Genomic DNA, 57,671 nt, shown 5'->3' on the forward strand with positions numbered 1-57,671 from the left:
CGCAAAAACACCTCCAAGGTTGTCTCCATATCTTACGACATGGTTGCATTCTCTTGAAGGTGTTTTAATTTGTCTCACGCTATGGGGTCAGTCCCGTCAACCGACCTTGAGCAAGCCCTTTCTGCTGTTTGGCTTCATTTACTGCAAATGCACCCACACCGTCATCTCATTCTCGCCACGATTGCCCCATAAATAATACGGAATGGCTTTGAGCGCTGCGGGACGCAGCGGCGTTGGCGACGTTCGATACAGATCATCGCCCCAGTCACCGGATTCTTCACGCCAGCCTTCCCCTTCAATGACAACCGCCCCTCCGAGAAAATCGGGATCAAACCGTGAGCTCAGCTTAGGCTCGCGAGCTAGCGATACGGACGACATCGGCGCTCCATGATCTACGCTTTCCAGGCAGTATACCAACGGTCCACGCTGGATTGCGGCTTTACCGGCGTTAGCCCATATATTCGGATTAGCCCTTACTTGATGGATCTCCATGGAGAGCTCCAGCTCCAGGGTATCTCCCGGCGCCCATACTCTCTTGATGTAGACATAGCCGTCTTTCATAACATCCTCTATGCTCACGTCTTCCCCATTCAAGCGCAAATCTGCTTTGCCGCGGGACCAATCCGGCATGCGGAGAGCCACCGTCCACTCAACAGCCTTCTCCGGCTGGATAGTAAGCGTGACGTCCCCATTCCAAGGCAGCACACTGTTCTGAATGACCTTCACAGGCACATCCCCGAACTGAACCGATGCTTCACCCCCCATGTATAGATGGGTGTACAGCGTATCCTCGTTCATCGTATACACATATTCACCCAGCGAAGACAGCAGTCTCGCCACATTCGGCGGACAGCAAGCGCAGGCGAACCAGCCCGGCCGAACCGGCTTCACATGGAACTTGCCCGGATTATGGCGACAGGCCGCAGGCCATACCTCAAGCGGATTGACATAGAAGAAATGCCGCCCGTCCTGAGCCATACTGCCAATGACCGTGTTGAACAGCGCGCGCTCCATCACATCCGCATACTCCGATTTGGGTGCCAGCTCCAGCATGCGCCTGGCAAAAAAGATCAAACCAATGGAGGCACAGGTCTCGGCATACACCGTATCGTTCGGCAGATCATAATCCGTCGTGAACGCCTCTCCGTGATGGGTTGAACCGATGCCTCCGGTAATGTACATCTGTTTATGGACCATGTTAAACCACAGGTTCTCGCAAGCCTCCAGAAGAGCGGGGTCTTTTGTTCTGGCCGCTAAGTCCGCCATGGCCGTGTACATGTACACGGCCCGGACCGAATGTCCAACAGCCTCCCTCTGTTCCCTTACGGGCAGATGACTCTGATGATAAGGCAAGTGCGGCGGGTTGGCTACCGAGGAGTAGAATGATTTCCGCCCTCTCTGCTCCCACTCCTGAAGGAAGAAGTGAGGCTCCGTGCCGCGCACATCTATGAAATACTGGCTCAGGCTCAAATATCTCGGCTCCCGGGTCACCTCATACAGTTTGACAAGCGCCAATTCGATCTCCTGATGCCCGTCAAATCCGTGGATTTTTCCATCCTCAGGTCCAAAAACGGAATCGATATAATCCGCTAGGCGGCACACCACATCCAGCAGTTTCCGCTTCCCTGTTGCCAGATAGTGCGCTACCCCGGCTTCCATCATATGTCCGGCACAGTACAGCTCATGGCAATCCGTCAGATTGGTCCAGCGCTTCTCCGGCTCCTTCACCGTGAAATACGTATTCAGGTATCCATCGGGCTGCTGGGCAGCGGCCACAAGATCAATCAGCTGATCCACCTGCTCTTCCAGCTTCGGATCCGGGTGAATGGCAAGCGAATACGCCGCAGCCTCCAGCCATTTGGCAACATCGCTATCCTGAAATACCATCCCGCCATACTCGCCCTTGTCCCTGCCGGCAGCGATTCGAAAATTGGAGACGCCATGACTTGGCTCGACACCCGGGATTCGATCATGCAGGGCTTCATACTGGTACGGAATCACCACATCCCTTACCAGCTCTATGTAACGGGACCAGAACGGGTCCGCCAGTTTCACTTGCTTAAGAGGTACGGCAGCAGAACGCGAAGCAAGAGTCATCATCTTCAATACACTCCTTTGAGTTTCGATAGGATAAAGCCTCGACACTTCCCATTCTACGATCTATGATAGGATGAAAACGATATCAAAAATGACCTAATTTCTTATACAATCTCACACATCCCTTGGAGGTGAATCCGTGACGGAACGAAGCGTTCTTGCCTTCCCTTCCCTGCCGCTGCCCTTCTTCCTTGAATCAGGTAAAACACACTATATGCCGGGTGAGTCGCATCCGAACCGAAGAAACCTTGGCGTCTTCGATCTCATCCTGGTGCAAAGCGGCTGCCTGTTCTTGGGCGAAGAGAAGCAGCACTGGAAACTGTGTGCGGGGGATATGGTCGTCTTGCTCCCCGATGCTTACCACTTCGCGGTACAGGATTGCCGAGAAGAAACGTCCTTCTACTGGCTGCATTTTCAGACCCTGACACCGGGTATAACCGGACATGATTCAATCTCACACAGTATTGAGCTGCCCAAACAAGGTCGTATACCCTATCCGGAGCAAGTTTACCAACAGTTCGAGTCTCTGCACCTATTGGCAACCGAACCGAGGTCTACCGCATTTTGGCGGGAACAAACCTTGTTTATTGAGCTGCTGCAGCTGCTTGATCCGTCGAGGTCCGACCAGGAACAGTCGCGGGTGCGCAAAGTGGCGGAACAAGTGGAATCCTATATCAAAATGCACTATCGCGAACCCATCAGCAATGCGCGGTTATCGGCAGACCTGCATTTTCACTACAATTATTTGACGCGCTGCATGAAAGAATCGCATGGCGTAACCCCAACAGAGTATCTGCTTCAATACCGCCTGGATCAGGCAAAGCGGCTGCTGCTGACCACAAGGTGGTCCATGTCGCATATTGCAGAGCATGTTGGGTTTCAATATCCGCCCTATTTTTCCCGCCGCTTCTCCGCGCGTTTCGGCCTATCGCCGCTGCAATTCCGTAAGCAGTATACGGAATAAGCGGGATATGGAGAGTCATGATCATGACCACATGAAGTGATCATTTAGGTCAGAGGACAACAAGGAGATAGTTCTTGATTCTGGACACCCGGCAGCGGCTGCACGGCATCTTGCAGTACCAGCACATAAAAAAAAGACGGCCCCACTTGGGCCCGTCCTGTTTAGATCGGCTGCCTGACACTATGCTTTGTTTGGCAGATCCAGCTGCCATGACACGCCAAACTTGTCTGCGATCCAGCCAAATTGTTCACTGAAGCCATAGTTGCCCAGCGGCATCATAGCACTTCCGCCATCGATTAATGCCCCGTACAGCTTCTCGATCTCCGCTTCCGACTCGCAGCTCAGATAGATGGAGAATGAAGGCGTGAACGTGAAACCATGCTGCACATTGCTGTCAATACACATAAAGGTCTGTCCCTTTAATGTAAAGGTCGCATGTTTGACACTTCCCTCGGTTCCCAGCTCATTCGGGCCGTACAAGTCGATACTCGTGATCTCGGAATCCTCGATTATGGAAATGTAATGGTTCATGGCTTCTTCCGCATTGCCCTGAAACATCAGAAACGGGGTTATACTCTTCATCTATAAAACACGCTCCCTTGTTCATTGGATCGAGATCATTCATCTTTCCTGTCTCCAGCAGCTGCTTCAACCCTTCAAACATATAACACCAGCCATGCTCGGTTTGGTCATGGTATTCGGTCCGTGCTTGCTCGATATCCTCTGCCAACCAGTCTTCCTCATGAGGCACAGTGATCTCCCAGGTTCCATCCACTCGCGGTTCATTTCGGGCCATTTTGTTCGTGGTCTCCATCATAAACAACCACCTGGGCATCGTCTGGGGGGTTAACCAAACATCAAACACTCTCCGGTGCAGCCTAGAAGCGGCATTTCATCCTTATCCAATCAGCTCATCAAGCAGCCGCTCCAGCTCGCCATAACTCGTGACAATATGGTGCGGCTCATGTTCCGACTCGGGAGCAACGCTCCGGTGATTGAACCAGATGATATTCCAGCCCGCGGCGAGTGCGCCAATCACATCATTGCGCCATGAATCCCCGATGTAATAAGAGCTCTCCGGCGCAGTGCCGGTCAGCTGGTTCACATGGCGGAATATCCGCGGATCGGGTTTGTCCCAGCCAACGGCGCCGGATACGAACAAACGATCCGGCGGGATTAGATCACCGAGCTGCATAGCCGCTATTTTGTTCATCTGGTGATCCGCTGGTCCATTGGTAATCAAGCCGACCACATGCCCGGCGTCCGCCAACTTTTTCAGCAGCTCCCGGGCACCGGCAAACATTCTGATGGTATACTGCCGATCCAGATAGGTCTGCTGTACCACTTCGGCCTCCTCCAGTGACAGTGGGATGCCGAATTCAGCCAGCGCTAATTGAAATCGGCGTCTGCGCATCTCCTCGACAGCTTCCCCGTAAGCTGCCGTGCCAGCACCTCCCAGCTCAACGGACAAGCGGTCACTGTAATATCGCATCCGATGGTATGCCGCTTCATAGGGAAATGCCTCGCCTGGACGGGCCGTCTCTTGAACAGCCTCGCGAAAAGGCGCCAAATGGTCATACAATGTATCATCCACATCGAAGAAAATTCCCTTCGGTGATGTTGTTCTCTTCATATTCATCCCTCTTCCTTCTCCCTGTCCCTCTATTGTACCTGTACAGGCACCGCTTGGGTCAAGTCCGTCTGTTGATAAGCTCCCTTGCTGTGATATGATGGCATTAAAGCAGCAGGATACGGCAATGGAGTCCTCATCCAGACTCGCGCACAGCCAAGCAAGCTCAAATTGCAATGCCCAGCTTATGTACCCGGATAAGGAGATGAATAACGATGACCAAGGATATGACCGAAGTGTGGAGCAAGGATTTCGTTCCCGAAGGCAATCGGGCCAGTAATGTGGATCGTTTCACCGGCTTTGAGGATACCTATGACCAGCATCGCCCGGAAGCTCCTCAGGAGGTTGTTACACTTCTAACAGAATATTTGGAACACAAGCCCTCGCTTGTTGTCGATTTGGGCTGCGGGACGGGGTTATCCTCGTTTGCATGGAGAGATACCGCGGACCAAGTCATCGGCGTCGAGCCGAATGACGATATGCGGGGCAAAGCTATCGCCAAATGGCAGTCGCTGCAGCAAGAGCAAGGCAGCAGTCCCCATGGAAAAGCTGCCGATATCAAGTTCGTCTCCGGTTATTCCAATCAGCTGGCACTGCCGGATCAATCCGCAGACATCATTACCTGCTCCCAGTCCTTCCACTGGATGGACCCTGCCAGTACGTTAAAAGAGGTATCCCGTGTGCTGCGCGAGGACGGTATATTCGCTGTATATGACTGCGACTGGCCGCCAAGCCTCACCCGGAAAGTTGAACAAACCTATCTTGAGTTGATTGAACTGGCTGAAACCATCATTGACCGCCATGTGGATACTCAGGAGCAGGCCTATAAAGGGAATAAGAACGAGCATCTGAAGCACATCCGCGAGAGCGGTGTGTTCCGCTTCTCCAAGGAAATTGTATTCCACCATATGGAGCCGTTCACCGCGGAACGCTATACCGGCCTTGCTGTCAGTCAAGGCGGCATCCAAACCGTATTCAAGCTGAAGCAAAACGAAATCAACGACAAAATTGCACAGTTTCATACGCTGGTCGAGGAGCATTTTCAAGGGCGTACTCTCCCCGTGATGCTCAGCTACCGCATGCGGCTCGGCATTAAATAAAGTCAGACAACAGGGCAGCTCCAAGGTCATATTGGCCTTTGAAGCTGCCCTGTTGTTCATTGGACTCTTTTGCCATAAGACAAAAAAGAGCCGCGCGCCTTTCTCACTACCTCTTCTCAGCCCTTCACCGCCCCTGCCGATGATATGCCGTGAAATATTTCTGCAGGAAGAGTCAGCGAGAACCGGTAGCCCTTCCAGATCGAGACCGCGCTCAGCCTCACTGCTTATTTTCGCCACATTAAGCTGCACAACAATTCGAACAGGTCCAGCACATGGCGCGGATTTTTGCCTGTCAGCTGCTTAATTCGGTTTAACCGGTAATGCAGGGTATTGCGGTGGATATTTAGCCTTTTGACCGTATTGTTGTGATCCCCATTCTCGGAAATGTATACCTGAAGCGTCTCAATGAGGTCCAGTTTGTCTCCGCCCTGCTCCAGAAGCGAATACAGCGAAGCCTGTGTGTCATCCGAATTATAAGCCAGGCTGATGAGAAACCTTAAATCCTCGTAGAAATTCACTTTGCGGCGGGGGTCGATGTTCATGCCCAGCTCCAGAGCGGATACCGCCTGCTCCAGCGATGTGGCAGCCAGCTCCTCCCGCTCCCCAATCCCCAAGCTGTGGACTTCATCCAGCTCGGTCAGCTTGTCCAGAAGGCTCCGGTATTTCATGGCGTCTGTCATGAAGAATACGGTTTTGTCGTTCTCCAAATTCCAGCTTTGAGGGTACGCTTGCTGCAGCCCCCGGAATACTTTGCCTCCCACAGAGCCCTGCACGAGCAGCACCCGGCATTTTCGCGTCAGGTCCAGTCCATAGCCTTCGGCACGCTCCAGAAACGGTTCATCGTAAGGTGTCTTGCGATAGGATAACTCATGGTAGAACTTCTCCCGATTTTGGCGTTGGTTCAACATGGCCTTGTTCTGACGCTCCTGCTCGATCAGGAGAACGACGGTCACCTGCAGCAAATTGCTGAGCGGTCTCACCTCATCGGGATGCCCCGTGATGCCGACCACGCCGATCACCTCATCCTTCACTACAATAGGCTCGTTCACCCCCGGCTTCATGCCACCGCCTTCTTCATAGACCTCATAGATTCTCCCGGTCTGAATGGCTTTCTGGGCACCGATGTGCAGCGTGCCGATCCGTGCTGGGTCCCCGCTGCCCACAATGACCCCGTTCTCATCCATTACATTAATATTGTAAGGAATGACACGCATCATTTCTTTGGCGATATTCTCCGCCAGCGGACGTGATAGTTTCATGCATTATGTCCCTCCTTACCTGCCTGTCAAGTACTGCCCCGTATAAGATCCCAATACAAGAGTCACACTCTATAGTTTACACATCCCGCTTCCAATCCATATCCTGCCGGTAGAAAAAGAAGCCGACCCGTTCAGGTCAGCTCCCCTTGTTCTCTCACTATGAAATGAATGATTACTTGTTCAAGGAGTTCATGAGACGGACAATATTCTCCGATGTTCTCTCCACATTCTGCTGTCCGTTCACCAGTGCTTCCGATAGCGTAGCCGCACCCGGCATAATGCCAAAAATAGCGTCCATTCCTTTATCGTACAGCACCTCGATCCCGTCACCGATCCGTCCGGCCAAGGCAACAACAGGCTTGCCATGCTTCTTCGCAACCATCGCCACGCCCAGCGGGGTTTTGCCGTACTGCGTCTGGAAGTCCATCCCGCCTTCGCCGGTCCACACCATATCCGCCTGGCGCACTTTCTCTTCAAGGCCTGTATAGTCAACAACCATATCGATGCCCTTCTTCAGCGTCCCGTTCAGGAAGACCATCAGTCCCCCGCCAAGGCCGCCTGCCGCTCCAGCCCCTGGGTAGTCCACGATATCTTTGCCCAGCTGCTGCTTCATAACCCCGGCGTAGTTCCGCAGATTGCTGTCCAGCTGCTCGATCATATCCGGCGTAGCACCCTTCTGCGGTCCGAACACATGAGAGGCTCCCGTCTCGCCGCAGAGCGGATTGGTTACATCACAGGCCACCTCGACCTCCACATGCTGCAGTCGTGAATCCAGGCCGGTCAAGTCAAAACTTGCAAGCCTGCCCAAGTCCCCGCCGCCAAAAGCAAGCTCCTTCCCTTCCGCATCCAGCAGCTTGCCGCCGAGCGCCTGAACAACTCCCGCTCCGCCGTCATTCGTCGCACTGCCGCCGATGCCGATCAGCAGCCTGCTCACGCCATGATCCAGGCAAGCTTTAATCAGCTCACCCGTCCCGTAAGTCGTGGTTACCAGCGGATTCCGCTCAGCCGGGGGCACCAAGTGGATCCCGCTTGCACTGGCCATCTCCAGCACGCCGGTGCTGCCGTCTCCCGAAACACCGTAGGACGCCTCCACCTGATTGCCCAGCGGACCCGTGACCATCGCGGTGTGCACCGTGCCGCCCGTTGCATCCACGAGGGACTGCATCGTGCCTTCACCGCCGTCCGCCATCGGCACATGGATACAGGTCACATTCGGGTTTGCCTTCAGAATGCCGCGTTCCATCGCCTCACAGACTTCCTTGGCGGTCATGCTCTCTTTAAATGAATCGGGCGCGAGTACAATTACATAATCCTGCTTCATGGTTTATCCCCTGCCTATCCTTATTGATTTCAAATCTATGCTGTAGTCTCTTTAAAATACAAATCCGTACAATATCGTAGCGACAATGGCCATGGTCAGACCGACAATGCTCTCGTAAGGAATCAGCTTCATCCGTTCCTTAATGCTCATCTTCACCGATTCTGCGGTGACGTGGAAGAAGTTCCCGTGCGGCAGATGGTCAATGACCGTTGCCCCCGTGTGTACCATGACGGCTGCGGCAAGTGGCGCTGTCCCCATGGACAGAATCGCTTCACCAAACGAACCTGCGGCCACAATGGATGCCGTCGATGTGGATGCCGTAGCGGCTCCCATCAGAATACCGGCGAGCGGCGCAAGGAATGTGCCGGATACGCCCATGACATCGATACCCTGTACCACAACGGCACTCAGATTGGATTTGGAGATAATGCCGGCAATGGCGCCGGCACCAATCAGGATGATTGCGGTACCGGTCATTTTGTTCAAACCGGAGGTGGTATAAGCAATGATGCTCTTTGTCTGTCGCATGGCGATCAAACCGATGATACCGGCAACCGGCAAAATAATCATGGAATCAATCTTGATGGCTTGAAGAGCTTCAATGCCCAGAATGCTTCCCAGTGGATTCAGCGCCAGTAAGACGATGGCCACGATGGGTGCAACCATCGCACGTCCGAAGCTTGGCTTGTCTTTCTTGCCGGCTTCCTCCGCCACTTGATCGCTATCCGATACCATAACCCCTTTGTTTGTGAGCATCTTCGCCACAATGATGGTGACAATCAGTCCGGCAACCGCCGGCAGGAAACCATGGATCATGACCTGAGCCAGATCGACGTCAAAACCCTTGGCGACAGCAATGGTATTCGGGTTCGGGGAAATGATGTTCCCCGCTTTACCGCCCCCGACCAGCGCGAGCAGCAAGGCTGTTTTGGAAATTCCGATCTTCTTGCCGACGGACAAAGCGATGGGCGCTACGATAATGATCGCAACGGTAATGAATACCCCTACCGCGGTGATAATCATGGTTGCCAGCGCGATGGATAGAAGCGCTTTCTTCTCGCCCAGCTTGGCAACAATGGTCTCGGCAATGCGCTCCGCGGCTCCCGATTCAATCAATATCCCTGCGAGCACCCCTGCAGCCAGTACCCGGACGACAGCACCCATGACACTGTTGGTGCCCTCGATAATATACTGCACGGTCAGATCAATGGTGGCTCCGCCCAGCAGACCGCCAATGACAGCGCCTCCAAACAAGGCGTAAACCGGGTTTACTTTTCTAAAAATCAAGACAATGGCGATAATCAGACCGACAACGGCTCCGCCCCAATGTATAACAGTCCCATCCATGTTGTGTATGCCTCCTTAAGCAATATAGCTTGTGAACAATGATGTATTCATCCTTTATGAAACTATGATTGCGCTTACAGGATTCAGTATAACCGGAATGCCGCATTCAATCCTATTGACGCCATAACGGTTTTTATTGTGCATGTGCACAATGGATGGGACATGGGATGAGCCTCGTTTTCAAAAAAACATATGGAGTCAGCCTTAGCCAAGCTCACGCGTACGGATCTCATCCGGAGCGACATGGGCGATCGCCTGCATCTTCTTGAATTGGCCCGTAGAGCTGGCTTTGCCCGACAGCACGGTGCCGATGATGCCCCCGGCGAATCCGATCGGTATCGACACGATGCCCGGATGCTTGAGCGGGAAGATCGCTTCTGCCCGAATCCAGCCTGCTTCCGGGTCCATTACATTAGGCCCGATAGCCATGAGCAGCAGGGAAGATATCAAACCGGCCGCAATGCTCGACATGGCGCCGTACGTATTAAATTTCCGCCAAAATAGCGTGAACAGCAGCACCGGCAGATTGGCCGAGGCGGCAACTGCGAAGGCAAACGACACAAGGAACGCCACGTTCAGCTTCTGCGCGCCAAGCGCGAGCACAATTGAGGCCATGCCAACCACGATGGCCGAAAGCTTGGCCACTCGCATCTGCTGTGCCTCCGTCGCCTGCCCGCTGCGGAAGATGCTGCTGTAGACATCATGAGCAAACGCTGAGGATGCCGTCAGCACAAGCCCGGAGATCACGGCCAGTATAGTCGCAAACGCGACGGCCGATACAAACGCCATCAGGAATTCGCCGCCCAGTGCGCTTGCGAGCAGCGGCGCCGCCAGATCCACCCGCTCGGACAAAACAGACCAATCAACAAAAGTGGCGGCTCCAAAGCCTAGAAAGATTGTCATCGCGTAGAAGATGCCGATCGTAAACGTCGCCGTCTTTACCGAAGCGCGCACCGTTAGCGGGTCTCTGACCGTGTAGAAGCGCGCAATAATATGCGGCAGTCCGGCCGTCCCTAACACAAGCGCCATATTGAAGGACAGCATATCGAGCGGCTGATCAAACATATTGCCCGCCATCAGAAACCGCTCCTGCAGCGGCGTTGCCTGCTTCATGGAAGCGAATAAGCCGAGCAGATCCCAATCGAATCGGGCCAACACAATCAGGCTCACGATAAAGGTGCTGCTTACCAGCAGTATGGACTTGACGATCTGCACCCAGGACGTCGCAAGCATCCCGCCAAACGTGACGTAGATAGTCATTAAGCTGCCAACCAGCACGATGGCAAGCGACGTTTCAAGGCCGAATAACAAATGGATGAGCCATCCGGCCCCAACCAGCTGGGCAATCATATAGAACACGGTAATCATCATATTGTTGACAGCGATAAACCCGCGCAGCCGTTTCTCGCCGAACCGGACCGCCACCGCATCCGCCATCGTAAACCTGCCCAGATTATGGAGCGGCTCGGCAATGATGTACTGGACAATGACATAGGAGGCGAGGAAGCCGATCGAATAGAAGAAACCGTCGAAGCCGTAAACCGCGATGGAACCCGCAATGCCAAGGAAGGACGCCGCGCTCATATAGTCACCGGAGATGGCCAGTCCATTCTGCAAGCCGCTAAGCCGGTTGCCCGCCGCATAGAAATCGTTCGTGTTGGTGGTTCGCCTGGCGGCGTAATACGTAATCATCAACGTGCCAACCACAATCGCCAGAAAAAAAACGATGCCGGACATGTTCACTTGGATGACCTCCTTCCGCTCAGCCCCAGAGGTGCTGTTATTCTCCCATTCTACGATAAAATGGCAAAAAAAGGACAATCCTTTGCTCTGACGAGCAGCAGGATACGCCCTTTTTTCTTCAACAAATGTCTTAAGCTCGCTCAAATCGAATCAAGCGCCCGTATTTGCCTTGACCAGCACCTCGGCATATTTGGCCTCATCCTTGGAGGAGGACAGGAGCGTGCCGACATAAGCTGCCAGGAAGCCAAGCGGAATGGAGATAATGCCCGGGTTGCTCATCGGGAAGATCGGATCGCCAACCAGAATCGCTTTGCCGGCCGGATCCCATATATTCGGGCTCAGGGCCACGAGAATCACCGTGCTGATCAATCCGGTCAGCATGCCTGTGATCGCGCCTGTCGTATTGAATCTTTTCCAGAATACCGTGAACAGGATAACCGGTAAATTGGCACTGGCTGCAACGGCGAAGGCCAGCGAGACGAGGAACGCCACGTTCATCTTCTGAGCGAACAAGGCAAGCAGAATGGAGACGATGGATACGCCAATCGATGCGTAACGCGCCATCTTCAGCTGTTCCTTCTCCGAAGATTCGCCGCGGCGCAAGATTTGACCGTAGAAATCATGGGCGAAGGCCGATGCGGCGGACAGCACAAGCCCCGTCACCACAGCGAGAATGGTCGCGAACGCAACCGCCGAGATCAGCGCAAACAGGAAGTCGCCGCCTATGGCTTTAGCCAGCAGCGGTGCAGCCATGTTGCCTGCTTTGTCAACCGCTGTAATATCCGCTGCGCCTACGAAGGCCGCTGCACCGAATCCGAGAAAGATCGTCATGACATAGAAAATGCCGATAATCCATGTGGCGTATACAACCGAGCTGCGTGCCGTCTTGGCGTCCTTCACGGTAAAGAAGCGAGTCAGAATATGCGGCAGTCCTGCTGTTCCGAGCACGAGCGCAAGGTTGAGCGACAGCGTCTCCAGCGGGATTTTGTATTTGTTGCCAGGGTTCAGGAAGGCTTCCTGAAGCGGCGTGGCCGTCTTCATATGATGGAACATTTGAGTCAGGCTGAAATCGAATTTGGCAAATACAATGAGCGAAATAATGAACGTGCCTGCCATGAGCAGCACGGCTTTGGATATTTGGACCCAGCTTGTGGCGTGCATGCCGCCAAACACAACATAGATCGTCATCAGCACGCCCACGATCAGTACGGACGTTACATAGTCCAGGCCCAGCAGCAGCTTGATGAGCGCACCCGCCCCGACGAGCTGCGCGATCATATAGAAGATGGAGATGGAGATCGTGTTCAACGCTGCCACGCCGCGCACTTTCTTGTCGGAGAAACGGGCGGCGATCATATCGGCCACCGTATATTTGCCGAGGTTCCGAAGCGGTTCTGCTACGAGATACAGTACAACCAGATAAGCAACCAAAAAGCCGATGCTGTAGAAGAAACCATCAAATCCGACCAAAGCAATCGAGCCGGCGATGCCTAGAAAGGAAGCCGCGGACATATAATCGCCGGCAATGGCCGTCCCGTTCTGCCAGCCCTTCAGTCCTCCGCCAGCCGTATAGAAATCGCTGGTGTTGGTTGTTTTCTTGGCGGCGTAATAGGTAATGATCAGCGTGAGAAGTACAATCCCGCAAAATAACGCGATAGCCATAGTCGATTACGCCCCCATATCCTTTTTGATATCGTCTACCATTCGGTCGAATTGGGCTGCCTTGCGGGAATATAATATGCACAGCACCCACGTCATAATGAATTGCGCGAAGGCAAACACCCATGCCCACGTAATCGGTCCTATAGCAGGATGATTCAACACTTCAGTATACGAAGTGAGGATCGGCAGCGCAAAGTAAAACAGAAGAAAAAAGACGGTCATGGGAATAATGAACCGTTTCTTGCGGGAGAGCAGCGTTTTGAATTTTTCAGAATGCCATACTTCGGTATAGCTTTTTTCCTCCATTGCCTTTTCCTCCATTGCCTTTCCCTCCATTAATGATCCAGATTCTATTGCGGCTCCAACAATTGAAAGCGCTTTAAAATGATTATATACGGGAGGTCCGCAGCCGACTACGGCTCCTGCGCGAAACGCCCGATATGAAGCGTGAAAAGGCGGATATGCCGCCTGAACAGGGGACAATACCCTTCTTGCGCACGTAGGCTATGCTTCTCTTAGCAAACGGAACAAATCCTTGGCTGCCTCCCTCGACAATGGAATCATCGTCCGCTGCTCATCCTTCATCACAATATTGTAAGCCCCATTCTGCCAGGGCGATAACTCTGCAATCCGGTTCACGTTAACCAAATAGCTGCGATGAGGACGGAAGAATGAATAACCCTCAAGCCTCTCCTCCAGCTCCTGAAGCGTGCTCTTGCTCGTGATCCGCTGGCCTTCCGTTGTCAAAATGCGAATGACCCGTTCCTCGCGCACCGCGTACAGGATCCCCTCGGGATCAACCAGCACATGCTTGTCTCCATCATCGAACAGCAGCTTGCCGCGCATGCTTCGGGCAGCTGCGTCTACCTGGGAATTGGAGGCCCGCTGAGGAGTGGAGGCGCTGGCCTCCGGGCGGGGGGAAGCGTGCCCCTCCAGAAGCCGGTTACGGATTCGCTGCAGCGTTTCCTTCAACCGCATATGGCTGTATGGCTTCAATAAATAGTCAATCGCATCCAGACCAAACGCCTCGACAGCATATTCATCATAAGCCGTCGTAAACACAATCAAGGGTGAAGCAGGCGATGCCTTTAGCATTCGTGCCGCCTGCAGTCCTTCCAGCTCTGGCATATGAACGTCGAGAAAGACGACATTCGGCTGCCACAACGGAACGAGCTCCAGCAGCTCTCTGCCGTTCACGGCATGAGGAAGCAGCTCGATATCAGGCTCTTGTTCGAGCAGATAAGCCAGCTCCTCCCTTGCCAATCGTTCGTCCTCCGCAATGATCGTTTTAATTCGCTTCACGGTACCGACTCCCTTCCGATATGCAGGGGAAGCTGAAAGTTATGCCGCAGCCGCCCTCTGCCAGATTCTCCACCCTCAGTCTGGCTTCCTTGCCGAACATGCTGATTAAACGCTGATTAATGTTGTAGATGCCGATTCCGGTACCCTCGCTGCCGATGACAGGCTGTTCACCGAGACGATCCAGAACCTCGGGTGAGATACCGACCCCGTTGTCCTTCAATTGAATGACCGCCATATCATCGACCTGCCTCAGCGTCAGCTGAATGATGCCGCCGCTTGCCTTGTCACGCAAGCCGTGCTTGATGCTGTTCTCCACCAGCATTTGCAGCGTGGCAGGCGGAATCAGAAGCTCTTCAAGCGCCGGATCCAACTGGCACTCAAACGTAAATTGGTCCTCGAACCGGATCTGAATAATATCCAAATACGCATTCAACAGCTCCATCTCCTCACGTATGGTCGTTCTGCGTGAAGCCATAACCTTTACGTTCAGGCGCATGAATGCTCCGAGCTGCATCGTGGCATGTCTTGCCAGATGCGGATCGGTGCGAATCAGCGAATGGATCGCATTTAACGTATTGAACAAAAAGTGGGGGTTGATCTGGGCCTGAAGAAGCTTCAGCTCTGCTTCTTTCATTAAATGGCCCATCTTCTCATGGGATGTGGCACCGAGCTGGTAGGAGATCAGCTGTCCCAGACCCTGGGCCATAACCAGCTCCACACGGCGGATATCCTGCGGCCGCTTGAAGTAGAACTGAATGACGCCCACGACTTGGCTCCCCTCGATGATCGGAACCAGGATGGCGGCGCCAAGTGACGGATGGCGGAGCTGAATATCTTCCGCATTATCCACGATCTGAAGTGTGCCGGTTAAGATGACGTTCTTCGTCAGGCTTGACCGGATCTCTTCTCCCGGATCGATGGTACGGCTGGCGGCCCCGGCATGGGCCAGGTATCGCTCTGTGTCGGTTATGGCTACCGCTGTGGTCTTCAGCTCCCGCAGCAGCAGCGCTGCCACGGCCTGCGCCGTCCGGTACGTCAGCCCCTGCTTCAGATGCGGAAGCGCGGCTTCGGCGATGTGGAATGCCTTCTCCGTCTCATAGGCCGCTGCCCGCTCCTCCTCGGCGAGCGCAACCCGCAGCATGGTCGTAAAGATGGCAATGGAGATGCTGTTTGTCAGCACCATTGGAAGACCGATCAGATTAACCAGCTCAATCGCCCGGTCCGGCTCCGTTGCAGAGATCAGGATAACCCCCATAAGGAGGATCGGTGCAAACATCCCAACGAATAAGGCTTTGGCGGGGGAGACGACCCGTTCCTGCGAGAAAAATCGCGCCACGCCTCCTGCCAAGGCTCCCGTCAGCGGCACCGCGATGACACCGGCCAGCCCGGTATATCCGCCAATGTACAGCAGATGGGCTCCCGCCAGAAGTCCGCCCCCGATTCCGACGCGCGGTCCGCCGATCAGCCCGCCGATGACCACGCCAACCAAAGCGGAATGGGCCAAGGCCTGATTCTCTGTCAGCCGCATCAGCCAGAAGGAGGAGCTGGACTCGCCATTCTCCACGACCACGCCTGCATACGTTCCAAGGATGCCGAAGAGTCCAAACAAGCATGAATACGTGAACATCCGCTTGCCGGACATCTCCTTCCGATCCAGCAGCTGGCGGAATAACGGAATTCTCGTCAGTATGAAAGTCAGGATGAGCAGCATGCCCATCCGTTCGAACAGATGCAGAGTCAGCTCCTGCATAGATAACCCTCTTCCCGATGGACTATTGGTCCCTTCATCTGCAGTCCGCTTACAATCAATGCAATGCAGTATAGTTACACAAAGGTTTGATTTGAATACGGTTTCATTGGATGCAAGAAGATTATATAGCACCGCGAGCGATAGGACAATAAAAAGGAATAACATGAAACTTATGTAAATAAAGATGCAAAAAGATCCTTATCTTCGCAAGCACCAAAACAACCGTATCCCGCGGCAACGCGTAAATACGGCTGGTTCATGGTTTCATCTCAAGACAGGTAAGGCTGCCTCTTCCTGATGCTGCAGCGTCTGCCAAGAGCTTGCGCCTTGCGTTCGGATTGAAATGCGCTGCACCTGCTTCTACCGGGATATGGACCGGGATATCGACCATTTCCGGATGACCTGGTTGATGACCTCAGAGAGCAGCAGACCGAGCGCAATGGCGCCTGAGATCATGAACGCCTGGGCCCCCAGCTGAACGGCTTGATCGAATTGATTCTGCGCCACATGGCGAAGCGCATTATAGGCGACACCGCCCGGGACGAGCGGAATGATTCCCGACACACTGAACACGATAATCGGGGTCTTGTACTTTTTCGCAAAAAAATGACTGATCATCGTGACGCAAAAAGCCGCCACAACGGTGGCCGTCACCGGCTGAACCATCATGTCCTGCAGCATGATGTAGAGCAGCCAGCCCACCATTCCGGCAAATCCGCACTGCAGCAGTGCTTTTTTGGGTGCATTGAACATCATCCCGAATGCGGCCGAAGCAATAAAACTCGTAATGAGCTGCTGTATGTAAAAGGCTGCCATAATCCTGTTCCTCCACTCCATCCCTTTAGAATGACAAAGTAAATGCAATCCCCGCGCCGATGGCAAAGGACGTGACAAAGGCCTCCGCCCCTTTGGACAGACCGGAGATCAGGTGCCCGGCCATGAGGTCGCGAATGGCATTGGTGATCAGCAGGCCCGGGACAAGCGGCATCACGGAGCTGATAATGATCATATCCAGCTGATGACCGAATCCGTATCTGACCATCCATACCGATGCAATCCCTATCAATAGCGCTCCCGAGAACTCGGCAAAAAATCGCACCGGTATGACCCGGTGCATAAATACAAAGCAGGAGAAGCCGAGTCCGCCCGCGATGGCCGCCGGGATGAAGTCCGGCCAGATCCCGCGAAACATGATGAGGAAGCAGCCGCTGGCCACCGCTGAGAGAAGGATAAGCAGCCACGTTGGATAGATTGCCGGCTCATGCTCGATTTTCTCCAGAGCCGTTCGGGCCTCTTCAATCGTCAGCTCTCCGATGCTTACCCTCCGGGAAACGCTGTTGACTTGATCGATCTTGTACAGATTGGTTGTCCGATCCGAGATCCGAATCAGCCGGGTAATGTGCTGAGGCTCCTCCACCGAGAAAATAATCCCGGTCGGGGTCATATAACTGTGGCTGTTCTCCACGCCATAAGCCGCGGCGATCCGCATCATCGTGTCCTCGACACGATAAGTCTCGGCCCCGCTCTGCAGCATGATTTTGCCTGCTAACAGACAAACCTTGATGATGTCATGCTCCCGCTTCAACAAATCATTCAAAACGACAATCCTCCTGATGAACTCATTCCGAATCCGAATACTTGCCTATATTATAGTATCATTGCCATGATAAAGCATAGGATACGCTTTAAAGCAGCGCTGTAACCGTTGTTTTGCTCTCCCGGAGGCCGTCATCCCAAGCAAAAGCCCCCCGAATGATCGGGAGGCTTCTCTATTATTCTACCTCAAGAAAATCGTGCTTAGTAAGCGCCGCGGATATGCTCCGTCACCTGCTCCCGATAGAATCGGGACAGTCGTTCCTTCTCCTCCATCGTAAACGAAGGCACATCCAGGGTTCCGAGATTGTCCTCGATTTGGCGGACGTTTCGGAAGCCAGGAATCACGGCGGTGACTTCAGGGCAATCCAGAATCCAGCGCATGGATGCACGAGCCATGTCGCCTCTGCCCTCAGCGATCCAGGCGAGCTCTCTGGCGAGCTCAACCCCTTTTTCAAAACGAAGTCCGGCAAAGGTCTCGCCCACATTGAACTGCTCGCCGTTGGCGTTGAAATTCCGGTGATCCCCTTCATGGAAGACGGTTGTCTCCGTGAACTTCCCGGTTAACAGGCCGCTGGCCAGCGGAAGGCGCACCAGAATGCCCACACCGGACGCTTTTGCCTTCGGAAGGAGCTCTGCCAGGGGTTTTTGGCGGAACAAATTGAAGATGACCTGCAAGGACCTCACCCCGGGAACCCCAAGGCAGTAGAGTCCTTCCTCCACCGTCTCCACACTTACACCGTAATTGCGGATTTTTCCTTCAGCCTGCAGCTTGTCCAGCGTCTCAAACACCCGCCCGTCCTTCAGCACCTCGAAGGGAGGACAGTGAACCTGATAGAGGTCAATCCGCTCCCGCTTGAGCCGCTTCAAGCTGTTCTCACAATAGCGGCGAATCGACGCCTCGGAATAGGTCTGAAGATCATGAATATCTCCAGCACGGCAAAACTTGGTGGCAATATGCACCGAATCTTCTTTGCCTTTGGTTGCGATTGCGAGTAAATCCTCTGCATGTCCATCGCCGTACACGTCGGCTGTATCAAAAAAGTTCACGCCTTCCCCAATGGCGCGATCCAGTCCCTTCAAAGCTTCCTCATCATTGGTTTGCCCCCATGAGCCGCCGATGGCCCATGTGCCGAAGCTGATCTCGCTAATGTGAAGTTCCGTATTGCCTAATTGTCTGTAATTCATAGACTCCATAGCCTCCTCATCCAACTGCCATACTAGTTTGCACTACACTAATAGACTAAACGTTAAATCGCTTTCATTCAATACCGAGTTTAACATTCAACAACAGAAAAAACCTGCTGCCCTTGTATAAAAGACAGCTCATGCGGTATACTGAACAACAATATGAACATCAGGCCAATGAAGAGCTTCCAACTCTGAGGCGTTCTCGTCAAGGGGAATTGATCCTTAATTGATCAACCATCCCCCTAAGTTAACCGGCACCGCCCGTTACCGCGGAATCAAAGTGGATTGAACCAGGACCGGCGTGCTTTCGCGGCAGGTTACTGTTCAATCAATTTGGGTGGCACCGCGAGCGCATAAGCGTCCCTCGTCCCATATGGACTAGGACGCTTTTTTATTTTTTCCACAGAAAAGGAGCGCGGTGATCATGTTAGACATGAAATGGGTCCGGGAAAGTGCAGAAAATCAGGAGCAATTGCAGCGTGTAGCTGACCAGAAGGGCATCGCCCTGTCGGTTGCCGAACTGGTCGAGCTGGATGAACAGCGGCGAGCCCTGCTGCTTGCCGTGGAGGGATTGCGGCAGAAGCGCAATACGATGTCGCTCGATATTAGCAACCACATGAAGCAGGGGCAGCGTGAAGAGGCAGAGCTGCTGAAGCAGCAGGTCAAGGCTATCAATACAGAGCTGGATATACAGGAAGGGCTGCACCGGGAGGTTGACGCTGCTTACAACGAGCTGCTCATACTTGTACCGAATACCGTTTCGCCGGATACGCCTGTAGGCGCTTCGGATCAAGACAATGTCGAAGTTAAACGCGTAGGCCAGCCACCCGAGTTTGAGTTTGAATACAGGGATCACGTAACACTCGGTGAGCTGCACCGATTGATCGATATTCCCCGCGGCGTCAAAACCGCCGGCACGCGCAGCTATTACCTGACCGGCATCGGGGCGATGCTGCACCGGGCCGCTCAGCAGCTTGCGGTTGATATGCTGACAGCCAGAGGCTTTACCCTCATGGATGTACCATTGACCGTACGGACGGAGGCTATGCAGAATACGGCCTTCTTCCCATTGGGTCAGGATCAGGCCTTTCACATAGCCGAGGAAGACAAGTGGCTCGTTGGCACCTCGGAAGTCCCCTTAGTATCGTTTTACAGCGGGGAAATCGTTGACGTCACGCAGCCGATCCGTCTGGCTGCCGCATCGCTATGCTTCCGAAGCGAGGTCGGCTCGGGTGGCCGGGATGTCCATGGTCTGTACCGTGTTCATCAGTTCGCCAAGGTGGAACAAGTGGTTCTCTGCGAAGCGAGTGAGGAAACCTCGGAGCAGCTTCTTCAGGAAATCACGGCGAATGCCGAGGAAATGCTTCAGATGCTCGAGCTGCCGTACCGGGTCGTTGCCGTCTGTACCGGCGATATGTCGCAGAAGACGTACAAACAATACGACATCGAGACCTGGATGCCAAGCCGCGCAGCTTATGGAGAGACCCACTCGTCGTCGAACCTGCTGGACTTTCAGGCGCGCCGTTCGAACATCCGCTACCGGGATGCGGAAGGCAAGCTTCGTTACTGCCATACACTGAACAATACGGCTGTGGCGTCGCCCCGGATTCTGATCCCGCTGCTGGAGAATCACCAGCAGGAGGACGGTTCGATTCTGATCCCGCAAGCGCTGAGACCCTACCTGAACGGAATGGAGCGAATTACGCCGCCAAGCGAGACAGACTGATTACAACAAGCTCTACCCTATCTGAACATTCAACAACGCGGCCGCTGCAGGGTCGCGTTGTTTTTTGGGCTATTGGTCGTGCAGGTAAAACGCCAGCCGAAGTTTTCGTTATTATGCATCCACAGAATCCTTTTTAAACGATACTTAGATCAGGTGAATAAGCATATATTATATAAGAGTAATTACATACTTATTTTTCATATCGATTAAGTAGGTATATAATATGGGTTATATAGAGATGCCATCTCCAACTGTTAATGTACCATTATCGGTTATCTATATAATTTCACTCACCGTGCACTACGTACGCATAAGGAGGTCATACCAATATGACAGAACCACATCTTGATCATACAGCGCCTAAAGCGCTCCGCAATATCCCTCTATCCATTCTGGATCTCGCACCGATTACAGCGGGCAGCACCGCTGCACATTCGCTGCGGAATACGCTTGATCTTGCCCAGCATGCCGAGAAATGGGGTTACAACCGTTACTGGCTTGCCGAACATCACAACATGCCCGGGATTGCCAGCTCTGCCACATCCGTGGTCATTGGGCATGTCGCTGGAGGCACCAACACCATTCGCGTGGGATCCGGCGGAATTATGCTGCCCAACCATGCACCGCTTGTCATTGCCGAGCAATTCGGTACACTGGAGTCGCTCTACCCGGGCCGGATCGACCTCGGTCTTGGCCGTGCGCCGGGATCGGATCAGCTAACCTCCCGGGCACTCCGCCGCGGACCCGGCAGTGATGGCCAGGATTTCCCTGATCGTCTCGGCGAGCTCCGAAATTACTTCCAGCCCACCTCCGGCTCGTCCATGCGCATTCGGGCGATTCCCGGTGAAGGCTTGCATGTTCCGATCTGGCTGCTCGGCTCCAGCGGATTCAGTGCCCAGCTGGCAGGACAGCTGGGGCTTCCATTCTCATTTGCGAGCCATTTCGCCCCGGATTATCTGATGCCTGCGCTGGATTTGTACCGCAAGCAGCTTCCGGCCTTCTTCCGAGTTAAGCAAGCCGTACGCCATGATCGGCGTGAACGTGATCTGTGCGGACACGGATGAGGAAGCGCAGCGCCTTGCCACATCGCCGTACCAGCAGTTCCTGAACATCATCCGGGGCCGCACCGGCCAGCTGAGTCCGCCGGTAGACAGCATGGATGATCTGTGGAACCTGCAGGAGCAGGCCATTGTGAAGCGCCAGCTCAGCTTCTCCGCGATCGGCAGCCCGGCCACCGTCCGTGCGCAGCTGGAGCAGTTCCAGCAAACAACAAACGCGGACGAGATCATTGTTGCCGCCGCGATCTATGATCATAAGGCGCGTCTGCACTCTTATGAGCTGCTGGCGGATGCCGTCGGCATCAAATAAAAGCCCTTATCCAAAAAGACCAGTTAAGCCCGGAACCCGGTGCTTAACTGGTCTTTCTCTTTTTTTTATAGCGTCAGCCCGCCATCAATGGTCACCAGGGATCCTGTCATATAACTGGAGCCCTGGGAAGCCAGGAAAGCTACCACGTCGGCAATTTCATCCGCCTCAGCCGGACGACCCATCCGCATGTTGCCAATCTCTTCCGGCACGTACCCGCCTTCCGTGAAGGACTTGGCCACCGCTGCGGTAAGCGGGGTCTGAACGCCGCCTGGACAGATCGCGTTCACGCGAATGCCCATCTTGACGTATTCCAGTGCTGCGGCCTTCGTCAAGCCGACCACCGCATGCTTGCTTGCCGAATAAGCGGCAGCACTATGCTCACTGCGAATACCCGCTGTCGAAGCGGTATTGACAATATGCCCGCTGCCCTGCTCCTTCATCACTTTCAGGACATACTTCATGCCGAGGAAGCAGCCCTTTACATTCACGGACATTTGACGGTCAAACTCGTTCTCGTCAATATCGTCCAGCATCGAGAACTTCTGCACGATCCCTGCATTGTTGAAGAAGAAGTCAATTCTGCCGTAGCTTTCAACTGCCTTGTTCACATAGTTCTGAACATCCTCGGTCTTGGTCACATCGGCTTGCACGAAAATGCCGTCCCCGCCCCGCTCCTTAATCATGCGCAGCGTTTCTTCACCGGCTTCCTTGTTGAAATCGACCAGCACAACCGTTGCGCCATTCTCTACCAATTTCAAGCTGCTGGCTCTACCGATTCCGCTGGCTGCACCCGTGATGACAGCAATTGTTTGGTTATCGGACATGTATCAACACTCCCCTGTTGAAATCTATAGTGATTTACTTCGCGTAATATCCGCCGTCAATCGGCAGCTCAACGCCGGTGATGTAAGAAGATTCGTCGGAAGCCAGGAACAATACACCGCGCGCGATGTCTTCCGCTTTGCCCAGGCGTGGAAGCGGAGTCTGGGATTGGAACCACTGCGTCATCTGTTCATCCTTGAACATATCAACGGTCATTGGAGTCTCAATAAATCCGGGGTGAATCGAGTTGCAGCGGATGTTGTGCTTCGCGTAGTCAACAGCCGTAGCTTTGGTCAGCATACGTACAGCGCCTTTACTCGCCGTGTAGGGACCTGCGCCGCTGCCGCCGGTCAGACCGGCAATGGAGGAGATGTTGACGATGGAACCGCCGCCGGCTTCGATCATGTGCGGGATGACATATTTTTGGCCAAGAAAAATGCTCGTCACATTAATGGTCATTGTTTTCTCCCAGCCTTCCACCGTCAAATCCATGAACGGCGTAGCATTGGAGATACCGGCATTGTTGACCAGGATATCGATCTTGCCAAACTTCTTCATCGTCTCGTCCACGACGCGAATCCAGTCTTCTTCGGAAGCCACGTTGTGCTTCAATCCGATGGCTTCGCCGCCAAGCGCTTCAATCTCGGCAACCACGTCTTTGATCTTGTCTTCCTGAAGATCCGTGATGGCCACCTTGGCTCCCTCTTGCGCAAATAAAAGAGCGTCAGCTTTACCCATACCGCCTGCTGCACCCGTAATCACCGCTACTTTATTATCTAATCTTCCCATAGGAATACCTCCTGAAATTGTTAGTCATTGGACCCGTCTTCCGCCTTGGATTGACTGATCTTAAGCTGCAAATGCTCAATCATCTTCTCGTACGAGGCGATCAGCACATCCATCTCCTGATCCGAGAAATCCGACCATAAACCTTCGTTCAATTCACGGTACTTCGCAATCATTCGGGCCTCCACTTCACGGCCCTGCTCCGTAATCTTAAGATAGACCTGACGCCTGTCCGTGCTTGAAGCCACTCGCTCAATGTAACCTTTGCTGACCAGCTTATTGCTTAAATTGGTCACAGCAGAGAGTGTAACATTCAAAGCATTGGCAAAATACGAGCTGGTCTGCTGCCCCTCGTAAGCCAAGGTCTGGAGCACGAAGTACTGAGGAGCTGTCAAATCGTTGTCCAAGATCTTGGCATAGTTCGCCACAAGTGTCATCATCTGACGAGCCATCATGTTCGATAGTTGTTCCCGCTTATCCAGTATCAGTATTCATCTCCTCGGTGCTGACGAAGTCCGTCATCGTTATATATTACAAATTTAAATAGTTAAAATCTTTTAACAATTAAATTGTATACCCTTTCACATAGCTCGTCAACCGCGATAAAATGCCCGATTTGGTTGTTATTTCCATGATTTCAATTGCTGTATTTCGATTCAGATTCAGGTTCTGATAGATAAAAAAAGCACCTCCCGGTGCTTTTAAAAAGTATATCCATCCCCATTTCGGAGTATCCCGTTAGGTGTTAGGCAGCTCTTGCGGAGGCTATCTACTCGCTGTTATGTTTCGACTTGGCGTTATGTCTCTGATCAGCACTATCTTTCAGCATAGCATTATGTTTCTGGTTGACCTCATCCTGCACCAAAAAAGGCACCACCTAAGGTGATGCCTACTCTGAACCGGTCGGTTATCCAGCAGCGGTATCCATCCGCTCATGAAGCGTTGCTTCCTGCAGGTAATCGAGTGTCATGCGGTCCACAAACCGCGAGAACTTCTCTTTCTTCTTCCCGTTCTCCTGATAAATGGTTATCAGCTTCAAGATGATCGGCGCCAACTGCTCAGCCTTCAAATCCGTGTGCAGCGGCTTCGCCAGAGCAGCCTTCAATCCCCTTGGCTCTCCGCCAACATAGAGATCAAAGGCATCCCTCATCTTGATGACGGCAATATCTTTAAGCAGGGGCTCGCTCGTTCCCAGCGCACAGCCGGCGTACCCGATTTTCAGGGGATTGGGTACCGGATGATCGGATATAACTTCATCCAGCATAGCTGCAACATCCAGGCCCGAATCCTCTGCTCCCCGGCAAAAATTACAGGTAATCAGGCTCTTGGAGACAAAACCGGCAGGATGAACTTGAAGGCCTGCGGCCACCAGCTTCGCCTTCGCCTCCTCCGCCCGCTCTTCATCCATCTCCACGTACAGCTGCTTAAAGGTTGTCATCTCTATGCGGGCATCCTCACCTACGATGGAGCCCAGTACCGCCAGCTGCTGCGGGCGGAACAGCGTCCCGCCCACTTCAAAGCCGGGGGTTACGGCAAACTTTTGCGATGCCAATGTCTACACTCCCATCAAGTCACCATAGTATCTTTTCCTTGCTCTACGAATATCCTTCATCCGTTGCCGTTACACCTTCATGCGCTGCAGACGAAGGGCGTTCAGCACAACCGATACGGAGCTGAGTGCCATGGCGGCCCCGGCCACCCAAGGTGCCAGAAGACCGATGGCGGCAATCGGAATGCCAAGCGAGTTATAACCGAGCGCCCAGAACAGGTTCTGACGAATGTTGCTCATCGTTTTGCGGCTCATATAGATGGCATCCGGAATGCTGTTCAGATCACCCTTCATCAGCGTAACGTCCGCGGCTTCCATCGCCACATCCGTACCTGTCCCGATAGCCATGCCGATATCGGCAACGGCAAGTGCCGGCGCATCATTAATGCCGTCGCCAACCATGGCGACCTTCTTGCCCTGCTGCTGGAGCTTCTTCACTTCGTCCGCTTTACCTTCCGGCAGCACTTCAGCAAGAACATGGTCAATGCCCACCTGCTTCGCAATGGCTTGAGCCGTGCGTTCGTTGTCACCGGTAATCATGATCACTTCAATGCCCATTTGCTTCAGTCTGGCTACGGCTGCCCGGGACGTCTCTTTAATGGTATCCGCCACGGCCACCAGACCGGCATATCGGCCATCTACCGCGGTAAGCATAGCCGTCTTGCCCTCGGTCTCCAGCTCCGACATTCGGGCCAGAACCGAGTCGATTGCCACGTTATGCTGTGCCATCAGCTTACGTGTACCGACAAGCACCTCGTGTCCTTCCACGTTGGCACGGATGCCATAGCCCGGAACGGCTTCAAAATGCTCGACAGCCGGGAGCTGTGTCCCTCTTGCCTCAATTCCGGCAACAATCGCTTCAGCCAGCGGATGCTCGGAGCTCTTCTCCGCAGATCCAACCAGACGCAGGAACAGCTCCTCGTCAATGTCGTTCACTTCAACATCCGTCAACTCGGGTTTACCCTTGGTGACCGTGCCTGTTTTGTCCAGAATGATCGTGTCGATTTTATGCGTGGATTCCAGATGCTCCCCGCCTTTAAACAGCACGCCCAGCTCTGCCGCGCGGCCTGATCCGGCCATAATCGAGGTTGGCGTAGCCAAACCCAGCGCACATGGACAAGCAATGACCAGTATGGCGATGGCAATCTCTAACGCATGGGCGAAGTTACCCGGTGTTACCCAGAAGAACCACACGAGGAAGGCAACCACCGCAATTCCAACCACAATGGGAACGAAAATTCCCGAGATGACGTCCGCCACCCGCTGAATCGGGGCTTTGGAGCCCTGTGCTTCCTCCACCACCTTGATAATTTGGGCGAGAGCTGTCTCTTTGCCCACTTTGGTCGCTTCAAGTGTCAAGCGTCCATTCTTGTTCATAGTGGCACCGATGACAGCATCGCCCGCTTTTTTCTCAACAGGAATACTTTCACCGGTCAGCATGGATTCATCCACCGCCGACGTGCCTTCCACTACTTTCCCGTCCACCGGAATTTTCTCGCCCGGTTTCACCAATACGAGATCTCCCGCCATCACCTGTTCAATCGGAATGGTGATCTCCTGTCCGCCACGAACGACCAGGGCTGTCTTGGCCTGAAGACCCATCAGGGTTTTGATGGCTTCTGAGGTACGGCCTTTCGCCATAGATTCGAACAGCTTGCCCATAATCACCAATGTGATCAGAACCGCACTCGTTTCATAGTACATCTCGGGCCCATGGTGTACGCTCGCTCCGGCCGCTGCCCAATCGATCGTTAGATAAAGGCTGTAGAAGTAAGCGGCTGAGGTGCCGAGTGCAACGAGAACGTCCATGTTGGCGCTTTTGTTGCGGAGCGCTTTGTAAGCCCCCACGTAGAACTGTTTTCCGATATAGAATTGTACGGGCGTTGCCAGGGCCAACTGGAACCAAGGGTTCATGAACAGATCCGGCATCCAGATCCACGAGGTGAAGGAAAAATGGCTCACCATGGCCCATAGCAATGGCAGAGACAGAATGGCCGATATGAGCAGCTTCCGTTTCTGCTTGGTGATGGCCTCCTTGCGGTGACCTTCCTGATCCAGCGTCTCCCGTTTCGATACGGCTTGATATCCCAGCTTCTCGACCCGCTGCTGGATATCGCCAAGGCTAACCTCGGCAGGATTGTACTCCACCCGGGCGGTCTCCATGGCAAAGTTAACGTTCGCTTCGCTAACTCCCGGCATCCGGCTTACAACCTTCTCGATTTTCGCGGCGCAAGCCGCGCAGTACATGCCAATCAGCTGCAAATCAACCGTTTCCTTGGCTGTTCCGTAACCCAGCTTCTCGATTTTCTCTTCCATCTCCTGGACGGTAACCACCTTCGGGTCAAAAGTCACGGATGCCTTCTCCAGCGCAAAGTTCACATTGGCTTCCTGCACACCTTCCATTTTGCTTAAGCCCTTCTCGATCCGATTCGCACAGGCGGCACATGTCATGCCCGTTAACTGCAGCGACGTTTTCTTCGGCTCCATTGTTGCTCCTGCTTCCATCTTCTCCTCACCCCTCTTCATCCTCGTGCCATTTGGTTAAACTACGTTGTACCCTTGTTCTTCAATGATCTCTTTGACTTCTTCCAGATTGAACTTAGCTTCATCATATTTGACGGAAACGGTGCCCGCCTTCAGGTCTACATGGCCCTCGATGTTCTGCTGCTTCAGTGCCCCTTCAATTGAATTCACGCAATGCATGCAGGACATGCCTTCTACTTTCATGGTTACCTGTTCCATTCTGAATCTCTCCTTTAGGTTTGGTTTTATTGTTGATGAATCATCCAAGAAACTCGATTCGGATTCCCGCTGAACTTTACTTGTAATTTCTATTTCTTGAAGTTAGTATACCCCCCTACCCTATATTTAGTCAACCAGTTATTATCGATTTTTTATAAAATAATTCCAATATCATGGATACATCGCATAACCGTGCGGAATTCATCCTTGACTAAACACATACTGCCACCTTCGGAAGGTGGCAGCTCCATACATTATTCACTTCAACCGGATCTTCTCCAGCTGAGAGTCCCATCCCCGTTACTTCATCAGCTTATTCATCGTTGTTAACAGCTCGGTAATAACCTCATCGTCGCCTTCCTGAAGGCGCTCCACGACGCAGCTCTTCATATGATGTTCCAGCAGTAATTTGCTGACACCGTTTAATGCCGACTGGATCGAGGAAATCTGGTTTAATACATCGTCACAGTACGTATCCTTCTCAATTAAGCCCTTCACACCGCGAATCTGCCCTTCGATCCGGTTCAACCGGCTGATGAGGTTGCTTTTCGTTTTATCGGAATGATGGCTCTTCCGCTCGCTGGTTACAGCACAAGCATCATGTACATGGTTCTCAGTTGTCATGCCCATTTCCCCCTCCTTTAAATCCCGTTCCTTCATCTTGAATCTAATCTATCCTGAACCTAGTATATCATATAGCCCCCCACCCTATAAAGCCCAGCTTATGGAATGAGGTTATCCGAACGGATGAGATTTCGTTGAATCGATACATGAATGGTTCTGTGGATCGCTATAACCAAAGGGTGCCCCATCAGATGGAATATCTGATGGGGCACCCCCCTATATTTTCGCCCGAATTAATATATGATCCGTCCCGAGTCATCCGGTACGCCTGATTTGCGGTAGAAGTACGTATTGATTACATCCCGCCAATGCTTGGCGTGCTCAGCCTGATCGGCCAGCCGCTGTGCCACTTGAGCGAAACGCTCCGGATCGACTTTGCCTTCTAGCGAGGTCCAGGCGTCAAGCAGTCCAGCGGCAGCCTCGGCTCCCTCGAAGTGAGTATCATATATGTGCTGAATCACGGTTTTGCCGGATTTCAGCATATGGGAATACGGGACATGATGGAAGAACAACAGCAGCTCGTCCGGGCAGTCCTCCAGTGAATCATACAGAGCGGCATTTGGTTCGAAGTACTGAGCAGTGTAGCCTGTACCCGTCGCCATCGTGCGGTCCACCCCCATGCCGTCCCGATCCGCGAAGTGATACGTACCCCACCGGGAATATTCATAGCCATCTACATCCGGACCATAATGCGTATGCGGTGTAATCATCCAGCCCACGCCGAGCGGTGACGTATAACTCTCATAGATCGGCCACGACTGCATGAGCATGCGGCACACCGTTTTTACAACTGACTCGTCATTGCCGAAGGTTAACCTCGTCCACTCTTCTGCAATCCCCTCCGAGGATAATTCAGGATTCCAGATCAGCCGTCCGAAGCCGTACAGATTCGCTTGTGCCAACGTATGGCCCGTCCAGTTCTCATCATTCCCGATGTTGGACACCGCAGCAATCCCGCTATATTTCATGCCATGCAGCGAGCCGTTTGTTATCTTCTTCACCTCAGACCCGGCCCCATCCGCATAGGTATCAAAATCCAGCACCTCTTTCCACTGCGGCACCAGATAACACACATGACGCTGCTGGCCGGTATATTCCTGGGCAACCTGGAACTCCAGCACCTGATTGGTCTCTTTCATGCTGCCGAACAGCGGCGATACCGGCTCTCGTACTTGAAAGTCCATAGGCCCGTTCTTAATCTGCAGCAGCACATTGTCCTTAAACCGTCCATCCAGCGGGGTAAAATGATCATAGGCCGCACGTGCACGGTCCGTGCTGCGGTCGCGCCAATCCTGCATGCAGTTATATACGAAGCAGCGCCAAATCACGAGTCCGCCGTGCGGCTCCAGCGCTTCGGCGAGCATATTGGCGCCGTCGGCATGGTCCCGGCCATAAGCGAATGGACCCGGCCGATGCTCGGAGTCCGCCTTGACCAGAAAGCCTCCAAAATCCGGGATATGATCGTAGATTTCATTTGCCGCATCCTTCCACCACTGCCGAACCTCTTCATTCAGCGGATCGGAGGTGGATACGCCCCCTATGTGGAGCGGAGCCGCAAAGTTGATGCTAAGATACAGTGTAATCCCGTATTCTCTGAAAATATCAGCCACCTTCGCAACCGTTGGCAAATATTCGGCCGTAATGAATCGCGTCTCGATCTCATGCACGTTGACATTATTAATGGAGATTGCATTCATGCCCACCGAAGCCAGCAATCGGGCGTAGTCCCTCACTCGCTCCAGATTGTCGGTAAACCGCCCGTTCTCGTAAAAAATCGACTGACCCGAATATCCGCGTTCAACGGTGCCGTCGACGTTATCCCATTGATTAATCATCCGCAGACGATTCACAGGCTGATCAGCCACCTTCAAACCGGTTAGCGGTTGATGGGAGGCCAGCAACCGCAGCAAATGAAACACCCCGTATAATATACCTTTGCCGGATCCCCCGATCAGGACAAGCTTCTCCTGCTGCCCTTGGCCTGAATGTACCAGCGTGAAGCCCTCCGGATCCAGCTGTGTATCAGCCCGGCCCCTATCCATAGCCTCGGTTATCCCTTCTGCGGCTCCTTCGGCTGCTGCCGTTGCCCCCACATGAATACGAACCTCCAGATGGGAGGAGTTCAAGGCTTCCGAGGTGATATTCGGGACGATGCCAAGCATGGATTGACACGCATGCTTCAGTTCCTGGACAGCCGCGTTCGCAACTCGGGACTGCTGCTGATCCACAACAATGGTGCCGAGTTGCCTGCTGTAGGCGGCAGCAAGCTCCCGATCCTCGATGGGCGCATATTGCAGCCACGCTTTATATAAAGTGCTGTTCAACGTAAGTTCCCCCTTCGTTTGGGCAAGGCCAATGATTTCCCAGCTTCTCACTCCACTAGTTCCTGCTGCCCTGAGGCAGTAAAATACAGATGCCGGCCACAAGGACCGGCACGACAAGCTGAGGGGCAGCCTCAGCCGCTTCATACTATTAGCTATGGTAATTAAATTGAATGTAGGAATCCTTGTAAAAGCAATTACGACTTGACCATACGCTCCACCAAGCGGTGAAACGCACGCTTCGGTTGATGAAGCTCATCGAACAGGAATGGCCAGTTCTTGCGCCCCCGCACCGGGAAGTTGTCCAACCAGGTGTAATCGTCGGCTGCACCCCAGAAGGTAACGGACGTAATATGATCCCGATACTCCTTCAGAATGCCAAACATCTCGTCATACCGCTGGGCTTGAGCCTCCAGAAGCTCCTCCGGCGCCTCGGTCAGATCCTTTCTGGTGTCGTCGAACCGGAACATCGAAACATCGAGCTCCGTCAGCTGAAGCTGCAGACCGAGCGATGCATACTTCTCAATCGCTGCGCGGATATCGTCAAGGCCAGGATCGTACAGATTCCAATGTGCCTGCAATCCTACGCCATGGATAGGGGTTCCCTGATCCAGCAAGGACTTGACCAGCGTGTAGATTTTATCCCGCTTGTTCGGATGGGACTCATTGTAATCGTTATAGAACAATACAGCCGACGGATCTGCTTCATGCGCAAACTGGAACGCCTTGGAGATAAACTCCGGACCCGCGATTTCCAGCCATTTGGATGGACGAAGGAGCTCTTCTCCTTCATCCGCGATCACCTCGTTCACGACATCCCAGGCATAAATATCATCCTTGTATCGCTTCACGACCGTATCGGTATGCGACTTCAACCGTTCGTACAGCGTCGCTTTATCCACCATGTTCCCATTCTTGTCCTGGAACAGCCAGTCGGTCGTTTGGTTATGCCATACCAGCGTATGGCCTCGCATCTTCATTCCATGCTTGCGGGCGAAGGCAGCGAGTTTATCCGCATCCTCGAACGTATACGTATCCTCCGCGGGATGCACACTGACAAACTTCATTTCATTTTCCGCCGTAATGCTGTTGAAATGATAGGATAGCAATTCCTCCTGCGTTTCGATCGTCAGCGGGTTTACGGCCGCTCCAATGAGAAAGTCATCCGCGAACATTTCCTTCAGCTTTGGTTCACTACGATGATGGTTGGTCACATTCAGTCCCTCCTTGAATTAGAGATAATAACAAGATTGATGGTTTATGATCGTGATGCCACCTGCATCCCGGTTGGTCGACAGTCATCCAAGGCATGCATCGGGCCACGTACCGTGCGCACAGGAAGCAGTGCGCACGGTGCACAGCTTTAGCGGCTCCCGCAGCTTAACCTTTTACCCCGCCCAAGGTCATCCCCTGCACAAAGTATTTTTGCAGGAACGGATACACCAGGATGATCGGCACACTTGCCACAATGGTCATCGTGGCCCGAATGGATGTCGGCGTGACCTGGTTCGCTCCGCTTTCCGAGCTTGCGAACTGGCTTGCGTAATCATTGCCCGAGTTCATCGAGGAATTCGAGTTCTGGAGTATTTTCATCAGCTCGTACTGCAGTGTGCTCAGTTCCGTATAGGAAGAGTTGTAGAGGAATACGTCAAACCAGGAGTTCCACTGCGATACCGCCGTGAACAGCGATACCGTCGCAAGAACGGGTACGCATAACGGGAGCACGATCCGCATAAAGGTCGTGAATTCGCCGGCGCCGTCGATGCGGGCCGATTCCAGAATCCCTTCGGGCAGCCCTTCGATAAAGGAGCGAATGACGATCACGTTAAACACGCCGATCAGTCCCGGAATGATGTAGACCGAGAAGGTGCCCAGCATGCCCAATTCGCGAATCAGCAGGAAGTTCGGAATTAAACCGCCGCTGAAATACATGGTCAAGATAAAAGCAATGGATACGAACTTGCGCAGCACGTATTCCGGACGGCTGATCGTATACGCAACCATGGCGCAGCAGAATACGGAGGTGATCGTACCGATCACCGTACGAAGCACGGATATGAAGGTAGCTTGAAAGATGGTTGCTTCGTTAAACACATATTTGTAATTCTCCCATGTGAAGTCCCGAGGCCATAGATAAATGCCGCCTTTTACCGAATCCGTCGCATTGTTGAAGGATACTGCGAGCGTATTCAGGAACGGGTACAACGTAACCACCATTAGGCAGATCATGAATACAATGTTCAAAGTATCGAATATCCGGTCCGCGGGAGACTTGAACCGGGCATGAGCTCGTGGTGAATCTGATGTCTTCGCCATATGAATCCTCCTGTAAGTGTTCTGAAGGAAAACGGTCCTCGTAAGCTTACGCTTAGAACAATCGTTCCTCGCCCAGTCTCTTCGCGATATGATTAGCCGTGAACAAGAGTATGAAGCTGACCACCGTCTTGAACATGCCTGCAGCGATCGAGAGCGAGAAGTTCCCCATCTGAATACCATATTTCAGCACGAAGATATCCAGGTTCTCGGAATAATCCACGTTCATGCCGTTACCAAGCAAGTATTGCGGTTCAAAACCGGATTCGAGCAAGTTACCGATATTCATGATCAACAGGATAATAAATACCGGCTTCAGACCCGGCAGGGTTATGTTCCAAATCCGTTGAAAACGTCCGGCGCCATCGATTTCCGCCGCCTCATACTGCGAGGGATCGATCATCGTCATGGCTGCCAAATATATGATGGTGTTCCAGCCGACATTCTTCCATACTTCCGAAACACCGAGTATTCCCCAGAAATATTCTCCTTCTCCAAGCCAAAGAATCGGTTCCTTGATGAGACCGAGCCACAGCAGCAGCTCATTGATGATTCCGCCGTCCGAGGACAGAGCCGTCGAGATAATGCTCGCCGCCACCACCCATGAGATGAAATGGGGCAAATAGCTGATCGTCTGCACGACCCGTTTAAACATCAGATTACGCAGTTCATTGAGCAGAATCGCCAGCACAATGGCGGTAACAAACCCGAGCACGAGGTTAATAAAACTCATGGCGAGTGTATTGCGCATGACCCGAAGGAAATGCTCATCCTGAAACAGGAAGGTAAAATGCTTCAAACCTACCCATTCCTGATCAAAGATTTTCTTCGCAGGTTTAAAATCCTGAAACGCTATCGTCCAGCCCCATAGTGGCAGGTATTTAAAGATAAACAGCCAGAGCAAAAAAGGAATCGACATGAAGACGAGCGCCTTCTGCTGCAGCAGCTTTTGAAAGAAGCTTTTTTCACCTGATGGCGGCCTGGTATTTAAACCAGTATCGTTTTTTCGTTGTTTATTGAAGAAACCTTTCGATTCCGCCGGCATTTCTCGCAACGCCTTCGTCTCTGCAGGTCCAATCGGGTTCGCTTTATCCACGGTTTCTTCTCCTTCCTATCCAAGCCCTTACCGTTAAGTTCGAAGCAGGCAACTTCTCAGCGCCGAGCTTGTTGTATAGAAGAGGAGGGACGGATACTCAAGTCTACCGAGTGGTCCGCCCCCTTCGCCTCTCCTTCATCTATTATTGTCCCTGGGCATTTGCGATTTTCTTGGCGACTTCCTCGGTGATCAGATCCTCATATCCCTTCACATCCAGCTTGCTGAACTCGCCCACGTATTCATTCCAGATACGGTCAAACTCCGCAGGGTTTGCAAGCACCAGTTTCGGGAAGTATTTACGCTGCAAATCGCTTTTCTTCTGAGTGAAGATTTGTGCCGGTGAGCCCTGATCAATCGGAATGCTCCAAGCCGGGTACCATGGACGATCATCCGGCGCCGCAAACAATTGCGAGAAGGAATCGATGTCATAGGCTTCAAGCAGCTTCTTATCCGGTTCGGAATAAGACATTTTGGCAACCTCAGGCTGGCGTCCTGCACCGACGGAATTACCGTCAGGAAGCGTGGAGCCATTGCCGTAACGAGGCCAGTTGTATTCAAAGTACTTGAAGCCGAACGACTCGCGGAAGGCTTCCGTATTCGTCTGTGTGATCTGCTCTTCCGTACGGTAGAAGCGGCCGTTCTCATCAACGGAATACGTCTCGTCCTTGATGCCCCAGTTCGACAGAACCTGGTTCTCGTCCGTAAGAAGGTTGTTGAAATATTTCACAATACGCTCTGGATCCTTCGCACTGACGGAGATTCCTACGCCGCGGTTGTTAACAAAGGATGGCGGATCGAGATACTGGTCCTTGATATTCTCATCGTAGACGATCGGCAGCGCCATATATTCGAGATCGTCGTTACCCGATGCGTTGGCTGTTTCGCGCAGGTTATTCATCGATTGGCCTACCTGCCATCGATAGTCGAAGAAGCCGAGCACCTTACCGGAAGTCAGTTTGGCAAGGTATTGATCATAGTTGTCCACGAAAGAGGATTTATCAAACAACCCCTCTGTATTGAGCTTGTTCAGCTCCTGCAGGTAGCGCTTCGTAATGTCATCGTCCGCATAATCGTTCGCTACGTGGGTCTCCATGTCGATGATGATCCCGCCATCGTTCGGATATCCGGCCAAGTGCATCGGGGCATTGGTCAGTGCAAAAAATTTATCCTGTGTTGTCAGTGCCAGGTACCCGGTCAAGCCTTCCTCCGGATGTTTCTTCACGTAGTCGCGAATCAGGCCCAGGTATTCATCGAAGGTCTTGATCTTCGGGTAACCCGCTTCCTTCAGAACACGTCGTTGAATCCAGAATGCACCCTGCTCAATGTTTGGAGCAGACGTGTACTCTCCTACCACCGCGCTCAGCGGCAGGAAGTAGATGTTGCCATCCTCGGCTTTCATCAGGTTGTAATACGGCTCGTATACACGCTTGATGTTAGGTCCATACTTATCAATCAGATCATTCAAGGGGATAAAGGCGCCCGCGCCAACCAGCTTGTCAATCGAGTTCCCCGGTACGATGACATCCGGATAATCGTTGCTGGCGATGAAGGTTCCCACCTTCGTGTTCTCATCCCCTACCAGATGCTCCATCTTAAAGTTCACGCCAGTTTGATCTTCGAAGATCTTACCGATGGTGGTTTCGTTCGTATTTTTGTCCTTGCCTGCTGCTGCGTTGAAATACGTGAAGGTGACCTTCTCTTCCTTCTTCTCGCCTTCGCCACCAGCCGCCGGCGTGTTGTCCGCGGTTTGATTGTCTTTTCCGCCGCAAGCTGCCAGAAGAGATACCATCATGACTACGGTCAGACAGCTCATCCAAAATTTCTTATTCATGCTCTTGACCTACCCCTTTCGGTCTTGTTTAATTGTAAGCACTTTCATTATAAGAGAGCCCTTGAGCGATTTTCACCCGTCAATCTTTAGGTGATACTTAGAAAACTATAGAACTGTGTCCAGCGGCAGAAAAAAAAGGCTGTACGGGCATCATGCAGGGCAGGTTTCTCCCTGCAACAAACAAATCCTGCTTCTGGTCATTCCAAACCGGAATGCCAAGCAGGATTTGCCGCCGTTATTGTTCGATGGGAATGGACAGCTGGACCCGAGTGCCTTGTCCCGGCGAGCTGTCGATTTCAAACCGGAACCGGCTTCCGTAGTACAGCTTCAATCGGTAGATCACATTCTGAATGCCGATCCGCTCCCCCATCTCATCCTCGGTATCGAGATAACGGCAGATGCGTTCGACCTGCTCCGCGGACATGCCGGCCCCGTTATCCTGAATGGTACAGATGAGCGATCGACCCTCGCGTACGATATGCACTTCAATGCGTCCCCCGTGCTTCAGCGGCTCAATGCCGTGAATGCTGGCATTCTCCACGAAGGTAACAATCGCCATTTTGGGTAATTGCAGGTGACCCTCTTCTGCGGGTGCGTGGACCGTATAATCAATCTTGTCCCCAAACCGGTATCTCTGGATTTCAAGGAAACAGTGGATAAACTCCACCTCTTCCTTGAGCGTCACCATATCTTTTTTCCAAACTAATGAATTACGGAAAATCTTGGCCATGTTATGAATGATTCTTGCCGTCTCATCCTCATCCTTCATCAGGCTCCGCATGCGGATGGTCTCCAAGGCGTTAAAGAGGAAATGCGGGTTAATCTGGCTCTGCAGTGCATTCAATTGCGCGTGCCTTCGCTGCAGCTCCAAATTTTTCTTCTGGATATCCGCCACGTATACGTCATTGATCAAGCTTTCGAGCTGCAGCGTCATCCGGTTGAATTCACCCGTCAGCTGGCCGATCTCGTCGCGCGCCTCCGCTTCTTCAATCGTGTCATAATTCTGGTTCTTAACCTTCTTCATATGCTTGAGTATGCGTACCAGCCGCACGCTTAGGGAACGGCTAATCCAGACGATCACCAGGGTGGGGAGCAGAAAGTTCAAGCAGGTCAGCACAATGACAAACCGCAGGGATTGCTGGACATCCCGCAGCACCACATCCTCAGGCGTCACCGCCACCATCGTCCAGGAGTTCAGATTGTTGGTTGTGAAGCTGTCGGTACGAAACTCCAGAAACTTGTCCTCATGCTCGATGCTGCTGTACGGCACGGAGCCCTGCATGACGTTGACGTTCGAATCTGTGGTGTATTCAATATTTCCGGCGCCGCTCAGCAGGTACACCTTGCCCTGCACGTTCAGATTGCTCATAATCTGCCGGATCGAGGGCATCCGCATATCAATCTTGAGATACTTGGTATAGTCATTCTGGGAGTTGAAATAATTCATGCTCCGGATGATGCTGAAGCTGTCCAATTGGCCGTTTCCACCCGTGCGCATCACGATCGGTTGAGTCACGTTCTTGCCCGCGATCAATTTGTACCAGGCCTCTTCCTTCACCTTGTCATCGATGTAATTGATGCCCCCGGAATACAGCAGGGTCGGATTGTCCACATATACCGTAATTTCGCTGACCGAGTTGTATACGGCGCTGCCCGAATTCAAAATGCGGCGAAGATAGCTGTCATAAGCCTCAATATAATCGGCGGGGTGGTCGTATCCCGTCTCCACGATCTCGTTCAATTGAACGTCCGTATAGAAAACCGAGGAGATCTCCAGGGCATCCTCGACTTCTCGGCGGAATTCGTTCTTCATCTGCTCAAGCGCTACGGTTATATCCTGGATCCGCTGCTCCCTCACGCTGCCGGATGTCACATTATAGAAGATCAGGTTGGTGATCAGAATCGGCAAAAAAACAGCCAGGAAATACATCAGCAGCATCTTGTCCCGCAGGCGGACATTGTTTAAGCTTGGCTTCATCGATTCGTCCCTTCGGACGCTGCCTCCTTCATCAAGCGGCTCCGATATTCACTTGGCGTCATCCGCTCAATCTTCTCGAATTGCGTGACAAAATAGTCCGGGTTGCCGAAGCCTACGCGTTCGGCCACCTCATAGATGCGCAGGTCCGTCTGGCGCAGCAATCGCTTGGCTTCATTTACGCGCAGCTGCAGCAGGAAATCATTAAAGTACACGCCGTATGCTTTTTTAAACAGCTGTCCCAGATAGACCGGGTTCATATAGAACTTTCCCGCGATGCTCTTCAGACTGATATTCTCATGAAAGTTAGCCTCAATATAAGCCCGGATCTTCTGAATTCCGCCCTTGTGCTGCTCCTTGCGAAGATGTGAAATATAGTTTGCGCTCTCAACTGCAAAATCGGTAAACAGACGCTTCAGCTCACGCAGCGACAGATTGCGGTCATGCCACTCGGTCATCGGCTCCAGGCTGGACAGCCGGCTCTGATCCCCCTCCATGCTGCTAAGCACCCGCACCACGCCCAGTACGCATTGGTTGATCGCCATCTTCACGGCTTCAGGCGCATACAGCTTCGCCTGGAAGGATTGAAACAATAATGTGATCGTCTCCTCCAGCTTGGCGAAATGCAGCTCTTCGATCTGCTCCAGCAGCAGCTCGTAGAGGCTCTCCTCCAGACCGATATATTGCAGCGCATGCAGAGCGGCTTCCTCATGGATTACGATGCCGCTCTCATCATAGACGTATTTGTATAACAAGGCTTCTTTGGCCGTTTCATAGGCATTCTGGATAAGGGACAGCTGCTGAACCGGTTGACCGAAATAGACAAAGATCCTATCGTTATCAGTAAAAAGCGATTGTTGAATGCGTCTGGCGAATTCCCGCTGACAATCCTGAGAAGATTGCAGAATACGCCCCGGTACGATGATGCCGATTCGATTGCGATGCTCATGCAAGTAGAAGGGCTGAGCTCCATTCGTGACGGCAAGGAGCGCCTCTTCCACCCGGTCCTTGAACTCGCCTCCGCCCGCTTCACCCTCGTCCTTTGATAGCGGTAGGTCATTCCGCTCGACGAAGACGTAGAACAGTCGGTCCTCGGGCAAGAGCTCAAGACGCCGCTCCCATTCCTCCAGCAGCGCCTCATCCGCTTCCCCTATAATCAGCGACTCCATCAAGGCGCCGGACAACAGACGTTCTTCTCGCAAGCGTGCCTCGCGGTCAGACTCCAGCCGTCCGCTGAGCCGGACCAGCGCATTACTGAATTCCAGCTCGTCAATCGGCTTCAGAATGAAGTCGTGTACACCGTAACGAACCGCCTGCTGCGCATAGTTAAAGTCATCGTATCCGCTTACAATAATAAAATAAGGCTTCACGATATCCTGCGTGACAACTCGCCTGATCAGCTCAAGTCCATCCAGCACCGGCATGCGGATATCGGTAATGACCACATCCGGCTGAAGCCGTTCAATCAGCTCCAGCGCATCTTCGCCGTTATCCGCCTCATCTACGATTTGAAAGCCGCAGGCTTCCCAATCTATCAGCTTCAGCAGCCCTTTGCGCGTAAACACCTCGTCATCCACCAATATCGCCCGGTTCAAGTGCACGGTATGTCCCCCTCGCCTTTTGTTCCCATCTGCCTACCAACCCATGCCTATCCGTCAGTCGGCAAACGCTTTCATATAGTAAGTCTATTGTTCATGCTCTGCGCGAAATTGTCAACGAATTTGAAAATAACGCTCGGCATTAAGGTAGCAGATATCCTGGATAATGGCACCGATATAATCGTAATCCGCGGGTACCTCCCCTTCCTTGATCCAGTCCCCGAACAGACGGCACAGCACTCGCCGGAAATATTCATGCCTTGGGAACGACATGAAGCTCCGTGAATCCGTCAGCATGCCGACAAAGGTGCTGATGAGCCCCATGGAAGACAGCGCGGTAAGCTGCTTCAGCATGCCTTCCTTCTGATCGTGGAACCACCAGGCCGACCCGAGCTGAAGCTTGCCCTCAACGCCAGCCGCCTGGAAATTCCCGATCGTGGTAGCCAGCATTTCGTAATGAGACGAATACAAGCTGTATACAATCGTTTGCGGAAGCTGATCGCTGCTGTCGAGTCTGCTCAGGAATCCGTTCAGGCTCTCCGCCAGATGAAAATCCATAATCGAGTCATACCCGCTATCCTTGCCGATCTTCGCGAACATACGCGCATTATTGTTCCGGATCGCCCCAATATGCAGCTGCATGGTCCAGCCCATCGCGTGATACATCTCGCCCAGCTTAAGCAGGGTATGCGTGCGGTATTTCCGTTCTTCGAGCGGCGTTATGCTGAGACCGCTGATGGCTTTGCCGTAAATGTCTGCAACCTCTTTCTCCCCTGCCGGTTCATAAGGAAAACTGCCAAAGCCGTGATCCGACAGGCGGCAGCCATGATCGTGGAAATATTGTATCCGATGCTGCAGAGCTTCCAGCAATTCCTGGTAGGTATCTACAGCTTGATCTGCCGTGGATCCCAGTGTCTCCACATAGGAGGTGAAATCGGGATGGGTCAGGTCCAGCACCCGATCCGGACGGAATGCAGGCGCTACGATGGTGGTCAATTCCCCGTTCTCCCGAATGGCACGGTGGAACTCCAGCGAATCGAGCGGATCATCCGTGGTGCAGGCTACTTTCACTTTGAATTTATCCAGAATCCCGCCTGCCCGTAAGGAAGGACTCTTGAGCTGTTCATTGCAGGTCTCCCAGATTTCCCTGGCATTGCCTGAGGTTAGCCGCTCCTGAACCCCGAAGTAACGCGCCAGCTCCAGATGCGTCCAGTGATACAGTGGATTGCCGACCAGACGCGGAACGCAGCCTGCCCAGGCCATAAACTTCTCTTCCGGGCTTGCACTGCCTGTAATCAGCTCTTCGTTGACACCGAGCCAGCGCATGGCTCTCCATTTGTAATGATCTCCCTCCAGCCATATCTCTGTCAGGTTATCGAATTGCCGGTTGATCGCGATATCCTTCGGGTTTAGATGATTGTGATAATCGAATATCGGCATGCCTTCCGCATAATCATAAAAAAGTTTCTTGGCACTGTTGCTGTTCAGCAGCAGATTTTCCGTATCCAAACGGCTCATGTGATTGCCCTCCGATTCTTATTTAGATTTTCAGTTCCATACTACCATACAAGTATGGTAGTATGGAATACATTAGGAGGTGATGCCGTGGTAGAATCTTTGCGTTTACAGCCAGGGTCGGCCGGACATATCGTGTACTCCCAGCTTAAGCAGCAAATTGTGAGTCTCGAGCTCCCCCCCGGAACCGCTCTATCCGAGAAGGAGGTTTCCCTTTCATTCGAAGTTAGCCGAACACCGGTGCGGGAAAGCTTTGTCCGCCTGGCTCAGGAGGACCTTGTTGTTGTTCTTCCCCAGCGCGGCACGCGGGTCTCGCTCATTGATTCGGAGCTGGTCGAGGAAGCCCGCTTCATGCGGGAGCAGCTTGAGAAGGCTGTCGTCCGTCTTGCCTGCGAGAGCTTTCCGGAGGATAAACTTCTTGAGCTGGAATGGAATCTGTCCGAGCAAAGCGAGAGCATCGAGAAACATGACGGCAAGCATATGTTTGAACTGGATGAAACCTTTCACCGGATTTTGTTTGAAGGCTGCCGCAAGGTAGGTACCTGGAATGTGCTGCAGCAGATGAATGCTCATCTGAACCGGAGCCGGATGTTATGGCTGTCCGCCGATCCGAATTGGACTAACCTGTACGAGCAGCATCGGGAGATCGTGGACGCGATCCGGCGCCATGACGCTGATCATGCAGAGCGTGAGATGCAGGAACATCTCAGCCTGATCATCTCCAATCTGGCTGTGCTGAAAGAAAAGCATCCCGATTATTTTAAATAAGGCATACGCGGCGGGTGCGGGTGCACCTCCTTGTCCGTCCGCAGCCTTCCATCTTGGCTGTACCATCGTAATTGCAGATTTCCGGCAGCTGTTGCGTTAACTCCTTAAACTTATAAAGGCGGTGAAGAAATGCGCATGGTATTCAGGTGGTTCGGCGAGGGTAATGATACGATCTCGCTGGACCAGATTAAACAAATTCCCGGCGTGGAGGGCATCGTATGGGCACTTCACGATATTCCTGTCGGTGAAGAATGGCCGATGGAGCGAATTGGAGAAGTTGTGGACCAGGCTAAAGCGTACGGACTTCATGTGGACGTCGTGGAAAGCGTGAATGTCCACGAGGATATCAAGCTCGGCCTCCCATCACGCGACCAATACATAGCCAATTACATCCGGACGATTGAGAAATTGGGTCAGGTCGGCGTCAAAGTCATCTGCTACAATTTCATGCCGGTGTTCGACTGGGCTAGAACTGATCTTCACAAGCAGGCGCCGGATGGATCCACGGCTCTCTTCTTCGAGAAGGCCAAGATCCACGGCACCGACCCGATGGAGCTGGTTCAGACGATCAACCGGAACAGCACCCTGACCATGCCAGGCTGGGAGCCGGAGCGATTGGCGCATCTGACGTCCTTATTCGAGGCTTACCGCGGCGTTACCGAGGAAGATCTGTGGAGCAACCTTGAATATTTCTTAAGCGCCGTCATTCCGGCTGCCGAGAAGAATGGCATTCGAATGGCCATTCATCCGGATGATCCGCCTTGGCCGATCTTCGGTCTGCCGCGAATCATCACCAGTCAGGAGAATCTGCGCAGATTCCTCCATCTGTATGACAGCCCGGCGAACAGCCTGACCCTGTGCAGCGGGTCGCTCGGCGCCAATCCGGACAACGATATCGTCTCCATGATCCACGAGTTCCATGACCGGATTCCATTCGCGCATATCCGAAATGTCCGCGTCTACGAGAATGGCGATTTCATGGAGACGTCGCACCGGACCGAAGACGGGACCGTGGATATATCCGGTATTGTGCAGGCTTATCATGACAACGGTTTCACCGGATATGTAAGACCCGATCACGGACGGCATATCTGGGGTGAGCAATGCCGCCCGGGTTACGGTCTGTATGACCGCGCCTTAGGCATTATGTATCTGTGGGGGCTGTGGGACGCATACAGCCGTGAGCGTGCAGAGAGCGCAGCCGAGCGGAAGGAGGCTGTTCAATGAGCGAGGTTCATATTCATGTTGCAGGAGCTTCCGGGCCAGGATCAGGAGAAGCTATCCCTGAAGACACGCCGCAAAATACCCCGTCACTTCCGCTCCATCCGTCACTAAAGGGAAAGACGGTTGTCATTACGGGCGGCTCCGGGGTGCTGTGCCGGGCGATGGCCCTTGAACTGGGACGGCAAGGCGCCAAGGTGGCTGTCTTGAATCGCACGGCCTCGAAGGGCCAGCAGGTGGCCGACGAGATTATCGCCGCCGGCGGTGCTGCGATTGCCGTTCCGTGCGACGTGACGGATGTTGAGAGCGTCCGCGAAGCCGAGAAGGCTGTACGTGAAGCCTATGGCCCCTGCGATATCCTCATTAATGGAGCCGGCGGCAACCGTAAGGATGCCAACACAACCCATGAAATCTACCGGCCGGAAGATGCGGGAGCGCCGGATCCGGAGGTTACAACGTTCTTCGGGTTAAGCGTGCCGGGCTTCCGCAGCGTGTTCGACCTGAACTTCATCGGCACCCTCATTCCGACGCAAATCTTTGCGGAGGGGATGCTGGGGCGTCCCGGGGCCGTCGTGCTGAACGTCTCGTCCATGAGCGCGCCAAGCCCGATGACCAAGGTTCCGGCTTACAGCGCAGCCAAAGCGGCCATCAACAACTTCACGCAGTGGTTGTCGGTTCATCTCGCGGAATCGGGCATTCGTGTGAACGCGATTGCGCCGGGCTTCTTCCTGACCGAGCAGAACCGCAACCTGCTGACCCATAGCGATGGTTCGCTAACCGAACGCTCTCATAAAATCATCTCGCATACTCCCATGAGACGGTTCGGCGTACCCGAGGATCTGCTCGGTACGCTGCTCTGGCTCGTGGACGATCAGACCTCCGGGTTCGTCACGGGAACGGTGATCCCTGTGGACGGCGGTTTCATGGCTTATTCCGGCGTATAACGAATCGCATACGGTTTCATCAGCAAAAGGCCTTCCCAAGATTATCTGATCTTGGGAAGGCTCTTTTTTACTAAATATAAGCGTTGTTTCTTATGTGGAGTGGTATCCCCACTCGATTTACAGCACAGCCTCCGGCTTAAAAAAGGCCGGCAAATATTTCTTGTTCGCCTCCAGCATCTCATCGAGCAGCTGCTTCGCTACCGTCACGGACGGTACCAGCGGATGATGAACCAGCGCTTGCAGAGCAATGCCGCGATCACCGGTAATGGCGGCTTCAATCGTTAATTGTTCGTACACTTTCACCGCATGCATCAGCCCTTTTACATGGGAAGGAACCTTTTGCGGTACGAGTGGAATTGGGCCCTGGCCTGTCACCACGCAGTTGATCTCAATGCTGGCATCCGCAGGCAGGAAGTCGTAGATGTTTCCATTGGACACATTCAATGTCTGGATATCATGGCGGTCATTGTAGATCGAGGTCATCAGGTTAACAGCCGCTTCGGAATAGTAAGCACCGCCCCGCTGCTCCAGCTGCTTCGGCTTCTCCGCCAAATTCTCGTCCTTGTAGAGCTCGAACAGCTCCTGCTCTACCCGGCTAACCACGTCCGCTCGGGTCCCGTCCTTCTCCAGTGATGCCTTCATATCCGCGAGCATCGTATCCGTCATGTAGAAGTATTTAAGGTAATACGTCGGAATGGCTCCCAGCGAACGGATGAAGTCGGCATCCCATCCAAAGGTCGGCACGTTCTTGGCCGTATACGACTTGCCGCCGTCCAGCAGCTCCGGCATCTTCTCTTCGCCGTTGACGATGGCCGAGGTCACCCAGTGAAGATGGTTGATGCCAACAAACTCGGCTAGAACATCCTTCTCGGACACGCCATATTCAGCCGCGAGAAACTTCTGGAAGTTAATCGGGGAGTTGCACAGTCCTACGGACTTGACCTTGCTGTGCTTCGCAACAGCCTCGGTTACAATTCCGGCCGGATTCGTAAAGTTAAGCATCCACGCATTCGGCGCCAGCTCCTCGATATCGCGGCAGATGTCCAGAATGACAGGAACAGTGCGCAGTGCCTTCAGCATTCCGCCCGGACCCGTCGTCTCCTGACCGATGACACCATGCATAATCGGAATATGCTCATCCTGTTTACGTGCGGCCAGCAAGCCGACACGCATCTGAGTCGTTACAAAGTCAGCGCCTGCTATCGCTTGTCTGCGATCCAGTGTGAGATGAACCTCAATCGGCAGGCCGGACTCTTTTACCATGCGCTTCGCCAGATTTCCTACGATCTCAAGCTTATGCTTGCCCTCTTCAATATCTACGAACCATAGTTCACGAATCGGCATCTGCTCATAATTGCGAATGAAACCTTCAACAATTTCCGGGGTGTACGAGGACCCTCCCCCAATGACCGCTATCTTCAATCCTGCTGCCATGTTCATCGCCTCCAAGATATGTTATCCATATGATCTATTCCATCGCTAAGCTGGTCAGGCCGTGGTTACCTGTTCGAACGTAAAAGCCTTCAGTTTGGCTTCCGTCTCTGCAGCCACGGTAACCCCATCGGCATCCATCGCACAGAGAAGTGCGCCGGAAACCGGATCGGAGGTCAGTCTTACACATGCTGCATGCGGTGCACGGACTGCAACGACCCGTTCAATCGCATCCGTCAAAATGGAGCTGTTCGGCCTGTTCAGCACACTGCCGATATAGACAATGTCAAAGGCTTCATCGGTCATATCCAGCCGCCGGATGAGCGTGCATACCGCATTGGCCAGCTCTTCGCCTTCGTTCTGAAGAATCCGGGTCGCTACCTCGTCGCCGGCTTCGGCTGCCTGGAACAAGGTTTTCACCAGGCTTGGCGGAACCGAAGCTTTACCGTAGAGAACATCCTCGTACATCGGTTCCACGGACGCATATCCCATCTGCTCCAGAACGAGCGAAGTCAATAAAGTTGCCGGTCCCCGCTCGTCCCAAGCCCGAATAACCGCCCGGAAGGCCAGCTTCGCGAACCCCGAACCGCCTGCGTATCCGTCTCCATACAGGAATCCGAAGCCCCCATACTGCAGCTCTGCTCCCGCGCGATTGCGCGCCGCGCTGTTAAAGCCCGTACCGCAGATCAATGCAGCTCCATATGGACGGCTCGTTCCTGCCCGCATACCGATAATGGTATCGCATGCGATACCATGTCTGGCATAGCCCAGCGCTCCGATCATGGGGCGCAGAATCTCATAATCTGCTTCCCGGTCCGCTCCAGCCAAGCCGAAATAGGCATAACTTATATCTTCTTTGGCAGCACCAGCCTGTTGAAGAGCTGCATCACAGGCTTCCTCAATGTTACGGGCCGCATGTTCACGGTGAATCTGGTGATTACCGTTACCAGAAGCCCCCTTGCCAAGAATGTTCCCTTGTTCATCACAGATCACAGCGTGCGTCTTGCTGCCGCCGGCATCTACACCCAGATACAAACTCATGGACTTCACTCCTACCCGCCTATAGCGGCATCATGGTGGTATATATCCAAGATACCGCTTCCACCTTGCTCCATCTACTGCTATACCATCGAGGTGTGATACTATCTTACTGTTTCTCAGGCTTGGTGGTTGAAGGAATAACGGGACGGCCCGCATACGCGTGCTCCCGAATTTCGCTTGGCGATGCCCCGACATGCTGCTTGAACAAGCGATTGAAGTTGGACAAATTCCGAAATCCGCAGGTTTCCGCAATCTCAATGATCTTCTGATCGGTTGTCTCCAGCAGATGCACGGCATGGGTTAGGCGCAGCTGGATCAGGTAATGGTGCGGGGACGTTCCAACCGCCTGCTGGAAGAGTGCGCTGAACCGGGAAGGACTCAGGTGTGTCAAATCCGACAGCTCCTGCAGCGTCCAGCCGTAATCCAGGTGAAGCTCCATCGTGCGCAGGACTTCTTTTAACGCGTGCATTCCCCTGCCCTTGATCGGTCGGTTCTCCTGGATCGGAGTTGACAGGTGGCGGTTCGCCAAACTAAGGAATCGAATCAGATCCGAACGGATCAGACTCATGTAAGAGGTGCCCCGCGCTTCATTCTCGTCCATCATGCGCCGGAGCAGCCGGGCCAATTCATCGTGGACCGGAGACTGCCGGTCCACGTTCCCCAGCGAACGGAACGGAGCCATCAAATCCGGATCGAACTTGAGATCAATGGACAGCAGCGAAGGCTCGAACATAATGACATCCATGACGAGGTTCTCCGTTTCATAGGCCCGGTGCAGATCATTGCTGTTAATGAAAATAATGTCCCCCTGCTGAAAAGGCAGCTTCATCCCGTTGATCAGAATAAATCCGATGCCGCTGCGAATATAGTTAAGCTCCAGAGCATGGTGCCAATGCAGGCGCTGGGCTCCGGCAAATATACCGTGCGTGGTCGATGCAGTGAAAGGAAAGGCAGCATTCGTAAAAACGATGGCATCCGGAACAACGCTCTGCGGACGATTCACACACATTCACCTCCATGGCCCTCAATATCGATACGAGTTCGTGATTTACCCACATCGTACCATGAGCCGCGGCAAGAAAAAAAGGACTCAACTTCAAGCAGTGTGCCGCCTGAAGCAAGTCCTTTTAAAGTTCATTAAGATAATGTAAGCTCAATAGCCCAGCCGAACGGGTCCTCCGCCGTTCCAAGCTGGATGCCCGTGATCGCATCATACACACGTCTGGAGAGTTCGCCCGTTGCTCCCTCGCCAATCACCAATTGCTCGTCTTCCCACTCCAGGGAGCCGATGGGTGAAATAACCGCTGCCGTGCCGGTTCCAAATGCTTCGGTCAGCAATCCGCTGCGATGGGCTTCCACGATCTCATCAATGGAAAGCGCACGTTCTTCCACAGGAATGTTCCAATGCTGGAGCAGCTGAATGACCGAGTTCCGGGTAACCCCGTCCAGGATGCTTCCGTTCAGTGCCGGGGTCACCACTGTGTCGCCAAGCTTGAAGAACACATTCATGCTGCCGACTTCCTCAATATATTTGCGGTGCACGCCGTCGAGCCATAACACCTGGGAATATCCCTTCAGGGTGGCTTCATCCTGTGCCTTCAAGCCTGCCGCATAGTTGCCTGCCGTCTTGGCGTTACCCACTCCTCCGGCTACCGCGCGTACATATTTCGGCTCGACATAAATGCTCACCGGATTAATGCCTTCCGCATAATACGAGCCGACAACCGACAGGATGATCATGAACTTGTATTGCAGGGACGGCGCTACACCAAGCACCGGCTCGGTTGCAATGACAAACGGGCGGATATAGAGCGATGTTCCCGGCTCGGATGGAATCCAGTCGCGATCCACGAGCACCAGCTGTTTCAGTGCCTCCATCACCAGTTCTTCGTCGAGTGCCGGGATGCTGAGGCGATGATTGGACAAGTTAAGCCGCTGAATATTTTTGCCTGGACGGAACATAAGAATCCGCTGATCTTCTGTCAGATAAGCCTTCAAGCCTTCAAATACCGTCTGGCCATAATGAAATACCTTCGCAGCAGGATCCAATTCAATAGGCTGATAAGGAACGACACGGGGATCGTGCCAGCCTTTGCCGGCGTCATAGTCGAGAATAAACATATGATCCGTAAACACAGTGCCGAAGGCCTGTTTATGATGGCTCGGCTTCGCCTTCGGGGTAGTCGTTAATTCCACGGGTATCGTGTAAGTCATGTACACACATCTCCTTAATCTGCAAACGTTTTTATTAGTTGAATCATATCAATCGATACCCTATATTAAAAATATCTGATTTATAGGGATACCATACCTTTTGGGTATGGAGAGGAGGTAGAGAGCATGGATATCCGGCAGCTACGATATTTCCTGACGATTGCGCAGGAAGGACAGATCACGCGTGCAGCGAAACAGCTGAACATGGAGCAGCCTCCGTTAAGCCGTCAGCTGAAGCTGATGGAGGAGGAGCTTGGCGTTACGCTGTTTGACCGCAGCGGCAAGCAGCTGCAGCTGACGCACGCAGGCGAGCTTCTGCAGAACAGGGCGGCATCCCTGCTAAACCAGTTTAATGAAACGCTAACCGAGGTGAAAGAGATTCACGCAGGAGTCCGCGGCATGCTCTCCATCGGCGCCGTCGTATCCTGCATTTCTCTCCTGCCGCAGCGGATCCATATCTTCCGGCAGCACTATCCGGAGGTCACCTTCAAGATTCGGGAAGGGGATCATTCCCTGCTGGCAGATCAGCTCGATAAACGCAACATTGAGCTGGCGGTAACCCGCCTCCCCTTCGAATCCAGCTTCGGGCCTGAGCGATATGCTGTGCAGCCCTTGCCTTCGGACCCCTTCGTGGCGGTCCTTCCCAGCAGTTGGGCAAGCACTGCCGCCCTGTCCGAAATCTCGATGCGCGAGCTGGCGGATTATCCGTTCCTGTCCTTAAAGACCGATCAGACGATCGGGATGCATGAGCGGGTCATACAAGAATTCAAGCGCGGCGGACTTGAACCGCGTGTCATATGTGAATGTTCCAGCGTCGCCATTATTCTGGCCTTGGTAGCTGAAGGTATTGGTACCACCATTTTACCCGAATCGGTCATGTCCTCATTCGCGATCCCCAACATCCGGACACTGTCCATCACAAGCGCTGATTTTCAGTCCGACGTCGGCATTGTCTGGCTCAAGGATCATGTACTGTCCAATCGGGCCCGGCATTTTCTAGATACCTTTATAGAATAACATTTGTTGGCGCCTGCCGTCTGCCCCGGCTTTGTCCAAGCCGTGGCGGGCGACATTCAAGGATTCGTTATTCATGGTTAACAAACTTGAAGTCACGAATCGTCCCGCACCGGTTAAATCCGATCTTTCGGTACAACCGATTGGAGTCCGGGTTGGCCTGATCGGCATACAGCATGGGGACCAGGCCATCCTGCCTCAGGACAAGTCCAAGTTCGGCCACCAACGCGCTGGCATATCCTTTTTTCCGTTCATTTCTCGGAGTGTATACGGCATTTATCCGTCCGTGTCTTGGTGACCGGTGCGCGATGTTGGCCATGGATACCGTTTGATCACCGGCAATCCATACATAGAGTCCGCCTTGTTTAATGAGGCGCTCCGCTGCCACGACCTGGCTTGCCGCATTCGCGCGCACACCGTAAGCATCTTCCGAGAAGCCTACCAGAAACCGGGCCACCTGCTGCGTATCCTCGGGTGCGGCAAGCCTAATTGCACCCTCTACATGCAGAGGCCGCTTCACGATGGGAGCATGGTAACATTCCATCGTCATATGATGACGGCAGGCCACGTTATGGGCGTCCGCATAAATCCTTGCAAACTGCTCCGCCACGTCCGGCTCTCCGGTCACTCCAGGCAGTGCAGCCTCTCCCAGCTCCCTCACCAGCTCTTGCAACAAGTTTTGACGTTCTTCGTCTGTGACCTCCCGGGCTAACCATAACCAGGCGTTCCCACGGGGAGACTGCGCAAGGATCATGCGTCCATCCAGCGATTTCAGACCAACATTCTGCGTCGATTCAGTTATGAGATGGATCAGATTGTACGAGACCTCATCCTGAATAAAATCCGCTCCATACAGCACCTCGTCCCGTGGCATCAACTTCCCAAGCATTTGTACACTCCCTCTCTCCCAGGATCAATCCTGTTTGCCAGCTGTTGGAGTCCTGAATCCATCCGTCATCAAGCATTGTGCGCTTGTGCGTTGCGCGTACGATGACCCTGGAAACACAAAAAAACCCCGTCCCTTGTAGGGACGGAGCCTCGCTCCGCGTTACCACCCTGATTCGCGCCGATCAAACCGGCACGCGCTCTAATCACCATCCATCAATGATGCCCCATGATAACGGCAGGGAGTTCCCGGATCCACCTCAAGACCTCAATCATCGGCAGATCTGCTCCGAGGTGATGGCCATTCATCGCCGCTGACTGCTTCGCACCATCCAGCAGCTCTCTGATTTCAGCTTCATTTACGATTCAGGCGTCCTCATCCAAGCATTTTTTCACAAAATTTTACTCAGTGTAATCCCGGCCTCACCTAGCTGTCAAGCCCCTATCCCAACATTGAAGAAATACTTGGAGTTTCCCGATCTATTTGTTATTAAAACGGAATACCAGCATATCTCCCTTCTCAGGATGGACGCCATCATGCTCCGTATACCTTCCGCCCGTGTACGTATTCAGCGTTTTGCGCCAAAAAATCTGAGTGCTCATATTACGCTCGGTCGGATTCGTCTGAAGCTCCCATGCACCTTGGAAATGATCGAACACAAGCTCAGCCGCACGTTGGGCTACACCTTGTCTTCGAAAAGTCCGAAGCACAAAAAAGTCATTCAAATAATACTGGATATTCGGTGATGGAATGTACGGTGTTGTCGCCACCAGCGCCAGCCCTGCCGCAATGCCATCCACACTGATCAAATAAGGAAAAAGAACCGATGGCTGCTCCCACCAAACATCGAGCTGCTTGGTCTGTTCGCTCAGGGTTGGCACATCCTCTTTCTCGAATACACCGAACCGGTTAGGGCGGACCCCCCATATCTCAGCAATGTCATGCAAGTACAGTGGATAGATGTTATGCAGAATAAATGACTGTTCCTTCGGGCATAAACGTACCTCAATATTCACGGTCAATCCCCTCCCTAATGAATGATGTATGTAAGGTTAGTATGTCTAGGATAACATATTTAATCTTCAAAGAGGTTTACAGGTATGTAAATTGCGTTACGAATAGGGTGAAAATATGGTAACCCTATCCTCTATTTCACCATGTTTTCAGTATATGACCTACAGCTCATCCAAAATTATGTTGAATTCTGTTATTTTATATCATGCAAATAGCGAACCGATTGTATGCATAGTCTGGCTCTTGATTTTAAGGAATACGCCTGTATGTCTTGAATTACCGCTGAACGATAAATCTGCTGTGTAAAAATGAAAAAAAGACACCCCCGAGGGTGCCTTTTCACAATGCTTCCGGCTCGGCTCTAACCTTCCTCTTGCAAATGCTCTTTGCAAAAAGCGGTAAGCTGTTCTTCTTCTTCGGGTTCCATATCGAAGTCCAGATACTGATCCGTGGTCCGCTCATAAAAATCGTACTTGACGATACGCGAGCGCTCCTCGTCATCCAGAAAAATCACCCTTAAGTAAATGCCCTGCTCCGAATAAAGCTCATCATCCTCCGGAACGTCCAGATCACATACAAATTCAAAGCGTTTGCCGGTTAAGATTCCGAACGGATCTTTGACCAACTCCACGCTGTATTCTTTAATTGTCAGCATATTCCCACCCTTTCTATCACCTTACTCATTATACACAACGAAGCCCCAATTCTTATACATTCCTCTAACCGTCCGCTGGAATACAGGCCGTTTCCTCAATTGGTCCGTCTCTTGGCATATACCCCTTACCCTGCTCAGCATGAATGTTCTACGATAAAGTATAAACATAGACCCTGCAAAAAAGGAGATGAGGGCAAGTGGCTCATGAGGATCAGCTTACCATCACCATCGAGAAGGGCAATCAGCGTTTCTCCCTGACCTCGCCGCTTGGAGGCATCGGACGATTTGTTGTTGTCGTCAACGACCAATTCACGAATGCTCCCAATACAACGCAAATCGCCAGCGGCGCAGGAAAGAGCAGCGCAGCCGGCAGCAACGCCGCCATCAACTCCCCGCATACGTTCCAGCAGGAAAGCATAGGCGCGGGCGGCATTGCCAAGAACCTGGGACTTAAGGATCCGAGGGATCATTCCTCGAAACACCGCAGCAAGCGCGGCCGGCACAAACAGCTTCAAAAGGAAGTGGTGTTTGTGATCAACAAACAGGTAGCCAAGCTGCCGAGCCGGGGCAGCAGCGCTTCTGCTACGCAAATTGCCAGCGGCGCCGGAAAATACAGCACAGGCGGAACCAACGCGGCCATCGATAGCAAAGGCACCCGGCAGCAGCAAGCAGTCGGAGGCGGAGCCGGTGGCAAAGCGATCAACAAAGAAGTCAAAAAACACGGCCGGATCCACAAGCACCATTCCTATAGCGGTAGAAAAGCTTACTAAGCAATCAGCAGTCCAAGAAGGAAACGGAGCAGGAGCAATTGATTCCCGTAACATGTATGAGAGCAGGCATAACGGCCCTTTTCAGGGCCGTTATTTCTATCCCGAGTTATAGAAGTTCATGGAAACAGCAAAGAGCATACCCATGGAATGAGTATACTCTTCTTCGCCCGATAAGCCCTGATCGATTGCTGTATCCAGCATCGCCCTCGGTGCTATTGTGCTTTCTTGATCTGCTTGCTCCGCAGCTGTCCGCAGGCCGCATCAATATCGGTGCCATGCTCCAGACGCACGCTGCAGCTAATCCCCTGCTTCTTCAGGGTATCGTAAAATGCGGTAATCGATTCCTTCGAACTCCGCTGATATTGGCTGTGCTCATCCACCGGATTGTAGGGAATGAGGTTCACATTCGCCAGGTTACGACGATCGCCCACGAGCTCTGCAAGCTCAAGCGCGTGCTCGCGCTGGTCATTCACATCTTTCAGCAGAATGTACTCCAGCGTGATCCGGCGATTCGTTTTTTCCAAATAATAATCAATGGCTGCCATCAGCTTCTGAATCGGAATCGCTTTGTTAATCTTCATGATGCGCGTACGAATCTCGTCATTCGGCGCATGCAGGGAGATGGCGAGATTCACGCCGAGATCGCTGTCCGCAAACTCCACGATTTTGTTAGCCAGCCCGCTGGTCGAAACCGTAATATGCCGCGGTCCGATGGCAAGGCCCTTATGATCCTTGATCACGCGGATGAAATCCGACATGTTCTCATAGTTATCAAACGGCTCCCCAATCCCCATCACTACAAGATGGCTGACGCGCTCGTCCTTGCCTCTCTGATCCAGGTGTAGCTGAACCTGCATGACCTGCTCTACAATTTCAGCTGCCGATAAATCCCGACTCTTCTTCAGCAGCCCGCTGGCACAGAAGCTGCAGCCAATGTTGCAGCCCACTTGAGTTGTCACACAGACCGACAAGCCGAATTTATGCCGCATCAATACGGTTTCTATCAGGTTGCCGTCCACCAGCTTAAACAGAAACTTAACCGTCCCGTCGAGCGATTCCTGCTTGGTATGCTCTTCCAAGGTCAGAATAGTATAATGATCCGCGAGCAGCTCCACGCATTCGGGATGCACGTCCGTCATATCCGAAAAAGCAGTGACCCGCTTCCGATACAGCCATTCCCACACCTGTGTTGCCCGAAACTTCTTATGTCCACGCTCGCCAAGCCAAGCGGTCATCTGATCTAAGGTTAATCCATATATGGATGGTTTGTTCATTGATAGGTCCTCTTTCCATTCATAGTCCACCACTCCTTATTGTCCCAAAATTCCGAGGCGAACACAAGGGGAGTTATAGGCAATTCGCGTTCCTGCACGTTCTAAGCTTCCCTGAGGGCAGGGCCTCACCAGATCAGCCCCGCTGTTTACGTGTAAGAAATGCAATCCCATAGCCTATTAACAACGAAAGAGAGATGCCCAGACTATATGTAAAAATATTAATAAAGGCCGTATTTGAATACTGATCCCATTCCCCAAACCGGAATATAGTGGAGCCTGACTCTGATGTTGCCCCGACAAGGTTATGAAAGATCCTATAATAATATCCGACAGCCAACCAGCTTATGGTGCCGTTCATCACGACAAGGAAAGATAACATGCCGCCGGAATACCATCCATCCCTCATTTTTTCCCGGAAAAAGTAACAGGATGCCGCCCCCGTCAGACACAGAAGTACGGCGTATAACGGCACCAGCAGGAATACAATCAAGAGTGCAGGATTGCCATTGCCGGATAAACCGCCATTCCATCTCAATCGGAACGTGAATAGATCAACCATACCCGTTAGAGTCATCGTAAGAAAGAATAATACAAGAATACTGAGCATGATCTTCCGCTGGGAATTCGTCAGAGCAGGAAAACGAAGCTTGCGTGAGCCGGTATCTACGCTTCGCTTGGACGGATGCTGAAATCTTTTGACGATCAGCGGTTCGGGGTATTCAAGGTGTTGGATGCTTCTGGCCTTAAGCTCCTGCATCATATCCATCCATATGTGACCGATCAACATGTAATTTCCGATTCTATTGCCACTCTTATGACTTGTGGTCTCGAATCCGTAATAGTCCATCATCATCTCCATCGTGATCTCATCTTCGACTTCAGGATGAAGGCCAGCGAACATTGCCTTGATATCAATACAGGGATTCGCGGGTTCGGGCAGACCATGCCGGGCACATTCACGCTGGAGCAGCGGCAGATCAAACTCATACCCTCCGTACGTGACAAAGATGCATTCGTTAGCAAAACCGGTAAACATTCCGTACCCCTTCGGGAATCTGGGCGAACCCTCCACATCTGCATTATAGATTCCTGTCGAGACTGCGATCGGCTGCGGAATCGGCCCGGATGGTTTGATATACGTATGGAACGTCTGCTCTTCTTGTATGCCCGTACTGTCCATACGGACGGCTCCAATTTCCATGACCTCCGCGTTCTCTACCTGATCATCGGTGGCCTCCAGATCGAATACACAGAACTTTTGCTCCAGAACATCCTTGATGGACAGCCCCGATAATACGTAAGCTTGCTCCAACATCTGTACCTTCATCCGCAACAACACCCCACCTTCCAAAAAATCATTCCCAACAAATCTAATGCAAAAAGGAGGATCGCCCTGCTTGATCCAATGTACGGTTCCAACAAAAATAAGCACGCTTCGCTCTTTTTTACCAATGTGAAGTCAAAAACAGGGTGTTTCTGCAACCAAGTTATCCAATCAAGTGTTTAGATTAATAAATACAAAAGACAGGGATTGAGGAAAGGAAATTTATGAAGAAGCTGAGGAAACAACAGAAATTAGTGATCACATGTGCAGTGATAATCTTAACAATTTCTTGGATCATTAACTATTACTCGGTTCGCTTGCCTGCTACAAGCCTCATTAGCCATTCTACTACAATAGAAAAAATCTTTTTTTATCACCTGAATGGATCTAACATAACACCTTACCTAATCGAATTCGAGGACAACCATAATGAGCTCAACCAATGGATGAGCATTCTGGATTCCGTTTCGTATACGAGATCAGCAAGATCATTTGTCACCAAAAACATAAGAAATGATGGAGGAGAGACGTTTGCGTTCACTATTTTTTATCGTGACGGTGATGGAGAATTACATGATTACTTCCTCGATATGAATCAAAAAGGTTATGCTATAAGAGGCCAGAACAAAATGTACAAAATGGTTGAAAGGGAGTCCGAGGTATTTGAACAGCTATCTGCATGGCTTTTTGAAAAAGCCGTTGAAATGCCGGTAAACTTGAGTAAGTGATACTCAAGCAAGCAAAGTAATATTCATGAACGCACAAGTACAATAACCCAATTCATACACCTCTTATGGAACCGCCGGGTTCATTGTCCCGCATAAAAGAGGTGTATTGGGGGGCTATACGCAATAATCAGACAGACACGCCGGGCTCATGCTTCTCCTGCTCTCCTATTTGCGAGCCGTTAGCCAGGGTGATCCAGGTGTCAAATTGCCGCTGTCCTTCATGCAGGCGAATGACCCTCGCCCCTCGGAGCATGCCTTCCCGGCCATATGTGCCATATCCGGTGGCCCTGCCGTAACAGAGACGGATGCCGTGCAGTTCGCCCCAATAATCGTTGATGTGATCATGCCCGGCGAAGGTACCCAGCACATCGCCTCTTTCGAGCATCGCCGCGAACAGTCCGGTATTCACCTCCGGGCAGCATACTTTCTCATACTTGCTGCCGTAACACGTCTTCCGCTCCCAGACCTCCTGGTACTCCGGCAGAGGGATATGGAAAAAAGCCAATGCCGGCAGCGGTTTCCCGCTATGCTTAACGCTGTAAGCCATCGAGGCCATTTCATACCACCGGATCTGATCGCGTCGGATCCAATCGTATCCCGGAACGGCAGGGTGTTCGGACTCTCTCCCTGAGTCGAAGAAGTACAGCACGGCCTCTGTCTTGTCCCCATTACTGCCGTATATAGGAAGCGTGTAATTCCCTACACCATGAATATCCGCCGAACCGTGCTCCGCACAGTTATAGGTGTGCTGCATAGCGACATCCATTAGCTCTTCACGCGTCACATCCCCCTCCGTATCGTGATTCCCGAATACAAAAGCCCAGCGGATGCCGCGGGATTCTACCGAAGCTACGACATCCTTGAAGGCCTGCACCGGATCCTCGCACCTTCTTGAGCCGGGATCAACTTCCCCTGAATAGATCAGATCGCCCGTAAACACGACCAGGTCCGGCTGCTCCAGGTCCAGCACCGTATCCATGCACTGTCGGCTCAACTGATCCTCTGGTTCTCCATTCATCCAATGAATATCGGTAAACTGCACGATTTTGAAGGTATGATCGTCTCCGAATCGAAGAATCGGCTTCATTGCGTATTTCCTCCTTTTATATGGGCATGTGGTTTTGATACACATTATTGTGGTTTTATGTGTATATTAGAGGAG

The 57,671-nt window shown here is 52.6% G+C and carries 48 protein-coding genes and 1 pseudogene; 10 read left to right on the forward strand and 39 right to left on the reverse strand.

The window, feature by feature from the left end:
* Positions 1 to 138: 138 nt before the first annotated feature.
* Positions 139 to 2,100, reverse strand: coding sequence for a glycoside hydrolase family 127 protein (locus tag M2277_RS28890; RefSeq protein ID WP_280756228.1), 1,962 nt, complete (start codon positions 2,098 to 2,100; stop codon positions 139 to 141).
* A gap of 136 nt (positions 2,101 to 2,236) precedes the next feature.
* Here M2277_RS28890 and M2277_RS28895 point away from each other — a divergent pair, with 136 nt between their 5' ends.
* Positions 2,237 to 3,061 carry a helix-turn-helix domain-containing protein gene (locus M2277_RS28895; RefSeq protein ID WP_063478087.1) on the forward strand — a complete coding sequence of 275 codons (825 nt, stop codon included), beginning with the start codon at positions 2,237 to 2,239 and terminating at the stop codon, positions 3,059 to 3,061.
* Positions 3,062 to 3,241: 180 nt separating this feature from the next.
* Here M2277_RS28895 and M2277_RS28900 read toward each other — a convergent pair whose 3' ends face one another.
* Positions 3,242 to 3,643, reverse strand: coding sequence for a VOC family protein (locus M2277_RS28900; RefSeq protein ID WP_063478088.1), 402 nt, complete (start codon positions 3,641 to 3,643; stop codon positions 3,242 to 3,244).
* Between the two features lie 316 nt (positions 3,644 to 3,959).
* The gene (locus M2277_RS28905; protein ID WP_036640195.1) at positions 3,960 to 4,700 is read right to left on the reverse strand and encodes an HAD family hydrolase; all 741 of its coding nucleotides are present in this window, start codon (positions 4,698 to 4,700) and stop codon (positions 3,960 to 3,962) included.
* Between the two features lie 206 nt (positions 4,701 to 4,906).
* Here M2277_RS28905 and M2277_RS28910 point away from each other — a divergent pair, with 206 nt between their 5' ends.
* Positions 4,907 to 5,791, forward strand: coding sequence for a class I SAM-dependent methyltransferase (locus M2277_RS28910; protein WP_280756229.1), 885 nt, complete (start codon positions 4,907 to 4,909; stop codon positions 5,789 to 5,791).
* 224 nt (positions 5,792 to 6,015) lie between these two features.
* On the opposite strand, the gene M2277_RS28915 is transcribed toward M2277_RS28910, so the two are convergent.
* From M2277_RS28915 to M2277_RS28965, 11 genes are all read right to left on the reverse strand, one after another.
* Positions 6,016 to 7,050 carry a CdaR family transcriptional regulator gene (locus M2277_RS28915; protein WP_036640200.1) on the reverse strand — a complete coding sequence of 345 codons (1,035 nt, stop codon included), beginning with the start codon at positions 7,048 to 7,050 and terminating at the stop codon, positions 6,016 to 6,018.
* A 172-nt stretch (positions 7,051 to 7,222) separates the two neighbouring features.
* Positions 7,223 to 8,371: a glycerate kinase gene (locus M2277_RS28920; protein ID WP_280756230.1), complete on the reverse strand. Its 1,149-nt coding sequence runs from the start codon at positions 8,369 to 8,371 to the stop codon at positions 7,223 to 7,225.
* Positions 8,372 to 8,422: 51 nt separating this feature from the next.
* Positions 8,423 to 9,718, reverse strand: coding sequence for a GntP family permease (locus M2277_RS28925; RefSeq protein WP_006207092.1), 1,296 nt, complete (start codon positions 9,716 to 9,718; stop codon positions 8,423 to 8,425).
* Between the two features lie 204 nt (positions 9,719 to 9,922).
* Positions 9,923 to 11,455, reverse strand: coding sequence for a solute symporter family protein (locus tag M2277_RS28930; protein WP_280756252.1), 1,533 nt, complete (start codon positions 11,453 to 11,455; stop codon positions 9,923 to 9,925).
* A gap of 156 nt (positions 11,456 to 11,611) precedes the next feature.
* Complete coding sequence (locus M2277_RS28935) at positions 11,612 to 13,123, reverse strand: solute symporter family protein (protein ID WP_036640205.1); 1,512 nt, start codon at positions 13,121 to 13,123, stop codon at positions 11,612 to 11,614.
* Between the two features lie 6 nt (positions 13,124 to 13,129).
* Positions 13,130 to 13,429 (reverse strand): DUF485 domain-containing protein, encoded by a 300-nt coding sequence (locus M2277_RS28940; RefSeq protein ID WP_006207097.1) that lies wholly within the window; start codon positions 13,427 to 13,429, stop codon positions 13,130 to 13,132.
* 198 nt (positions 13,430 to 13,627) lie between these two features.
* Positions 13,628 to 14,425 (reverse strand): LytR/AlgR family response regulator transcription factor, encoded by a 798-nt coding sequence (locus tag M2277_RS28945; RefSeq protein ID WP_280756231.1) that lies wholly within the window; start codon positions 14,423 to 14,425, stop codon positions 13,628 to 13,630.
* Complete coding sequence (locus tag M2277_RS28950) at positions 14,412 to 16,175, reverse strand: LytS/YhcK type 5TM receptor domain-containing protein (RefSeq protein ID WP_280756232.1); 1,764 nt, start codon at positions 16,173 to 16,175, stop codon at positions 14,412 to 14,414. Before M2277_RS28950 ends, M2277_RS28945 begins: the two co-directional genes overlap by 14 nt.
* Positions 16,176 to 16,535: 360 nt before the next feature.
* Positions 16,536 to 16,991 carry a threonine/serine exporter family protein gene (locus M2277_RS28955; RefSeq protein ID WP_006207100.1) on the reverse strand — a complete coding sequence of 152 codons (456 nt, stop codon included), beginning with the start codon at positions 16,989 to 16,991 and terminating at the stop codon, positions 16,536 to 16,538.
* 25 nt (positions 16,992 to 17,016) lie between these two features.
* A complete protein-coding gene (locus M2277_RS28960; RefSeq protein ID WP_036640211.1) occupies positions 17,017 to 17,772 on the reverse strand; it encodes a threonine/serine exporter family protein in 756 nt (251 codons plus the stop codon).
* Positions 17,773 to 17,972: 200 nt separating this feature from the next.
* Entirely contained in the window at positions 17,973 to 18,956 is a 984-nt protein-coding gene (locus M2277_RS28965) for an aldo/keto reductase (RefSeq protein ID WP_280756233.1), read from the reverse strand.
* A 427-nt stretch (positions 18,957 to 19,383) separates the two neighbouring features.
* Between M2277_RS28965 and serS the strand changes: the two genes are divergently transcribed.
* Positions 19,384 to 20,685 carry a serine--tRNA ligase gene (serS, locus tag M2277_RS28970; RefSeq protein ID WP_280756234.1) on the forward strand — a complete coding sequence of 434 codons (1,302 nt, stop codon included), beginning with the start codon at positions 19,384 to 19,386 and terminating at the stop codon, positions 20,683 to 20,685.
* A gap of 329 nt (positions 20,686 to 21,014) precedes the next feature.
* Positions 21,015 to 22,053: pseudogene (locus tag M2277_RS28975) on the forward strand (LLM class flavin-dependent oxidoreductase).
* Between the two features lie 65 nt (positions 22,054 to 22,118).
* On the opposite strand, the gene M2277_RS28980 reads toward M2277_RS28975, so the two are convergent.
* The 15 genes from M2277_RS28980 to uxaC all read right to left on the reverse strand — a co-directional run bounded on the left by M2277_RS28980 (position 22,119) and on the right by uxaC (position 41,228).
* Positions 22,119 to 22,877 carry an SDR family NAD(P)-dependent oxidoreductase gene (locus M2277_RS28980; RefSeq protein WP_280756235.1) on the reverse strand — a complete coding sequence of 253 codons (759 nt, stop codon included), beginning with the start codon at positions 22,875 to 22,877 and terminating at the stop codon, positions 22,119 to 22,121.
* A 34-nt stretch (positions 22,878 to 22,911) separates the two neighbouring features.
* Positions 22,912 to 23,664 (reverse strand): SDR family NAD(P)-dependent oxidoreductase, encoded by a 753-nt coding sequence (locus M2277_RS28985; protein WP_036640221.1) that lies wholly within the window; start codon positions 23,662 to 23,664, stop codon positions 22,912 to 22,914.
* A 20-nt stretch (positions 23,665 to 23,684) separates the two neighbouring features.
* Complete coding sequence (locus tag M2277_RS28990; RefSeq protein ID WP_036640223.1) at positions 23,685 to 24,116, reverse strand: MarR family winged helix-turn-helix transcriptional regulator; 432 nt, start codon at positions 24,114 to 24,116, stop codon at positions 23,685 to 23,687.
* 452 nt (positions 24,117 to 24,568) lie between these two features.
* A complete protein-coding gene (locus M2277_RS28995) occupies positions 24,569 to 25,213 on the reverse strand; it encodes a nitrite reductase (RefSeq protein ID WP_006207107.1) in 645 nt (214 codons plus the stop codon).
* A 69-nt stretch (positions 25,214 to 25,282) separates the two neighbouring features.
* Positions 25,283 to 27,715 carry a heavy metal translocating P-type ATPase gene (locus tag M2277_RS29000; protein WP_280756236.1) on the reverse strand — a complete coding sequence of 811 codons (2,433 nt, stop codon included), beginning with the start codon at positions 27,713 to 27,715 and terminating at the stop codon, positions 25,283 to 25,285.
* Positions 27,716 to 27,751: 36 nt separating this feature from the next.
* Complete coding sequence (locus M2277_RS29005) at positions 27,752 to 27,952, reverse strand: cation transporter (RefSeq protein WP_036640228.1); 201 nt, start codon at positions 27,950 to 27,952, stop codon at positions 27,752 to 27,754.
* Positions 27,953 to 28,252: 300 nt separating this feature from the next.
* A complete protein-coding gene (locus M2277_RS29010) occupies positions 28,253 to 28,576 on the reverse strand; it encodes a metal-sensitive transcriptional regulator (RefSeq protein ID WP_006207111.1) in 324 nt (107 codons plus the stop codon).
* A 233-nt stretch (positions 28,577 to 28,809) separates the two neighbouring features.
* A complete protein-coding gene (locus M2277_RS29015) occupies positions 28,810 to 30,900 on the reverse strand; it encodes an alpha-glucuronidase family glycosyl hydrolase (protein ID WP_280756237.1) in 2,091 nt (696 codons plus the stop codon).
* Between the two features lie 194 nt (positions 30,901 to 31,094).
* Entirely contained in the window at positions 31,095 to 32,111 is a 1,017-nt protein-coding gene (locus M2277_RS29020; protein ID WP_280756238.1) for an endo-1,4-beta-xylanase, read from the reverse strand.
* A gap of 166 nt (positions 32,112 to 32,277) precedes the next feature.
* A complete protein-coding gene (locus M2277_RS29025; protein WP_006207114.1) occupies positions 32,278 to 33,213 on the reverse strand; it encodes a carbohydrate ABC transporter permease in 936 nt (311 codons plus the stop codon).
* Between the two features lie 52 nt (positions 33,214 to 33,265).
* Positions 33,266 to 34,306: an ABC transporter permease gene (locus tag M2277_RS29030; protein WP_006207115.1), complete on the reverse strand. Its 1,041-nt coding sequence runs from the start codon at positions 34,304 to 34,306 to the stop codon at positions 33,266 to 33,268.
* A 142-nt stretch (positions 34,307 to 34,448) separates the two neighbouring features.
* Positions 34,449 to 36,137, reverse strand: a complete 1,689-nt coding sequence (locus M2277_RS29035) for an ABC transporter substrate-binding protein (RefSeq protein WP_006207116.1) — start codon at positions 36,135 to 36,137, stop codon at positions 34,449 to 34,451.
* 235 nt (positions 36,138 to 36,372) lie between these two features.
* A complete protein-coding gene (locus M2277_RS29040; protein ID WP_036640235.1) occupies positions 36,373 to 38,115 on the reverse strand; it encodes a sensor histidine kinase in 1,743 nt (580 codons plus the stop codon).
* Positions 38,112 to 39,713 carry a response regulator transcription factor gene (locus tag M2277_RS29045; protein ID WP_280756239.1) on the reverse strand — a complete coding sequence of 534 codons (1,602 nt, stop codon included), beginning with the start codon at positions 39,711 to 39,713 and terminating at the stop codon, positions 38,112 to 38,114. Before M2277_RS29045 ends, M2277_RS29040 begins: the two co-directional genes overlap by 4 nt.
* Positions 39,714 to 39,824: 111 nt before the next feature.
* Positions 39,825 to 41,228, reverse strand: coding sequence for a glucuronate isomerase (uxaC, locus tag M2277_RS29050; protein WP_063478103.1), 1,404 nt, complete (start codon positions 41,226 to 41,228; stop codon positions 39,825 to 39,827).
* Positions 41,229 to 41,315: 87 nt separating this feature from the next.
* Here uxaC and M2277_RS29055 point away from each other — a divergent pair, with 87 nt between their 5' ends.
* The 3 genes from M2277_RS29055 to M2277_RS29065 all read left to right on the forward strand — a co-directional run bounded on the left by M2277_RS29055 (position 41,316) and on the right by M2277_RS29065 (position 44,158).
* Positions 41,316 to 41,993, forward strand: a complete 678-nt coding sequence (locus M2277_RS29055; protein WP_280756240.1) for a GntR family transcriptional regulator — start codon at positions 41,316 to 41,318, stop codon at positions 41,991 to 41,993.
* A gap of 129 nt (positions 41,994 to 42,122) precedes the next feature.
* Positions 42,123 to 43,220 (forward strand): mannonate dehydratase, encoded by a 1,098-nt coding sequence (gene uxuA, locus M2277_RS29060; RefSeq protein ID WP_280756241.1) that lies wholly within the window; start codon positions 42,123 to 42,125, stop codon positions 43,218 to 43,220.
* A complete protein-coding gene (locus M2277_RS29065) occupies positions 43,217 to 44,158 on the forward strand; it encodes an SDR family oxidoreductase (RefSeq protein ID WP_006207122.1) in 942 nt (313 codons plus the stop codon). Before uxuA ends, M2277_RS29065 begins: the two co-directional genes overlap by 4 nt.
* 117 nt (positions 44,159 to 44,275) lie before the next feature.
* Here the strand turns inward: M2277_RS29065 and M2277_RS29070 are convergent, their stop codons facing one another.
* From M2277_RS29070 to M2277_RS29085, 4 genes are all read right to left on the reverse strand, one after another.
* The gene (locus M2277_RS29070; RefSeq protein ID WP_006207123.1) at positions 44,276 to 45,592 is read right to left on the reverse strand and encodes a 6-phospho-beta-glucosidase; all 1,317 of its coding nucleotides are present in this window, start codon (positions 45,590 to 45,592) and stop codon (positions 44,276 to 44,278) included.
* Between the two features lie 54 nt (positions 45,593 to 45,646).
* On the reverse strand, positions 45,647 to 46,630 hold the full coding sequence (locus tag M2277_RS29075; RefSeq protein WP_036640246.1) for an N-acetylglucosamine kinase: 984 nt from the start codon (positions 46,628 to 46,630) through the stop codon (positions 45,647 to 45,649).
* 106 nt (positions 46,631 to 46,736) lie between these two features.
* Positions 46,737 to 47,633, reverse strand: a complete 897-nt coding sequence (locus M2277_RS29080) for an AraC family transcriptional regulator (protein WP_006207125.1) — start codon at positions 47,631 to 47,633, stop codon at positions 46,737 to 46,739.
* Positions 47,634 to 47,767: 134 nt separating this feature from the next.
* Complete coding sequence (locus M2277_RS29085) at positions 47,768 to 48,844, reverse strand: branched-chain amino acid aminotransferase (RefSeq protein ID WP_006207126.1); 1,077 nt, start codon at positions 48,842 to 48,844, stop codon at positions 47,768 to 47,770.
* Positions 48,845 to 48,970: 126 nt separating this feature from the next.
* Between M2277_RS29085 and M2277_RS29090 the strand changes: the two genes are divergently transcribed.
* Positions 48,971 to 49,861 carry a LysR family transcriptional regulator gene (locus tag M2277_RS29090; protein ID WP_006207127.1) on the forward strand — a complete coding sequence of 297 codons (891 nt, stop codon included), beginning with the start codon at positions 48,971 to 48,973 and terminating at the stop codon, positions 49,859 to 49,861.
* 67 nt (positions 49,862 to 49,928) lie between these two features.
* Here M2277_RS29090 and M2277_RS29095 read toward each other — a convergent pair whose 3' ends face one another.
* The 3 genes from M2277_RS29095 to M2277_RS29105 all read right to left on the reverse strand — a co-directional run bounded on the left by M2277_RS29095 (position 49,929) and on the right by M2277_RS29105 (position 52,413).
* The gene (locus tag M2277_RS29095; protein WP_280756242.1) at positions 49,929 to 50,747 is read right to left on the reverse strand and encodes a GNAT family N-acetyltransferase; all 819 of its coding nucleotides are present in this window, start codon (positions 50,745 to 50,747) and stop codon (positions 49,929 to 49,931) included.
* Between the two features lie 476 nt (positions 50,748 to 51,223).
* Entirely contained in the window at positions 51,224 to 51,760 is a 537-nt protein-coding gene (locus M2277_RS29100; protein WP_006207129.1) for a GNAT family N-acetyltransferase, read from the reverse strand.
* A 359-nt stretch (positions 51,761 to 52,119) separates the two neighbouring features.
* Entirely contained in the window at positions 52,120 to 52,413 is a 294-nt protein-coding gene (locus tag M2277_RS29105; RefSeq protein WP_063478111.1) for a DUF6509 family protein, read from the reverse strand.
* 197 nt (positions 52,414 to 52,610) lie between these two features.
* Between M2277_RS29105 and M2277_RS29110 the strand changes: the two genes are divergently transcribed.
* On the forward strand, positions 52,611 to 53,183 hold the full coding sequence (locus tag M2277_RS29110; protein WP_280756243.1) for a hypothetical protein: 573 nt from the start codon (positions 52,611 to 52,613) through the stop codon (positions 53,181 to 53,183).
* A 212-nt stretch (positions 53,184 to 53,395) separates the two neighbouring features.
* Here the strand turns inward: M2277_RS29110 and rlmN are convergent, their stop codons facing one another.
* Both rlmN and M2277_RS29120 read right to left on the reverse strand, forming a co-directional pair.
* Positions 53,396 to 54,457: a dual-specificity RNA methyltransferase RlmN gene (gene rlmN / locus M2277_RS29115; protein ID WP_063478113.1), complete on the reverse strand. Its 1,062-nt coding sequence runs from the start codon at positions 54,455 to 54,457 to the stop codon at positions 53,396 to 53,398.
* A gap of 133 nt (positions 54,458 to 54,590) precedes the next feature.
* Complete coding sequence (locus tag M2277_RS29120) at positions 54,591 to 55,784, reverse strand: 3'-5' exonuclease (RefSeq protein WP_280756244.1); 1,194 nt, start codon at positions 55,782 to 55,784, stop codon at positions 54,591 to 54,593.
* Positions 55,785 to 56,005: 221 nt separating this feature from the next.
* On the opposite strand from M2277_RS29120, the gene M2277_RS29125 reads away from it, so the two are divergent.
* Positions 56,006 to 56,509, forward strand: coding sequence for a hypothetical protein (locus M2277_RS29125; protein ID WP_280756245.1), 504 nt, complete (start codon positions 56,006 to 56,008; stop codon positions 56,507 to 56,509).
* Positions 56,510 to 56,636: 127 nt separating this feature from the next.
* Here the strand turns inward: M2277_RS29125 and M2277_RS29130 are convergent, their stop codons facing one another.
* Positions 56,637 to 57,596, reverse strand: coding sequence for a metallophosphoesterase family protein (locus M2277_RS29130; protein ID WP_063478115.1), 960 nt, complete (start codon positions 57,594 to 57,596; stop codon positions 56,637 to 56,639).
* Between the last annotated feature and the right edge of the window lie 75 nt (positions 57,597 to 57,671).

The organism is Paenibacillus sp. LBL (assembly GCF_029893715.1).
GTDB classification, from domain to species: domain Bacteria; phylum Bacillota; class Bacilli; order Paenibacillales; family Paenibacillaceae; genus Paenibacillus_AQ; species Paenibacillus_AQ glucanolyticus.

Coding starts and splice junctions, on each gene's coding strand:
- M2277_RS28910 (WP_280756229.1), top strand. CDS start 4,907: ATGACCAAGGATATGACCGAAGTGTGGAGCAAGGATTTCGTTCCCGAA.
- M2277_RS28905 (WP_036640195.1), bottom strand. CDS start 4,700: ATGAATATGAAGAGAACAACATCACCGAAGGGAATTTTCTTCGATGTG.
- M2277_RS28985 (WP_036640221.1), bottom strand. CDS start 23,664: ATGGGAAGATTAGATAATAAAGTAGCGGTGATTACGGGTGCAGCAGGC.
- M2277_RS29125 (WP_280756245.1), top strand. CDS start 56,006: ATGAAGAAGCTGAGGAAACAACAGAAATTAGTGATCACATGTGCAGTG.
- M2277_RS28930 (WP_280756252.1), bottom strand. CDS start 11,455: ATGTCCGGCATCGTTTTTTTTCTGGCGATTGTGGTTGGCACGTTGATG.
- M2277_RS28900 (WP_063478088.1), bottom strand. CDS start 3,643: ATGAAGAGTATAACCCCGTTTCTGATGTTTCAGGGCAATGCGGAAGAA.
- M2277_RS28955 (WP_006207100.1), bottom strand. CDS start 16,991: ATGGCAGCCTTTTACATACAGCAGCTCATTACGAGTTTTATTGCTTCG.
- uxaC (WP_063478103.1), bottom strand. CDS start 41,228: ATGAGCCGTTTGGATACGGAAAATCTGCTGCTGAACAGCAACAGTGCC.
- M2277_RS29105 (WP_063478111.1), bottom strand. CDS start 52,413: ATGCTGACAATTAAAGAATACAGCGTGGAGTTGGTCAAAGATCCGTTC.
- M2277_RS29130 (WP_063478115.1), bottom strand. CDS start 57,596: ATGAAGCCGATTCTTCGATTCGGAGACGATCATACCTTCAAAATCGTG.
- M2277_RS28915 (WP_036640200.1), bottom strand. CDS start 7,050: ATGAAACTATCACGTCCGCTGGCGGAGAATATCGCCAAAGAAATGATG.
- M2277_RS29000 (WP_280756236.1), bottom strand. CDS start 27,715: ATGGAAGCAGGAGCAACAATGGAGCCGAAGAAAACGTCGCTGCAGTTA.
- M2277_RS29070 (WP_006207123.1), bottom strand. CDS start 45,592: ATGGCAGCAGGATTGAAGATAGCGGTCATTGGGGGAGGGTCCTCGTAC.
- M2277_RS28920 (WP_280756230.1), bottom strand. CDS start 8,371: ATGAAGCAGGATTATGTAATTGTACTCGCGCCCGATTCATTTAAAGAG.
- M2277_RS29095 (WP_280756242.1), bottom strand. CDS start 50,747: ATGCTTGGGAAGTTGATGCCACGGGACGAGGTGCTGTATGGAGCGGAT.
- M2277_RS28935 (WP_036640205.1), bottom strand. CDS start 13,123: ATGGCTATCGCGTTATTTTGCGGGATTGTACTTCTCACGCTGATCATT.
- M2277_RS28940 (WP_006207097.1), bottom strand. CDS start 13,429: ATGGAGGAAAAAAGCTATACCGAAGTATGGCATTCTGAAAAATTCAAA.
- M2277_RS28965 (WP_280756233.1), bottom strand. CDS start 18,956: ATGAATTACAGACAATTAGGCAATACGGAACTTCACATTAGCGAGATC.
- M2277_RS29005 (WP_036640228.1), bottom strand. CDS start 27,952: ATGGAACAGGTAACCATGAAAGTAGAAGGCATGTCCTGCATGCATTGC.
- M2277_RS28950 (WP_280756232.1), bottom strand. CDS start 16,175: ATGCAGGAGCTGACTCTGCATCTGTTCGAACGGATGGGCATGCTGCTC.
- rlmN (WP_063478113.1), bottom strand. CDS start 54,457: ATGAACAAACCATCCATATATGGATTAACCTTAGATCAGATGACCGCT.
- M2277_RS29085 (WP_006207126.1), bottom strand. CDS start 48,844: ATGACTTACACGATACCCGTGGAATTAACGACTACCCCGAAGGCGAAG.
- M2277_RS28990 (WP_036640223.1), bottom strand. CDS start 24,116: ATGATGGCTCGTCAGATGATGACACTTGTGGCGAACTATGCCAAGATC.
- M2277_RS28890 (WP_280756228.1), bottom strand. CDS start 2,100: ATGATGACTCTTGCTTCGCGTTCTGCTGCCGTACCTCTTAAGCAAGTG.
- uxuA (WP_280756241.1), top strand. CDS start 42,123: ATGCGCATGGTATTCAGGTGGTTCGGCGAGGGTAATGATACGATCTCG.
- serS (WP_280756234.1), top strand. CDS start 19,384: ATGTTAGACATGAAATGGGTCCGGGAAAGTGCAGAAAATCAGGAGCAA.
- M2277_RS28980 (WP_280756235.1), bottom strand. CDS start 22,877: ATGTCCGATAACCAAACAATTGCTGTCATCACGGGTGCAGCCAGCGGA.
- M2277_RS29065 (WP_006207122.1), top strand. CDS start 43,217: ATGAGCGAGGTTCATATTCATGTTGCAGGAGCTTCCGGGCCAGGATCA.
- M2277_RS29120 (WP_280756244.1), bottom strand. CDS start 55,784: ATGAAGGTACAGATGTTGGAGCAAGCTTACGTATTATCGGGGCTGTCC.
- M2277_RS28925 (WP_006207092.1), bottom strand. CDS start 9,718: ATGGATGGGACTGTTATACATTGGGGCGGAGCCGTTGTCGGTCTGATT.
- M2277_RS29090 (WP_006207127.1), top strand. CDS start 48,971: ATGGATATCCGGCAGCTACGATATTTCCTGACGATTGCGCAGGAAGGA.
- M2277_RS29075 (WP_036640246.1), bottom strand. CDS start 46,630: ATGAGTTTGTATCTGGGTGTAGATGCCGGCGGCAGCAAGACGCACGCT.
- M2277_RS29035 (WP_006207116.1), bottom strand. CDS start 36,137: ATGAATAAGAAATTTTGGATGAGCTGTCTGACCGTAGTCATGATGGTA.
- M2277_RS29025 (WP_006207114.1), bottom strand. CDS start 33,213: ATGGCGAAGACATCAGATTCACCACGAGCTCATGCCCGGTTCAAGTCT.
- M2277_RS29040 (WP_036640235.1), bottom strand. CDS start 38,115: ATGAAGCCAAGCTTAAACAATGTCCGCCTGCGGGACAAGATGCTGCTG.
- M2277_RS29010 (WP_006207111.1), bottom strand. CDS start 28,576: ATGACAACTGAGAACCATGTACATGATGCTTGTGCTGTAACCAGCGAG.